At 71.1% G+C, this 43,783-nt stretch carries 35 protein-coding genes and 3 pseudogenes (1 of these 38 running past the window's edge); 15 read left to right on the top strand and 23 right to left on the bottom strand.

Annotation, left to right across the window (positions count from 1 at the left end; translation table 11 throughout):
* Positions 1-187: 187 nt before the first annotated feature.
* A complete protein-coding gene (locus AB0M02_RS43840; RefSeq protein WP_364238443.1) occupies positions 188-673 on the bottom strand; it encodes a MarR family winged helix-turn-helix transcriptional regulator in 486 nt (161 codons plus the stop codon).
* Between the two features lie 18 nt (positions 674-691).
* Here AB0M02_RS43840 and AB0M02_RS43835 point away from each other — a divergent pair, with 18 nt between their 5' ends.
* The 3 genes from AB0M02_RS43835 to AB0M02_RS43825 all read left to right on the top strand — a co-directional run bounded on the left by AB0M02_RS43835 (position 692) and on the right by AB0M02_RS43825 (position 4,544).
* Positions 692-1,930, top strand: a complete 1,239-nt coding sequence (locus AB0M02_RS43835) for a glycosyltransferase (protein ID WP_364238442.1) — start codon at positions 692-694, stop codon at positions 1,928-1,930.
* 71 nt (positions 1,931-2,001) lie between these two features.
* On the top strand, positions 2,002-2,742 hold the full coding sequence (locus AB0M02_RS43830) for an ABC transporter ATP-binding protein (protein WP_364238441.1): 741 nt from the start codon (positions 2,002-2,004) through the stop codon (positions 2,740-2,742).
* Positions 2,742-4,544 carry an FtsX-like permease family protein gene (locus tag AB0M02_RS43825; RefSeq protein WP_364238440.1) on the top strand — a complete coding sequence of 601 codons (1,803 nt, stop codon included), beginning with the start codon at positions 2,742-2,744 and terminating at the stop codon, positions 4,542-4,544. Before AB0M02_RS43830 ends, AB0M02_RS43825 begins: the two co-directional genes overlap by 1 nt.
* 258 nt (positions 4,545-4,802) lie before the next feature.
* Here AB0M02_RS43825 and AB0M02_RS43820 read toward each other — a convergent pair whose 3' ends face one another.
* From AB0M02_RS43820 to AB0M02_RS43790, 7 genes are all read right to left on the bottom strand, one after another.
* Complete coding sequence (locus tag AB0M02_RS43820; protein WP_364238439.1) at positions 4,803-4,949, bottom strand: hypothetical protein; 147 nt, start codon at positions 4,947-4,949, stop codon at positions 4,803-4,805.
* Entirely contained in the window at positions 4,946-6,907 is a 1,962-nt protein-coding gene (locus AB0M02_RS43815; protein ID WP_364238438.1) for a GGDEF domain-containing protein, read from the bottom strand. Before AB0M02_RS43815 ends, AB0M02_RS43820 begins: the two co-directional genes overlap by 4 nt.
* A 62-nt stretch (positions 6,908-6,969) precedes the next feature.
* The gene (locus AB0M02_RS43810) at positions 6,970-8,214 is read right to left on the bottom strand and encodes an SGNH/GDSL hydrolase family protein (protein WP_364238437.1); all 1,245 of its coding nucleotides are present in this window, start codon (positions 8,212-8,214) and stop codon (positions 6,970-6,972) included.
* A 3-nt stretch (positions 8,215-8,217) separates the two neighbouring features.
* The gene (locus AB0M02_RS43805; RefSeq protein ID WP_364238436.1) at positions 8,218-11,235 is read right to left on the bottom strand and encodes a glycosyl hydrolase 115 family protein; all 3,018 of its coding nucleotides are present in this window, start codon (positions 11,233-11,235) and stop codon (positions 8,218-8,220) included.
* Between the two features lie 135 nt (positions 11,236-11,370).
* On the bottom strand, positions 11,371-13,098 hold the full coding sequence (locus tag AB0M02_RS43800; RefSeq protein WP_364238435.1) for an ABC transporter ATP-binding protein: 1,728 nt from the start codon (positions 13,096-13,098) through the stop codon (positions 11,371-11,373).
* Positions 13,095-14,693 (bottom strand): ABC transporter ATP-binding protein, encoded by a 1,599-nt coding sequence (locus AB0M02_RS43795; RefSeq protein ID WP_364238448.1) that lies wholly within the window; start codon positions 14,691-14,693, stop codon positions 13,095-13,097. The genes AB0M02_RS43800 and AB0M02_RS43795 overlap by 4 nt, the downstream gene beginning before the upstream one ends.
* Before the next feature lie 121 nt (positions 14,694-14,814).
* Entirely contained in the window at positions 14,815-15,291 is a 477-nt protein-coding gene (locus AB0M02_RS43790; RefSeq protein WP_364238434.1) for a hypothetical protein, read from the bottom strand.
* Positions 15,292-15,379: 88 nt separating this feature from the next.
* Here AB0M02_RS43790 and AB0M02_RS43785 point away from each other — a divergent pair, with 88 nt between their 5' ends.
* Together AB0M02_RS43785 and AB0M02_RS43780 are read left to right on the top strand one after the other, a co-directional pair.
* On the top strand, positions 15,380-16,087 hold the full coding sequence (locus tag AB0M02_RS43785; protein ID WP_364238433.1) for an ArsR family transcriptional regulator: 708 nt from the start codon (positions 15,380-15,382) through the stop codon (positions 16,085-16,087).
* The gene (locus AB0M02_RS43780) at positions 16,084-16,452 is read left to right on the top strand and encodes a VOC family protein (protein WP_364238432.1); all 369 of its coding nucleotides are present in this window, start codon (positions 16,084-16,086) and stop codon (positions 16,450-16,452) included. Before AB0M02_RS43785 ends, AB0M02_RS43780 begins: the two co-directional genes overlap by 4 nt.
* Before the next feature lie 117 nt (positions 16,453-16,569).
* On the opposite strand, the gene AB0M02_RS43775 is transcribed toward AB0M02_RS43780, so the two are convergent.
* The 6 genes from AB0M02_RS43775 to AB0M02_RS43750 form a co-directional block, all read right to left on the bottom strand.
* Positions 16,570-18,096, bottom strand: a complete 1,527-nt coding sequence (locus tag AB0M02_RS43775) for a VCBS repeat-containing protein (RefSeq protein WP_364238431.1) — start codon at positions 18,094-18,096, stop codon at positions 16,570-16,572.
* 39 nt (positions 18,097-18,135) lie between these two features.
* Entirely contained in the window at positions 18,136-18,507 is a 372-nt protein-coding gene (locus AB0M02_RS43770) for a S26 family signal peptidase (RefSeq protein ID WP_364238430.1), read from the bottom strand.
* The gene (locus AB0M02_RS43765; protein WP_364238429.1) at positions 18,507-20,324 is read right to left on the bottom strand and encodes an ABC transporter ATP-binding protein; all 1,818 of its coding nucleotides are present in this window, start codon (positions 20,322-20,324) and stop codon (positions 18,507-18,509) included. Before AB0M02_RS43765 ends, AB0M02_RS43770 begins: the two co-directional genes overlap by 1 nt.
* Positions 20,321-20,851, bottom strand: a complete 531-nt coding sequence (locus AB0M02_RS43760; RefSeq protein WP_364238428.1) for a hypothetical protein — start codon at positions 20,849-20,851, stop codon at positions 20,321-20,323. Before AB0M02_RS43760 ends, AB0M02_RS43765 begins: the two co-directional genes overlap by 4 nt.
* Before the next feature lie 69 nt (positions 20,852-20,920).
* Positions 20,921-21,169 (bottom strand): hypothetical protein, encoded by a 249-nt coding sequence (locus AB0M02_RS43755; protein WP_364238427.1) that lies wholly within the window; start codon positions 21,167-21,169, stop codon positions 20,921-20,923.
* An 85-nt stretch (positions 21,170-21,254) separates the two neighbouring features.
* Positions 21,255-24,911 carry a BTAD domain-containing putative transcriptional regulator gene (locus tag AB0M02_RS43750; protein WP_364238426.1) on the bottom strand — a complete coding sequence of 1,219 codons (3,657 nt, stop codon included), beginning with the start codon at positions 24,909-24,911 and terminating at the stop codon, positions 21,255-21,257.
* 122 nt (positions 24,912-25,033) lie between these two features.
* On the opposite strand from AB0M02_RS43750, the gene AB0M02_RS43745 reads away from it, so the two are divergent.
* The 5 genes and pseudogenes from AB0M02_RS43745 (at position 25,034) to AB0M02_RS43725 (ending at position 30,841) form a co-directional block, all read left to right on the top strand.
* Complete coding sequence (locus tag AB0M02_RS43745; RefSeq protein WP_364238425.1) at positions 25,034-25,561, top strand: MauE/DoxX family redox-associated membrane protein; 528 nt, start codon at positions 25,034-25,036, stop codon at positions 25,559-25,561.
* Positions 25,562-25,806: 245 nt separating this feature from the next.
* Positions 25,807-28,935, top strand: coding sequence for a hypothetical protein (locus tag AB0M02_RS43740; RefSeq protein ID WP_364238424.1), 3,129 nt, complete (start codon positions 25,807-25,809; stop codon positions 28,933-28,935).
* Between the two features lie 166 nt (positions 28,936-29,101).
* Positions 29,102-29,698, top strand: a pseudogene (locus AB0M02_RS43735) (HNH endonuclease family protein); the annotation flags it as partial.
* A gap of 57 nt (positions 29,699-29,755) precedes the next feature.
* Positions 29,756-30,154 (top strand): annotated as a pseudogene (locus AB0M02_RS43730) (proprotein convertase P-domain-containing protein); the annotation flags it as partial.
* 51 nt (positions 30,155-30,205) lie between these two features.
* Positions 30,206-30,841: a DUF3159 domain-containing protein gene (locus tag AB0M02_RS43725; protein WP_364238423.1), complete on the top strand. Its 636-nt coding sequence runs from the start codon at positions 30,206-30,208 to the stop codon at positions 30,839-30,841.
* Positions 30,842-30,882: 41 nt separating this feature from the next.
* On the opposite strand, the gene AB0M02_RS43720 is transcribed toward AB0M02_RS43725, so the two are convergent.
* From AB0M02_RS43720 to AB0M02_RS43705, 4 genes are all read right to left on the bottom strand, one after another.
* A complete protein-coding gene (locus tag AB0M02_RS43720) occupies positions 30,883-31,698 on the bottom strand; it encodes a slipin family protein (protein ID WP_364238422.1) in 816 nt (271 codons plus the stop codon).
* Positions 31,699-31,887: 189 nt separating this feature from the next.
* Positions 31,888-32,079, bottom strand: a complete 192-nt coding sequence (locus AB0M02_RS43715) for a ferredoxin (RefSeq protein ID WP_364238421.1) — start codon at positions 32,077-32,079, stop codon at positions 31,888-31,890.
* A 13-nt stretch (positions 32,080-32,092) separates the two neighbouring features.
* Complete coding sequence (locus AB0M02_RS43710; protein ID WP_364238420.1) at positions 32,093-32,863, bottom strand: SDR family oxidoreductase; 771 nt, start codon at positions 32,861-32,863, stop codon at positions 32,093-32,095.
* Between the two features lie 5 nt (positions 32,864-32,868).
* Complete coding sequence (locus AB0M02_RS43705; RefSeq protein ID WP_364238419.1) at positions 32,869-34,056, bottom strand: cytochrome P450; 1,188 nt, start codon at positions 34,054-34,056, stop codon at positions 32,869-32,871.
* A 61-nt stretch (positions 34,057-34,117) separates the two neighbouring features.
* Between AB0M02_RS43705 and AB0M02_RS43700 the strand changes: the two genes are divergently transcribed.
* A complete protein-coding gene (locus AB0M02_RS43700; RefSeq protein WP_364238418.1) occupies positions 34,118-34,723 on the top strand; it encodes a helix-turn-helix domain-containing protein in 606 nt (201 codons plus the stop codon).
* On the opposite strand, the gene AB0M02_RS43695 is transcribed toward AB0M02_RS43700, so the two are convergent.
* From AB0M02_RS43695 to AB0M02_RS43680, 4 genes are read right to left on the bottom strand one after another with little or no spacing between them, the layout of a single operon-like run.
* A complete protein-coding gene (locus AB0M02_RS43695) occupies positions 34,724-35,026 on the bottom strand; it encodes a DUF1905 domain-containing protein (protein ID WP_364238447.1) in 303 nt (100 codons plus the stop codon).
* Positions 35,027-35,047: 21 nt separating this feature from the next.
* A complete protein-coding gene (locus tag AB0M02_RS43690) occupies positions 35,048-35,368 on the bottom strand; it encodes a hypothetical protein (RefSeq protein WP_364238417.1) in 321 nt (106 codons plus the stop codon).
* Complete coding sequence (locus tag AB0M02_RS43685; RefSeq protein WP_364238416.1) at positions 35,361-36,416, bottom strand: FAD-dependent monooxygenase; 1,056 nt, start codon at positions 36,414-36,416, stop codon at positions 35,361-35,363. Before AB0M02_RS43685 ends, AB0M02_RS43690 begins: the two co-directional genes overlap by 8 nt.
* A gap of 35 nt (positions 36,417-36,451) precedes the next feature.
* Complete coding sequence (locus tag AB0M02_RS43680; RefSeq protein WP_364238415.1) at positions 36,452-37,597, bottom strand: helix-turn-helix domain-containing protein; 1,146 nt, start codon at positions 37,595-37,597, stop codon at positions 36,452-36,454.
* A gap of 129 nt (positions 37,598-37,726) precedes the next feature.
* Here AB0M02_RS43680 and AB0M02_RS43675 point away from each other — a divergent pair, with 129 nt between their 5' ends.
* The 3 genes from AB0M02_RS43675 (at position 37,727) to AB0M02_RS43665 (ending at position 43,105) form a co-directional block, all read left to right on the top strand.
* Complete coding sequence (locus AB0M02_RS43675) at positions 37,727-39,925, top strand: aminotransferase class III-fold pyridoxal phosphate-dependent enzyme (RefSeq protein WP_364238414.1); 2,199 nt, start codon at positions 37,727-37,729, stop codon at positions 39,923-39,925.
* Complete coding sequence (locus tag AB0M02_RS43670; protein ID WP_364238413.1) at positions 39,926-41,518, top strand: FGGY-family carbohydrate kinase; 1,593 nt, start codon at positions 39,926-39,928, stop codon at positions 41,516-41,518.
* 75 nt (positions 41,519-41,593) lie between these two features.
* A complete protein-coding gene (locus AB0M02_RS43665) occupies positions 41,594-43,105 on the top strand; it encodes a hypothetical protein (RefSeq protein WP_364238412.1) in 1,512 nt (503 codons plus the stop codon).
* Here the strand turns inward: AB0M02_RS43665 and AB0M02_RS43660 are convergent.
* Positions 43,102-43,356, bottom strand: a complete 255-nt coding sequence (locus AB0M02_RS43660) for a hypothetical protein (protein ID WP_364238411.1) — start codon at positions 43,354-43,356, stop codon at positions 43,102-43,104. The genes AB0M02_RS43665 and AB0M02_RS43660 overlap by 4 nt on opposite strands.
* A 343-nt stretch (positions 43,357-43,699) precedes the next feature.
* Between AB0M02_RS43660 and AB0M02_RS43655 the strand changes: the two are divergent.
* Positions 43,700-43,783: pseudogene (locus AB0M02_RS43655) on the top strand (LLM class flavin-dependent oxidoreductase) (it continues 1,002 nt past the right edge of the window).

Genomic DNA, 43,783 nt, shown 5'->3' with positions numbered 1-43,783 from the left:
GGATGAGGAGCGGGCATGGACGGCATCCTTCCTGCGATGCCGTCGACCACCTCACCCTCAGTGTCCGGCAAACCGGGGGAAGCTCATGTGGAGTTTGGGTGCGTACAAGGCGCCAACTCCACACACAACAAAAACAGCCCGCGCGTGTGGAGTTTGGGGGCGTACGGGGTGCTAACTCCACACGCAATTACTGCGGCGGGGGGTGGGTGGGCAGGGTGTTGAGGAGTTTTGAGGTCAGGGTGGACCAGGTTGCCAGCTCGGCGGGGGTGAGGGTGGCGAACCACGACGCGACCGCCTCCTCGTCGGCGTCGTCGCGCGAGGACCAGTAGGCCGCGCTCCCGGCCGTCGGGACCAGGCGGCGGCGACGGCGGTCGTGCGGGTCCGGCTCGACCCGGAGCATCCCCTTGCGGGAGAGGGCGGCGACCAACTGGGCGGCGTTCTGATGCGTCGTGCCCAGCGCGGCGGCCGCGGTGGACAACGTCGGCGAGTCCAGGGCGTGGACCGCGGTGAGCAGCGCGGCCTGCTGGGTTGTCAGGCCGTCGGCGCGGAGGCGCTCGTCCATCAGGTAGCGCAACCGCTGCGCCAGGACCAGCGCGGACCGGAAGGCCCGCACCGCGGGGGTGAGACGTGAGTTGTCGCCCAGATCGAAGAGGGTCTGTTCGCGCCGAGACATGCGCAATATATTACCTACATGATCTGCCTGCTGCCACACTGCGCCTATCTGTCGCAGACCACGAGGATGATCGAGATCTACCGGGCGCTGCGGGAACGTGGCGTCACACCGCGCGTGGCGACATACGGCGGGACCTATGAGTCCGTCCTTGCGGCCGAGGGCATCGACTACGACCTGATCGGGCCGCGGATGGACGACGAGCGCTGCGCCCGGTTCCTGCGCGAGCAGCCGAGCAGCGGTGCGGTGGACCAGAGCGCCTACAGCGACGAGGAGCTGCGGGCCTACGTGACGGCCGAGGCGGAGTACTTCACGGGCCAAGGCGTCGAGACCGTGGTGACCGGGTTCGCCCTCACCGCGACGCTGTCCAGCCGGCTCGCCGGGATCCGGCTCGTCACCGAGCACTCGGCCAGCTGGATACCGCCGATGTTCGAGCACGGGCTGCTGCCGCCGCTGCGCAGCCCGAGACTGGTGCCGCAGCCGGTCAGGAAGTGGGCCGCCAACGCGCTGCCGGGTCGTGCGCGGTTCTACACCGGAGGGTTCAACCGCCTGGCCGAGCAGCTCGGCATCCCGGGCCTGCCCAGCGTCGCCGCGCTGATCCTAGGTGACCTCACGCTGGTCACCGAGGCGCCCGGGGTGCTGGGGCTGACCAGGGAGACCGTCGAGGCGTGGCGGCCGGGACGCGGATACCGCCCGGAGACCCGGCTCAGGGTGACCGGGCCGCTCTTCGCGCACCTGCCGATCCCGCTGCCGGACGACGTGGAGCGTTTCCTTCAGCAGGACGGCCCGGTCATCTATGTCGCCATCACGTCCAGCGGACCAGATATCGTGAAAAATACGATAAAAGCGATGAAAACGCTCGATGCGCGGATCCTGGTCGCGGGGACCGTGCACGACATCGAGGACGACGACGAGCGCGTTCTCATCAAATCAGTGCTGCCCAGCCACCTAATCATGCCCAGGGTCGACCTCGCGGTGACCGCCGGCGGGCAGGGCTCGGTGCAGACGGCGATGGCGTCCGGCGTACCCCTGTTGGGTTTGCCCCTGCAGATGGAGCAGGACCTGAACGTGACGCTGATCGAGCGACGTGGTGCCGGCCGCCGGCTTTCGCCGCGGCAGGCGGGTGGGGCCCGCATGGCCGCGCTGGCGGGTGAGTTGCTGTCCGACGGCCGCTACCGGCAGGCTGCCGAGGAAATTCGCAAAATGTACGCGGAAATCGACGGCCCGGGAGCCGCCGCCGAATTGATCTTGCAAGGGTAGGGTTTTCTCCCCGTCACAGACGGGTGCAGGCGTCAGCGATTCGCAGCCCCGAAATCCCTAGCGTCGAACCCATGACAACGACAGTGGAGTCCACCACCGCGGTCTCGCTCCGCGGGGTGACCCGCACCTACGGCCGTGGCGCCGCTGCGGTCCGCGCGGTCGACAACGTCGACCTGGACCTGCCCCGCGGCGGCTGGACCGCGGTCATGGGGCCCTCCGGCTCCGGCAAGTCCACACTCCTGCACCTCGCCGCCGGCCTGGAACGCGCCGACGCCGGACAGGTCCTCGTGGCCGGCACCGACATCACGCGGGCCGGCGACCGCGAGCTGACCCGGATGCGGCGGACCCGGATCGGCTTCGTCTTCCAGAGTTTCAACCTGATCGGATCGCTGACCGCCGAGCAGAACGTGGCGCTGCCGCTGCGCCTCGCCGGGCGGGCACCGCGGCGCGCCCACGTCCGGGAGGTGCTGGCCGCCGTCGGGCTCGCCGACCGCGCACGGCACCGGCCGCGGGAGATGTCCGGCGGCCAGCAGCAACGGGTCGCGATCGCGCGGGCCATGGTGACCCGGCCCGAGGTGCTCTTCGCCGACGAGCCGACGGGTGCGCTGGACTCGGCGTCCGCGCGTACGGTATTGGTCCTTCTCCGTGCCATGGCGGAGGCCGGGCAGAGCATCGTGATGGTGACCCACGACCCCGCCGCGGCGGCGAAGGCCGACGCGATCGTCTTCCTCCGCGACGGGCGGGTGGTCGACCGGATGGCCGGCGCCGACTCGCACGCCGTCGCCGACCGCCTCGCCTCGTGGGAGGAGTGATGTTCGCCGGTGCGATCTTCTCCGTCTGCCTCGGTGTCGCGCTGGTGCAGTCCTCGCTGCTCCTGCTGATCACCGCCGCCACCATGGACCCGCCGGCCGGGCTGGGCCCCGCCGAGATCATGCTCTTCGAGGACGGCAAGGCCGCCACGATCTCGATGCTCGGGGTGGTGATGGGCTGCGCCGGGTTCCTGGCGATCTTCATCATCAGCTCGACGTTCGCGTTCACCGTCGATCAGCGCCGCCGGGACCTGGCGCTGCTGCGGCTGACCGGCGGGAGCCGTGGTCAGGTGCGCCGCAAGCTGCTCGGCGAGGCTGTGCTGCTCGGCACGCTGGGCGCGGCGATCGGCATCCCGCTGGGCCTGGTCGTGATGGCCGCGCAGGCCTGGATGATGCGGACGATGGGTTTCGTCCCGGACGGCTTCCGCGGCGAGTGGCGGATGTGGGTCGTCGGCGCGTCGATCGGCACCGGGCTGGTGCTGGCGGTGTCCGGCGCGATGACCGCCGCGCACCGGGCGGCCCGGGTCCGCCCCCTCGAGGCGCTGCGGGAGACCGGTGAGGGCGCCCGGGTGATGACGGCCGGACGCTGGATCGCCGGGCTGCTGTTCCTGGCCGGTGCGGTGACGCTGGTGCTGGTCGCGCCGCACGGCGGGCCGGACGGCGGCATGGCCCTGGCGATGAACGCGCCGCTGTGCGCGGCGGTGGCGGCGGCCGCGTTCAGCCCGGTGCTGGTGCCGGCGGTGGCGCGGCTGATTCCGGGGCGGGCGGACTCGCTGGCCCACGCCAACCTGAGGGACGGGCGGAGGCGCAGCGCCAGTGTCGCCGCGCCGGTGATCGTGCTGGTGACGCTGGTGGTCGGGCAGGCGGGGGCGCAGTTGTCGTTCACGAAGGCGGCCATCGAGGAGCAGCAGCGGCTAGTTAAAGCCGACTTTGTCGTGAAAAATGAAATACGCTCGGTAGCGGGAGTGAAGACCGCCTCCATCGAGACCGAGATCCCGGGACGGGTGACCACCGGCGACGGCGAGGACCGCGAAACCGACACCGTCACGATCCTGGCCGTGGATCCGGTCGCCTACAACGCAGTCCACCCCGGCAACGTCGTGAACGGCGTGACCGCGGGTCCCGGCGGTGACATCGGCCCCGGCACGGTCGAACTGGAGCTTCCGGGCTATCGAAGAAGCGAGATCACCGTGGCCGGCGAGGTTCCGGTCGCGCTCAGCGGCGGCGCCGATCTGCTGATCCCGCGGGACATGCTCCCGGCGGAACTGCTGGCGTCGGCACCGGCCAGGACCCTCGTCCAGGTCGAGGAAGGCGCGGATCCCACAGCGGCACTGTCCGAATTCGGCCAGGTCGTCACGGTCGGTGACTGGCTGGCCGAGGAGGCGCGGGCCCGCAACTCGATCAGCAACAAGATCATGGTGCTGGTGCTCGGGCTCGGTGCCGTCTACGCGCTGGTCGGCGTCGTCAACGCGGTGGTGATCGGCGCGGCGGCCCGCCGCCGCGAGTTCGCCGAGGCACGCGTCACCGGGCTGTCCCGCCCGCAGGTGGTGCGGTCGGCGCTGGCCGAGTCGGCCATGGTCACCGTGACCGGAGTGGTCCTGGGTCTGGTGGCCGCGGGCGCCGCGTTCCTCGCGATCCTCTCCGCCACCGCCGCCGTCACCGGCCGCGGAACCCTGGACTTCCCCTGGCTGCTACTGGCCGGCGTGACCGCCCTGACCCTGCTCGCCTCGTCCGTGACCAGCGTGTTCACGTCGTGGTCGGCGACGCGGGAGCGACCGGTGTTGTTGCTGGGAGCGCGGGAATGAGATTACGCACAGTGAGTTCATCTTGCGGAGGGTGACAGGACACCTGGATGCCCGTACGGTTAACTCCCGGTTGCCAGGAAACGTCGGGTGACCGCGCGTGCGCCTCCGGCGTCCGCGCTTGATCAGACCGCGGAAGGGGGCCACCGCTATGGCTAAGAAGTCGAAGAAGGACAAGAAGGACAAGAAGTCCAAGAAGGCGAAGAAGAAGTAACTCACGCCCGACGGCGGCCCGCGGAAAGCGGGCCGCCGTTGCGCTTGTCAGTCCGGAGCCTCGTCGGCAGATTCATCGGAGGGCGCCGGCGCGGGTGAGGGCAGCGGCAGGTCCGGCACGACGAGGTCCTCCTGACCCGGAGGCGCCGGCGGATCGGGTGAGAGCGGTGGCTCGAACTCGGGTTCGTCCGTCATCCCCGCAGAGTTTCCCGTTCCCGGGCCGTTTCATCCTTCCGGGCGCTCTTCTCCTGATAGAGCCGCCCGTCCGCCACCGCGTAGAGGTTGTCGAAGTCGTCGCCGTCCACCCCGAGCACGGCCGCGCCGAAGCTGACCCCGGTCCGCTGCTCCAGCGCCGCCCGCAACGACGCCACCGTCCCGGCGGCGTCACCGTGGACCATGATCACGAACTCGTCCCCGCCGAGCCGCCCGACGACATCGGAGGGCCCGGTCCCGGCACGCATGGTCGCCGCCACCCACCGCAGCAACTCGTCGCCGGCCGCGTGCCCGTAGGCGTCGTTGAGCTGCTTGAACCCGTCCAGGTCGGCGACGATCAGCGCCGCTCCCGGTTGAGGAACGGCCGCGAACCGCTCGGAGAAGCCACGCCGGTTCAGCACGTCGGTGAGCACGTCGACCGAGGAGAGCCGGGTCAGCATCCGGCGCTGTGCCGCCGCCGACCGGCCCTGCAGCGCGCACGCCGCCGAGATCACGAACGTGCTCACCAGGCTGATCGTCACGTACCAGGCGCTGGCGCCGCCCGCGATCACGCCGACCGCCGCGTACAGCGCCCCGGCGAGCAGTGCCACCGGCGCCGCCACGCCCGGTCGCATACCGAGCATCAGCAGCGGTATCGCGATCAGGATGCCGACGCCGAGCGGGCTGCGCGCGCCGCCGTCGAGCACGGCGATGGCCGCGCAGCTGACGAACGAACTGACCGCGAACAGCAGCATCAGCGGCCGCGCCGAGCGGGCCCGGCTGAGCCAGCCGGAGCCGAGCACGACGGCCAGGCCGGTGCCGAAACCCCACAGGCAGATGGCCAGCATCGCGGCCCGGTACGGGTTGCCCGCGGTGAACAGCGCCAGGTAGACCATGGCCACCGAGGTCTGCGCGATCGACATCCAGCCCGGGTCGGCGATCGAGTGCCGGCGGCGTTCCCGGAAGGAGATCGACGGCCCGGTCGTGCCGATCCGGGCGCGGGCCGCGGCGACGACCGAGGCCGAGGGGGCCGATCGCTCGCGGGAAGCTTTATCCGCATACAGACGTTTGTCAGCGATCTGGGCGAGCGTCTCCGGGTCGCGCCCGTCCGCGGGACAGGAGGCGACACCGAAGCTCGACGGCAGCCGCTCCCGGAGCCCGTCCAGACGGAAGTCGCCGGGGACCAGCAGCGCGAACTCGTCACCGCCGAGACGGCCCGCCACACCCTGACCGCGCACCTCGGCCCGCAGCTCCTGGCCCACCCAGGCGAGCAGGTCGTCGCCGGCCCGGTGCCCGTACGCGTCGTTGACCTGCTTGAAGTGGTCGAGGTCGAGCAGCACGAGGGTGACCGGCCGGCCGGAGCCGAGCGCCGCCGCGAGCCGCTGGTCGAAGCCGCGCCGGTTCAGGCAGCCGGTGAGCGGGTCGGTCCGGGAGCTGTCGGCGAGCCGCCGCCGCAGCGACGCGAGGACCCGGGAGTGCCGCATGCAGAGCACCGCCGCGGCGCCGAACGCGAGCCCGTGCGCCAGCCAGTAGCCCGGTGGCGCCGGGTCGCCGTAGAGCACGACGATCGCGTACCCGATGGTGTTGAGCACGACCACGACGAGGAACGCCCGCGGCAGCAGCACCGTCGCGAGCAGGACCGTGGACGTGGGTATGTAGATGCCGAGCGGCCCGGCCACGCCGCCGTCGAGCAGCGCGAGGGCGACGTATCCGGCGAGGTTGCAGACGGCCCCGATGTGCTGGGGCACCATCCACCACTTCGACGCCACCAGCCGGGTCGCGGCCGCCATCGCCAGTCCGGTCGTGGTCAGCACGCCCAGAATGACGGCCAGCATCGCCGGGCGGTGCTGACCGGACCAGGTCGCGGCCACGTAGAGCGCGGCGAGCAGCACCGGCAGGCAGCAGTAGACGGCGCCGGAGCGGATCGCCCGGCGCCGCTGCTCGTGCACGCCGCTGCTCATGTACGCGTACACCTCCGAGGGCGGGGTCCGACCCCGCCCTCATCGGCGCGTGAACCGAGGATCTAAGGACTCGGCTGGAGCAACCGGCGCGGAACCGCTGCGGCCAGCGCCGCGTAACCGGCCGGATTCAGGTGCAGATGGTCACCGACGTCGAAGCGCGGGTCGATCTGCCGTGTCGCGGCCGGGTCCCGGACCGCGAGGTCGAAGTCCACCCACGCGTCGAACAGCCCGCCCCGCACGGCCCGGTTGACCGCCTGACGGGCAGCCTCGCGCAGTCCGGCGGGGTCGTCGTAGATGTTCCCGCCGAACGGTGTGAGCGTCGCACCGTACACCTTGATGTCCTGCGCGTGAGTGCGCAGCACCATCTGCCGGAACGCACCGATCAGCTCGGCCACCACCCGGTTCTGCGCCGCCTCGGAGGCCTCGGCCGTGCCGATGTCGTTGACCCCCTCGAAGACCAGCGCCCAGGTGACACCGCTGACGCAGAGCACGTCCCGGTCGAACCGGGCCAGGGCGTTGGGCCCGAGCCCGTCCCGGAGCACCCGGTTGCCACCGGCCGCCTGGTTGAGCACCGCGACGTTGCCGCTGTGCAGCCGGGCGAACAGCTGATCCGGCCAGCGGTCGTTGCCGTTGGTGGTGGAGCCCCGCCCGTCGGTCAGCGAGTCACCGACCAGCACCAGGCCGTGCGCGCCGGGTGCGGTGACCTCGACGCCGCTGATCAGGTACCAGTGGTCGGTCGGTGTCGCCCCGATCAGCTGCGCCTCGGCGTGCCGGTCCCCGTTGACCAGCCACGACGTGGTCCGCGAGCCGGGGTGCGAGGTCAGCTCGGTGGTGGCCTGACCGGCGGCCAGGTACGTCGTGACGGTCAGCGTGGTCGCCGGCGCCACCGGCATGTCCACCGGGTCGGACACGATCTGCGCGCCCATCGGCACCACCACGTCGCGGCGCCCGCCGAAGGTGATCGGGACGGAACTGCCCGGGCGGGTGTCCGGCACGCCGGACCTGCCGTCGAGGGGCAGCGCCACGGCCGCCGCGGTGATCGGCAGATCCGCTCCGCCGAACGCGTTGGAATAGCGGATCCGGATCTGCCTCCCCCCGACGGTCAGCCGCAGCGTCTGCCGAAGGGTGGTGTCGACCAGCACCGAGTCGGTTCCGGTGAACGGCGCCGGCGGCAGGTTGTGCGGTTCGGTGAGCTGCGGCATCGCGGTCCAGCTGTGCACCCAGCGGGTCCGGGGCGACAGCCGGTTGCCGAGCAGGACGCCGGAGGCGGCGGCGCCACCGGAGGCGAGGAGGGTACGTCTGCGCATGACTCAGTACCTCCGGCTCTCGGGCGGGCCCAGGTAGCTGTACTTGACGCCGCCGGTGTCGACCACCAGCCGCTGCAGGATCACCGTCGGGTCGACCGCCCAGAACGTCAGCGTGTGCGCGCCCGGCTTGTCGATGGTGTGCGTGGTGGTGGTGACGTTGACGTTGTCCGAGGTGTTGCGGGCCCACTGCCGGTTCATCCCGGTGTCGTCCGCACCCGTCGCGGCGATCACGTCAACGGTCTGCGGCGCCTGGCCGTCGACCGAGATCGCGTACCGCAGGCCGGGCGTGGGCAGCACGTTGTTGCGCGGCGAGAGCACCGCCGAGACCTTGACCGGCCCGGTGGTGGTCAGCGTGACCCGGTATTCCAGCCGGGTGCCCTCGCTCGGTGCGAGCGGCGTGATGCCGTCCGCGGCCTTGCCGATCCCGGGCAGCACGCGCCAGCTGCCGACCTTCCGGTCCGGGTGCGCGCCGTCGATCGACACATAACCGTTGGCTTCCGCGAAGCCCTCCGGCCTGAGCGCGGGGTTGCGCACCGGGGCCTGCACGACCTGGGTGCTTCCCGCGCCTTCAATCGTGAGGGGTACGGAAGAAGCACCGCTCGGTGCACGACGCCAGTCGACGGAAACCGTGGCACGGACCTGCTTGTCCACCCGTCCCGAGGCCGGAGTCACCTTCACCCACGGCTGCCCCGAGGTGATCTTGTAGGTGAACGGTGTCGTGCCCTTGTTGTAGACCTCGATGTACTGCTGCGGCTGGGACTGCCACGGGCTGAACTCGGGAAGTGTGGTCGCGTCCCCGCCGTCGAGGGCGACACCCAGCGACGCGGCGGCCGGCACCTCGATCCGCTTGACGTACGGGAAGATCTCGTCCGGCAGCGCGACGTGGTTGTCGGTCTGCGGCTGCTGCCACCCGGCGTTGTTGTAGCGGGCCGCGTTGCCGTACCCGATCTTGGGCTGGGTCTGCCAGCCGGCCCACTTCCCGCCGGCCAGTTCGGTGTTGTAGTACTCGTTCATCGCCTGGTCCTCGGCGAACCGGGCCTCGGTCTCGGCGGCCAGGTCGTTGGTGGCCGCCCGGCCCTGCGACGCGTACAGAATGTTGGTGAACTCCGCGCGGCGCAGTTCGTAGAGGTTCGCGGTCGCCTGCACCTGGTAGTTCACCAGCTGGTAGTAGGCGTCCTGCGCGGCGGCCGGCACGCGCTGCCGGATCCGCTCGGCGCGAGCGGCCAGGTGCTGCCACTCGGCCACCACCCGGTCCATCTCCCGGTAATCGGTGATCGAGTACGGGTTGCCCTGGTCGTCGTAGACCACCGTGGTGCCCTCGCCGGTGATCCGGCGGTTGAGCAGCTCCGGCTTGCGGCGTGACTGCAGGTTGCCGTACTCCGCGAGGACCTCGGCGATGTCGCCGGAGAGCGCGGGACCGAAGTTCTCGGCCGCGTACCTCCGCTCCCAGTCGTCGATGCCGGACAGCGGGATGGCGTCCGGGTTCCACGCGTAGTCGAGGAAGAACTGGGTGGGCAGCTCCTCGTTCTTCAGGTCGCCGACGTTGACCACCCAGAGCTTGTCGACACCCTTGGAGTACGACAGGTTGAGCTGCTCCCACGTGTTGACCAGGTTGACCGTGTCGACCCACTTGTAGTTGCGGCCGTCACCGACGTAGTCGAAGTGGTAGTACAGCCCGTACCCGCCGCTGCGTGCCGGCAGGCCGGCGTGCGGGAGCTTGCGCATGTTGCCCCAGTTGTCGTCGCAGAAGACGACGGTCACGTCCTCAGGCGGCTGGTAGCCCTTGTCCCAGTAGCGCTGCACCTCCTTGTAGAGGGTCTGCACCTGGGGTGCCTCCTGCAGGCCGAACTCGGCGAGGATCCCGCGCTGCGTCGAGATGATGTCGCTCATCAGGTCGATGCCGTCGCCGTCGGGCAGGCTCACGTCGCCGTTGCCGCGCATGCCGAGCGTGATCACACCCTCGAAGCCGTCCTCGGCCATGCGCCGCGCGCCGTCGCGCCAGTACGCCTCGATGGCCTCGCGGTTGCGCCGGAAACTCCACTCGCCGGTCCCGCCGTACGGGTCCGAGCCGGGCGTGACGATATTGCCGTTGGCGTCGCGGACGGCCGCCTTGGCGTGCCGGTTCCACTCCTCGATGCCGCGCATCATCGGCGCCTCGTGCGAGGTGCCCATGACCACGCCGTACCGGGTGGCGGTGGCGTGGTTGAGCGGGTCGTCCTCGGCGAACGCCCGGCCCCAGACCGCCGGCCACAGGTAGTTGGCCTTGAGCCGGAGCATGGTCTCGAAGACCTTGGCGAAGTAGGCGGCGTTCAGGCCGCCCTCGAAGCCGGGCGCCTTGCCGGGCCCGAAGTAGCCGGGTGCCCAGGTGCCGGTCGCCGGGTTCTCGTCGTTGATGAAGAACCCGCGGTACTTGACCTTCGGGGTGCCCTGGGTGTGCCGGCCGGGCAGCGCGTACCAGGCGGCGGCGTGCGGGACGGGGACGTCGTCCCAGAAGTGCCAGGGCGAGACGCCGATCCGGCGCGAGACGTCGTAGGCGCCGAAGATCGTGCCGCGCTGGTCGCTGCCGGCGATCACGAACGCGCGGCGCACGCCGGGCAGGGGATTCTCGACGACCTGCTGGAGCGAGGTCTCCCAGCGGCCGGCGATGCCACGGACGTCGAGTTTGCCGGTCCTGATCAGACGGTCGATCAGGGTGCTGCGGCCGATCGTGCCGACGATGACCGGGTTGGTGCCGGCCGGGATGTCGCCGGTGACCGTCGCCGGCCGCACGCCGGTGGCGGCGTGCAGGTCGGACGACAGGTCACCGGCGACGCGCAGGACACCCTCGTGGTCGTTCGCCGAGGCGACAATCGGCGCGGCGGAACCGCCGGCGACCAGGGGGAACCTGCCGGGACCCGGCCGGGTGCTCAGGTAGTCGCCGCCCGGGGAGGCGGCGGATGCGGACGCGGATGGGGACGAGATGGCGGGGACGAGTGTGAGCGCGACGAGGACAGCCGACGCGCTCGCGAGGAAGCTTCGCATGTGGGGTACGCCTCCAGGCACCGAAAGTTTCGGAAACATTCCGATAGCGCCCCTGCAACGTATAGCCAGCCTTCTATGTCGTCAAGGCACAAACGTGTTATCGGCAGGCGTCGAAAGTTTCGGAACTGGACCGGTTCAGGAGTTCCGCACGGAATTGTCTCCGTGCCAGGAGTTCCAGAGCGCCGCGTACGAGCCCCCGGCGGTCACCAGCTCGTCGTGTGTGCCCAGCTCGATGATCCGGCCGCCGTCCATCACGGCCACCCGGTCGGCGTCGTGCGCGGTCTGCAGCCGGTGCGCGATCGCGATGACCGTGCGCTCGTGCAGCACCGCCGCCAGGGCCCGTTCCGCGGTCCGCGCCGCGGTCGGGTCGAGCAGCGCGGTCGCCTCGTCGAGGATCACCGTGTGCGGGCCGGCCAGCACCACCCGCGCGAGGGCCAGCTGCTGAGCCTGCGCGCCGTCGAGCGGCCGCTCACCGAGATCGCGGTCCAGGTCGGTGGCCCAGTCCGCGCCGACGGTGACCAGCGCGCGGCGCAGCTCGTCGTCGGGGGCGGCGACCATCAGGTTGTCCCGCAGCGACTCGCGGAAGACGTGGTGCTCCTGCGTGACCAGCACGACGTGACGGCGCAGCTCGTCCGGCGGCAGGTCGGCGATCGGCACCCCGCCGACCGTCACCGTGCCCGTGGACGGCCGGTCCACCCCGGCGACCAGGCGGCCCAGAGTGGACTTGCCGGCGCCGGAGAGGCCGACGATCGCGAGCCGCTCGCCGGGGCGGACGGTGAGAGCGACGTCGTGCAGCACGTCGCGGCCCTCGTCGTACGCGTACCGCACCCCGCGCACCTCGATCACCTCGTCGCGCGGGACCTCGGTGGCGAACGGCGGCGCGGGCGGGATCGCGGCCAGTCCCTCGACGCGGGCGAAGGAGGCGCTGCTGCTCTGCAGGCGCTCGATCCAGATCAGGATGCTGTCCAGCGGCCCGACCATCTGCCGCAGGTAGAGCACGGCCGCGCTGACGGTGCCGAGGGTGGCGTGGCCGTGGATGTAGAGCAGGCCGCCGAGCAGCAGGATCAGCACTGTGGGGATCGCGTACGAGGACTCGACCAGGGGGAAGAAGACGCTGCGCAGCCGCAGGGTGGCCAGCCGGGTCCGGCGGGTCTCGGCGAGCGCGTCGTGCCCGGCCGACAGGCGGCGCTCCTGCAGGCCGAACGCCTCGATCGTCCGGGCGCCGGAGGTGGTGGCGGACAGCTCGTCGGCCAGCCGCGAGTTCGCCGCGCCCTCGGTCAGGTACGCGTCCCGCGCCACCCGCAGGTACCACCGGGTGACGAACCAGATGCCGGAGAGGCCGAGCACGCCGACCGCGCCGAGCAGCGGGTCCAGCAGCAGCACGGCGACGGCGATGAACAGCATGTGAACGACGCCGATGAAGATCGTCGGCAGGACGTCGCGCAGCGCGGTGGCCACCTCGTCCACATCGGTGGTGCCGCGGGCGGCCAGGTCGCCGGCGGGCACCCGTTCGATCACGGCCGCGGGGAGGGCGAGCGCCCGGCGGACGAAACTCTCGCGGATCCGGGCGGCGGTGCGTTCGCCCAGTCGATAGGCGAGGCGGAGCGCGTACCGCGACAGAACGGTCTGCGCGACGGCGCAGCCCAGCACCGCGAGCGCGAGGCGGTCCACCGCCGACCCGCCGCCGCCCGCCGCGACCGTGTCGATCACCCGGCCCAGCAGCCATGGCCCGCCCAGCCCGGCCAGCGCGCCCAGCGAGCTCAGCGTGACCAGCGCGACGACCGTGCGGCGGTCGGCGGCGAGCAGCCGGCCCGCGGCACGGGCGACGGTCCGCTGATCGGCGACCGGCAGGACGGCGCTCATTCGTCCCCCTCGAACACGCGCGTGACCAGATCCCGGTAACCGGGCTCGGCGGAGAGCAGCTCGCGGTGGGTGCCGGAGGCGGCGACCCGCCCGGAGACCAGGTAGTGGACCAGGTCGGCGCGGTCCAGCAGCACCGGCGAGGTGGTCGCCAGCACGGTGCCGCGGCCGGAGCGGGCCGCGCTGAGACGCTCGGCGATCGCCGACTCGGTGTGCGCGTCCACGGCCGAGGTCGGCTCGACGGCCAGCAGCATCTCCGGATCGGCGTAGACCGCGCGGGCCAGCCGCAGCCGCTGGCGCTGACCGCCGGAGATGTTCCGGCCGCCCCACTCGACCGGATGGTCGAGCCCGGTGCCCACGTCGTGCGCGACGGCCGTGGTGATCGCCTCCTCGATCCGGGCGTCGTCGGGCTCCAGGCGACCGGCGACCACCTCGCGCAGGGTGCCGGCGAACAGGTCGGCGTCGTTGTCGGCGACCAGGACACGGTCGCGGACACCGGGCCGGGCGAACTCGTCGAGGCGGCGGCCGCCCCAGGTGGCGTCGGTCGGGCCGTACCGGCCGAGACGGTCGATCACCTCGGCGGCGTCGGCGGGGCGGGCGCCGGCCAGCGCGGTGAGCCGGCCCGGTTCGGCCGACACACCGGAGACCGGGTCGTACAGCACGGCCGGGTCCCGCGGCGCGGGCACACCGGACACCTCGTCCAGCGGCAGCCGCAGGAACTCGGTCACGCGGCGGGCCGCTACCAGGCCGTGGGTGACGTCGAAGCCGACGAAGATGAAGACACCGACCGGGATGACCAGCATGGCGGTGTAGCCGTACACCGCCACCAGCTCGCCGACGGTGAGCTCGCCCGTCGCCGCGAGCCGCGCGGCCAGCCAGATCACCACCGCGAGAAAGACCACCGGGAGGCCGTCGCCGAGCGCGCCGATCCAGCTCGACGGGCCGCCCACCCGGTAACCCTGCTCGCGCACCGCGGCCGACTCCCGCTCGTACCGATCGAGGTGGGCGTCCTTGCCACCGAGCCCGTTGAGGATCCGCAGGCCGCCGAGCATGTCGACCAGCCGGGTGTTCAGCTCGCCCTGCCGGGCCCGGTAGTGCGTCCCGGCCCGCTGGGTGCGGCCCAGCAGCGGGCCGACCACCAGCGCCAGCACCGGCACGCCGACCATGACCACCGCGGCCAGCGCCGGCGACGTCCGGAACAGCAGCGTCGCGATGATCGAGCAGGCGAGGATCGAGGCCACGCCCACGCCGCCGACGTTCATGGCCCGGCCGATCGTCCACACGTCGGAGATGCCGATGGTGACCACCTCACCCGCGGTCACCCGGCGGGGCAGGCCGGCGCCGAGCCGGGTCGCGTGCGTCATCACCACGTCGGCGGTGATCAGAGCGGCCTTCAGCCGCAACTTCGTCATGTTGCGGTGCCGCATGATGCCCAGGCCGGCGCTGGCCAGGCCGAGGACCAGAACGGCCGCGGACCAGGCGGTCAGTGCCGGCACGCTGCGCGGTGCCAGGCCGCGGTCGATGGCCTGGGAGATGAGGTACGGCATGACGGCGAGGCTGGCGAACCAGAGCGACCCGAACGTGGCGCCGAGGGCCACCCGGCCTTTGCACTGTCGCGCCAGCCACCACAGGTATCTTCCGGGCCCCCGTACATCCACGCCCGTCATGCTGCCCACGGACCCCGGCGATTGTCACCCGATTTGCGCGGTGTGCTCCGCCTCAGTGCGGCCGCTCGGCGCCGTTCCCGCCGGCCGGCCAGGGCGCCTGATAGGGCGAGCTGTAGTCACGCTTGCGGGTGAAGTGCCCACGGGCCGAGCGCGGCACGGTGAGCGCCAGCAGCAGGCCCAGCGACGGCACCAGCACCACGAGGCCCATCCACGGGAAGTCGCCGTTGATCAGCTGCGGCAGCAGGAACACGAGCCCGAACAGCGTCAGCACGCCGAGCATCACCATGGCCGTGACCCACGCCCAGATCCTGCCCCGGACCAGGTGGAACGCGACCAGCACGGCGAGCAGCGACAGCAGCACCACGATCATGTTCAGCGCCAGGAAGAGCGCCCGCCCGGCGTCGCTGTAGTTCCCGTTCGCCAGATTCATCGGCACCTGCACGGCGGTACGCACGAGATTCGCGGCGGCGAGCCCGCCGAACACTCCCGCGGCCACCTTGATCACCGGCGGTGCGGCGCTCCAGGACATCGGTCGATTCCCCTCAATCGATCAACAAGGAGCGGTGATCGTATGCCATCCTCCTTTCCATCAAACTGATTTGATGTATTCTGGCGGCGTGGCGTCCCACCCACCGCCTCCGGCGTTCGTCAGGCTGGCCGCCCACCCGCTGCGGTGGCGGCTGCTGACCGAGCTCGCACGCAGCGACCTGCGCGTCCGCGATCTGGTCGCGCTCTGCGGCGAGCCGCAGAACCTGGTCTCCTACCACCTGCGGCTGCTGCGCGACGGCGGCCTGGTCAGCACGAACCGCAGCAGCGCCGACGGCCGCGACACCTATTACCACCTCGATCCGGCACGCTGCGCCGTCGCGCTGACCGCGGCCGGCGCCGCCCTGCTGCCGTCTCCGGTCCCGGCGCGCGCCGGAGTGCTCTTCATCTGCACCGGCAACAGCGCCCGCTCCCCCGTCGCGGAGGCGCTGCTGCGCCACCACAGCGGCGGACGGGTCCGGGTGGTCAGCGCGGGCAGCCGGCCACGCCCGGCCGGCCTGCTCCCCGAGGTCGTCCAGGTCCTTCGCGAGGGGTACGGGATAGACGTCACCGACCAGCGCCCGCGCCACTGGGACACCCTCTCCGGGCACCGCTTCGACTATGTGATCACGCTCTGCGACCGGGCCCGCGAGGCCTGCCCGCCGTTCCCCGGAGATCCCCGGCGGGTGCACTGGAGCGTGCCACCGCCCACCGGCCTTCCCGCGGTCATCCGGGCCGCGGCCGACATCGACACCCGAGTGCGGCATCTGCTGCCGCTACTTTCGGAGGTTCCGTCATGACTGAGTACGCCAATGTCCGCTACCTGGTGAGCGACATCCCCGCCGCCGTCGAGTTCTACACCGGCCACCTGGGGTTCAAGCCCGGCGGCACGGCGAGCCCGGCCTTCGCCGACGTGGTCCGCGGCCCGCTGCGGCTGCTGCTGTCCGGGCCGGCCAGCTCCGGCGCCCGGGCCACCCCGGAGTCCGCCCGGACCCCCGGAGCCAACCGCATCCACCTCGAGTTCGACGACCTCGCCGCCGAGGTGGAGCGGCTGCGCGCCGAGGGCCTGTCGTTCCTGTCCGACGTGGTCACCGGCCCGGGCGGCAGCCAGATCCTGCTCGCCGACCCGGACGGCAACCTGGTCGAGCTCTTCCAGCCGGCCTGAGCAACCCGGTTCCGGCCCGGCCCGTTTCTGGCCGGGCCGGAACCGGCCGGGGGCCCTGACCCGGTTTCGGCTGGGGGGCGTTTCAGCCGGCCGGATCAGGGCCCGGTTCGGGGCCGGTCAGGCGAAGTAGAGGCGGCCCATGCCGTCCGGCAGGCCGAGGCCGTGGAAGCGGCCCCAGCCGGTGGAGAGCGAGCGGCCGGTGTCGAAACCGTCGCCGTCGTCGTTGAGCCGCACGCTGACCTCGGTGCCGGAGTGCACGATCATGTCGTCGAACCCGTCACCGTCGTAGTCGGCGAAGTACAGCCGGCCCATGCCGTCCGGCAGACCGAGACCGTGGAAACGACCCCACCCGGACGACACCGACCGGCCGCTGTCGAAACCGCCGCCGACCTGGTTGAGCCGCACGCTGACGTCGGTACCGGTGTGCACGATCATGTCGTCCCGGCCGTCGCCGTTGTAGTCGGCGAAATACAGCCGGCCCATACCGTCCGGCAGGCCGAGACCGTGGAAACGGCCCCACCCGGAGGAGACGCTGCGGCCGGTGCCGAAGTGCGTGCCGTCCTCGTTGAGCCGCACACTGACGTCGGTGCCCGAATGCACGATCATGTCCGCCCGGCCGTCGCCGTTGTAGTCGGCGAAGTACAGCCGGCCCATACCGTCGGGCACGTCGAGACCGTGGAACCGCCCCCACCCGCTGGAGACGCTGCGGCCGGTGTCGAACCAGCCGCCCTTGTTGAGCCGCACACTGACGTCGGTGCCCGTATGCACGATCATGTCGGTCAGGTGGTCACCGTTGAAGTCCGCGTAGTACAGCCGGCCCATGCCGTCGGGCAGGCCGAGACCGTGGTAGCGGCCCCACCCGGTGGAGACGGACTGGCCGGCGTCGAAACCGCCGACGTTCTGACGCACCGACACCTCGGTGCCGGAGTGCACCACCATGTCGGCCCGGGCGTCGCCACTGAAACTGTCGTAGTTCTGGGCGGCGCCGTCCCACCAGGAGGTCCGCTTCTCGCCACCGTCCCGGCTGAAGCTGAAGTGGATGTGGTCGGTGTGCGGGTTGTCGCCGAGGTAGGTCCGCCATCCGTCATCGGGGTAGTACGACGCCCAGATCTTCCGGTTCCAGATGATGTACATGATGCCCCAGCGGCGCGCGACAGCGTGCTTGTTGCCGTGGGCGTCCGGCTCCAGCATCCAGTCGAGAACAGTTTCGGCGATGTCGCGCTGATGGTCGTTGTTGATGTTCAGCATGTAGTCGAGCGCGCGGCCCTCCTTGTGTTCGCTCTTCTTCCCCTGGTTGCAGGGACGGGTGATGTTGCCCTTGTTCTCCAGGTTGTAGGTGTCGTTGAGCAGAGCGCGCAGCGCGACCGGCCCCGGCCGTTCGGTGAGGGGACTCGGGCAGGTGCTCTGCGGGTCATTCACCGCGTAGCGGTCGATGGCCGGCCCGAAGTTCGGGGTGCGTGGTTTCGGCAGGGCCGCGGCGGCGGCACCGTCGGCGGCGATGCCGAGCGGCACACCGAGGTCGGCGTACTCGCTCTCCCCCTCGATGATCGCCGGTGTGGTGGGGTCGTCGGCGTACGCCGGCGCGCCGGACATCAGCGGCGCGAGGCAGACGGCGCTGAGTACGGCCACGATGGATCTGCGCAACCTGTTCAAGTGGAACCCTTTCTCCCGTGAATCGAGGGGTCAGCCCGGAGAGCGGGCTGGAAAGCGGTGCAGGACGTGACCCATCACCGAGGCCGTGTCGATCGGCCCGAAGTGCCGGGAGTCCTGACTGCGCCCGGTGTTGTCGCCGAGGACGGCGATCCGTCCGGGCGGAACCGGTTCACTGAACGCGGGATGCCGCTCACCGGCGAGCGCCACCAGCCGCTTGACCAGGAACGGTGGGTCGGTCTCGCCCGGCGTGCGGAACACCACCGGCACACCACGGCGCAGCCGGCCGCCGCACCGCACCAGCAGGACGTCGCCGTCGGTGTAGGTCGGGGCCATGCTGTTGCCGCGGACCGTGACCAGGCACCACCGGGCACGCAACGCGGCGAACAGGCGGGGGAATCCCATCAGGCGACCGCCGTCTCCTGATAGCCGCGGGCCTGGAGCGTGAACAGCTCCGCGTACCCGCCGCCGGCGGCGATCAGCTCGTCGTGGGTGCCCTGCTCGGCCACCCGGCCGTCACGGAGCACGACGATCACGTCGGCGTCCCGCAGTGCCGACAGCCGGTGCGCGATCACCAGGGTGGTGCGGCCCCGGCGGTGCGACCGCAGTGTGCGGCCGATCCGGTCGGCCGCGGCGGCGTCCAGATTGGCGGTCGGCTCGTCGAGAATCAGCAGGTCGGCGTCGGCGCGCATCAGCGAACGGGCGACCGAGACCCGCTGCCACTGCCCGCCGGACAGGGTCACGCCGCCGTCGTCGTCCTCGTCGTTGAAGGTCCGCGACAGCATCGTCGCGTAGCCCTTCGGCAGCACGGCCAGGGTCTCGTCGACGTCCGCGCGCTCGGCGGCCGCCCGGACCCGCCCGAGGTCCTCCAGGAGCGGCAGGTGACCGACGCCGATGTTGTCGCGGGCGGTCAGGTCGTAGGCCACGAAGTCCTGGTGCGACACGCCCAGCCGTTCCCGCAGCGTGGCCGCGCGCAGCCGCCGCAGGTCCACCCCGTCCCAGCTGATCGAGCCGCGCTGCGGGTCGTAGAACCGGCTGAGCAGCTTGACCAGCGTGCTCTTGCCGGCGCCGTTGAGACCGACCAGCCCGACGGTGGCGCCGCGCGGGATGTCGAACGTGACACCGCGCAACACCCACGGCCCGTCGTCGTCGTAGCGGAACCAGACGTCGCGCAGCGCTATCCGGTCGGTGAGCGGTGCCGCGGAAACGTCGCCGTCGGTCATGTCGTCGGTCATCGCCAGCAGTTCCCGGTAGTGGCGGAACAGCCGCAGGGAGAGCGTCAGCTGGTGCGTCTGCGAGCAGAGTTCGCCCAGGGTGCCCTGCATACCGGCGACCGCCGCGGTGAACAGGGCGAAGTCACCCAGCGTCAACCGCCCCGCAACGATCTGCCGGACCACCACCAGCACCGTCCCGAGCAGCACGGCCGCGTTGACGACCGCGAAGACGGAGCGCGTGCCGATGATGCGCCGGTTCATCGCCAGCTCGGCGTGACTCGTCTCGGCCAGCGCGGTCAGCATGCGCCCGCGAAACAGCGGTCCGAGACCGAAGACGCGGATCTCCTTCGCCGCACAGGGATCCTGTTGCAGGCCCTGGTAGTGCCAGCGCCGCCGGCTCACGGCGACGTTCACCTCGGTCATCGCGCTGTGCCGCCGGCTGAGGGCGAGCTCGGCGATCAGCGCGGGCACCGCGGCCAGGATCAGCAGCGCGGCCATCGGCGGCCAGTAGGAGACGAGCACCGCGACCAGGCCACCGAGCCCGAGCAGCGAGCGGCCGGTCTCCGTCACCGTGGTGATCGCCTCCATCGGCGCGGCGTCCCCCGCCTCGAGGCCCAGGCGCAGGCGGTTGTGATGGCGGGGGTCCTCGAAGTGCCGCAACCCGAGCAGCCGGTTCGTGTGGTCGCTCAGCGTGGCTGCCACACCGAGCGACAATCGCAGATACAGCCCCGCGTTCAGCAGCGACGACAGATGCGAGAGCAACAGCAGCGCGGTCGTGGCGACGACACCGGCCGCGGCCAGCACCAGCGCGTCGGCCGGGCGCGGGCCCTGCGGCCGGGACAACTCGTCGAGCAGCAGCTTGGCCAGCAGCGCCCCGGTGGCCGGGCCGGCCGCGCTGATCACCGAGACCAGGACGAGGCCGGTGAACCGGGACCGGCTCGCCGTCCAGCCGAGGGCGAGCGCGGCCGACAGATCCCGTCCGGTGGCGCGTATCCCGCCCGCGCTCATGCCGGCGCGGGCTGCGGGGCGGCGCCCAGCGCTGACACGCGCCGGTCCGACACCAGGACCGTCCGGTTCTCCAGCAGGAACAGCGACGGATATCCGGTCACCCCGCCGAAGGCGTGCATCACCGGTGACCCCGAGGGCGCCACCGCCACCTCACCGAGGTCGCGCAGACCGCCGGCGTAGGCGAGGGTTTCGCCGTCCTCGTCGTGGCCCATCACCACGAACAGGGTCTTCTCCCCCGGACCGCGCTCGCGCAGCTGCGCGACGGCGTCGGCGCACGGCTCGCAGCCGGGCATCACGAAGGCCACCAGGAGTCGCCCGTCCAGCGTGCCGGCTGTTATCAGGTCGCCGTCCAGCGTGGAGATCTCGAACTCGCCGACGGAGTTGCCGGGCGCCAGCAGATCGGGCAGTTGGTCGTGCTCGTGCTGTGACTGCGTCTTCAGGCGGCGCACGATCGCGAGACACAGCATCAGGTTGAGGGCGGTGAGAACGGTGAGAAGGGCACTCCACACCAGCAGGATCTGGCTCATGACGTCTTTCCTCGCTCCTGAAGAGGGCGGGGCGGGCACCGCAGGCGCGCCGCCCCGCCGGGTGCCGAACTAACAGGCGACGTTGTTCGTCCAGGTGCCGCACGTGGTGGAGGTCTTCTTGGTGCACCGGCCGTTGCAGTCGAAGTTCCAGCGCTTCTTGTAGAAGTACTTCTTGCCGCCCTGGCAGAAGAAGGGCCCGGTGGTGTCCGCCTCGCACCTGCACTGGGCACCGAAGTCGTCGACGCAGGCGCCGGCGTCGGAGCTGTTGAGCAGACGGCGCAGCATGCGCTCGCCCATCGATTCCATGAGTTTGGTCATGTCCGGCCTCCAGGTGAGGTGAGCCCAGCCCCGTGCTGGGCACCACTGACGCTAGGAACGGCCGCTGTACAGGAAACACACACGATCAACACGTGGCCAGGCGCTCCCGTACCGTCTCCGCCTCGCTGTCGGCCAGCGAGACGAACAGCGCCAGGGCCTCGGTCCATTGAGCACGGGCCGCGGCCGTGGAGCCGGTCCGGGTGAGCAGGTCGCCGTGGCCGCGCCGGATCAGGGCTTCGAGGCGCCCGTCGCCGCACTGCCGCGCCAGCGCGGCCGCCGCCTCGAACGCGGTGATCGCCTGCTCCGGGGCGGTTCCGGCGGCGAGAGCCTCGGCCAGATTGCGCTGGGCGTGTGCCGCCGACTGCGCGTCACCGGCGGCGGTGGCGACGTCGAGCGCCTCCCGCGCGCGCTCCCGGCACTCGTCGTACCGGCCCAGCCTCAGCAGGTTGGTGCTCAGCGTGTTCAGCACCGGGCCCAGCCACCGGCTGTCCGGGCGGTCGCGCTCCTCGCGGGCCAGGCGGTTCAGTTCCCGTACCGCGGTGGCGGCCTTGCCGAGGTCACCGTGGACGGCGGCGAGGTTGAGCCGGGAGGCGGTGATCATGTCGCGGTCGCCCTGCCGCTCGCGCAGCCGCAGCGTCGTACGGAAGTGCCGCTCCGCCGCGGGGAAGTCACGGGTGAACGCCGCCGCGATGCCGAGCGCGTTGTGGAAGAACGCCTCGGCGGGCACGCTGCCGTCGCGGCGGGCGGCGTGCCGGCCCAGGTCGGCGAGCGCGGTCCACGTGCCGGCCGAGGAGCGCAGCCCGAGCAGCGGGGTGGGCGCGTGCACGAGCCGCCACACCGAGCCGTGCCAGCCGAACCGCTGGCAGACCTTGATCAGCGGCTCGATGTTCGCGATCTCGGCGTCGATCCAGGCCACCGCCTCGTCACCGCCGGACGGCTCCGGGAGCGTCGCGGGCGCCGGTTCGGGTACGTCGAGCCCGAGTGTGACCGTCATCCGACGCAACTGCCGGCCGGCGCGGTCGCCCGCGTGCACGTACCAGTTGACGGCACGCCGGAGCAGGCGGTGCTCGCCCACCGTACGCTCGCGGGCGAAAAGCCGGACCAGATCGTGCAGTGCGTAGCGTTCCGGGCCGCAAGCACCGACCAGATGGGCTTCGGCCAGCTGGTCCAGGCTCTCCCGTGCCCTCGCCGGGCTCTGCCCGGTCATCGCCGCGCCGGCCGCCAGGCTCGGCCGAGGCCCGGGATGCGTGGCCAGTGCCTGCAGCATCGCGGCCGCGTGCGGCTTCAGCGCCTGATAGGAGGACAGCAGGGCCGACCGCACCGCCGAGCCGTCGATGCTCAGCGCCGAGAGCCGGGTCCGCTCGTCGGCCAGCAACGACAGCATCCCCGCCGACGACGCCGGTGACAGCCGCAGCCGGGCGCCCGCTATCCGCAACGCCAGCGGCAGCCCGCCGCACCGCTCGGCGACCGCGTCCACCTCCGCCGCCGGGCGGCCCGGCATCACGGCCGTGAGCAGGGTGCGGCTGTGCGCACCGGACAGCGGCTCGATCGGCACCATCACCGCGTCGTCCCGGGCGATCAGCCCGGACAGCCGCCGCCGGCTGGTCACCACGGTCACCGTCGGGCCGTCACCGGGGAGCAGCGGGCGCACCTGCTCGGAGTCGGCCGCGTCGTCGATCAGGAGCAGCAGCCGCTTGCCGGCGGTGAGCGACCGCCACAGCGCGGCGCGCTGGGCCAGCGGGCCCGGTATGCGATCGGCCGGCACGTCCAGCGACCGCAGCATCCCCTCCAGGGCGAGTTCTGCCGGCACCCGTGCCACGTCCCGGAAACCGTTGAGCGCCACGAAGAGCTGCCCGTCCGGGAACCGGTCCTTGACCTCGTGACACCAGGCGACCGCGAGCTCGGTCTTGCCGACGCCGGCCGCGCCGGCGACGACGATCGTCGCGGGGTCACCCAGGGCCGCGGTCAGCCTGCGCATGTCGGTTTCCCGGCCGATCAGATGACGGGTACGCCGGGGAAGCTCGGCGGGCACCACGCCCGCCACCGGTTCGGGTGCCGGGGTGGCCTCGCCGTCGCCGCGCAGCAGCGCCGACTCGAGATCGGCCAGCTCGGCGCCGGGGTCCAGCCCGAACTCCTCGGCGAGATAGCGCCGGTACGCGCGGGCGGCGTCCAGGCCCTCCAGTGTGCGCCCGCACGCCTTCAACGCCCGGACCAGCAGCAGCCGCAGCGTCTCCCGGCTCGGGTTCTCGCCGACCAGCAGGCGCAGCTCCGGTATCAGGCCGGCGGCCTCGCCCTGTGCCAGCCGGGCCTCGGTGAGCTCCTCGACGCAGGACAGCCGCGCGAGTTCGAGGCGGGCGCGCTGCGGTTCGACGAAGCAGCCGCTGGCCGCGCCGAGCGCCGCGCCCCGCCACAGGCCGGCCGCGCGTTCGAGCAGCTCCCGCGCCTGCCCGGGGCCGGCGGCCTGCCTTGCCTGCCGCGCCTCGCTGACCAGGTCCTCGAACGCGTACACGTCGATCTGCTCACGGGGGCACGCCAGCCGGTAGCCGCCAGCGGTGGACTCCAGCACGTCCCACGACCCGGCCGTGTTGAGGATCTTGCGGAGCGCCGCGATCGCCGAGTGGACCTGGGTCGTCGCGGTGGCCGGCGGGCATCCGCCCCACAGCGCCTCGACGATCTCCGACGGGCTCACCACGAGGCCGGCGCGCAGCGCCAACAGTGCCAGCACACCGCGGCGCTGGGAGCGGGGCACGGTGACCTCGCGGCCGCCGACCGTCAGCGTCACCGGTCCCAGCAGGTTGATCGTCATCGCGGTGCCGGCCGGGCGCGGTTCCTTGACCAGCCCGGCGTACAGGTCGCGCAGCGCCGGGTCGGGCTGGGCACCGGCCTCGGCGGCGAGCCGGGCGGCGAACGCCTGATACGCCAGCCGCGCCTCCGCCATCTGGCCGCCGGCCGCCAGCGCCTCGATCAGATGCTGGTGCAGCACCTCGTCGAACGGGTACACCTCCGCGAGATGCCGGAGCACCGGCAGCGCCCGGTGCGCCTCACCGTTCTCCACGGCCAGCCGGGCCAGCCGTCCGGCCGCCGCGATCCGCCGCCGCTCGAGCTGCTCGACGGCGGGGTTGGCCAGCAGCTCGGCGACGTCCTCCACCGGACGGCCGCGCCACAGGGCGAGCGCCTCCTCCAGCTGGGCCGGGCCCGGCGTGCCGGACTCGGCCAGGCTGCCGAAGCGGTGCGCGTCGTGTGCCTGCTCGGGAAGGTCCAGCCGGTATCCGGTGTCGGTCAGCCCCACGGTCACCGGTCCGGCCGCGCCGTCGACGCCGCCCAGCACGCGGCGGATGCGGCCGATGCAGACGTGCATCATGTTCACCGCGCTGGCCGGTGGCCGCGCCGACCACAGCAGTTCGATCAGTTCGTCGCGGTGCACCGTCACGCCGGGCGTCAGCGCGAGCCGAGCCAGTACCAGCCGCTGCCGGCCGTAGCCGATGTCCGCCGGGCTCGCGGCCCGCCACAGACGCAGCCGGCCCAGGATCTCGACCCTCGTCACCGGCATCCCGTCTGACGACGGCGGCTCGACGACCGTCGCCAGCGCCGCCCGGGTGCTGCCGCGCGGTGCGGCGCTGCGGCCCTGCTCAAGATCCCGGATGGTGGCCACCCGCACGCCCGTGATCGTGGCGAGTTGCTGCTGAGTCATCCCCTGCCGCAACCGTTCCGCGCGCAGCCTCGTCCCAAAGCCATTTGTCATTTCGGCCCCCCGTAAATAGCTTGTTGCGCAGTGTAGGGAGACGAAGCCAGCTACGGGGAACACGCACAGCGAACAACAAGAGGGCCCGCGCATCATCAGCAGGCCGATACGGCTCGCACCTGATGAAATGGGCTGGAATGTATCTGGAATGTATCTGCAGAGTCATGCTGATCGTGGTCCTCGCCGCCGCGGTCGCCGGCAAGGCACGCGCGTTCGGCGCGTTCGCCGCCTCGCTGCGCGAGCTGGGGCTGGGCCGCGCGGCACCGGCCGCCGCGGTCGCCACCGTCGCCGCCGAGTCGGCCGCCGTGGTGCTGCTGGCCGTGCCGCGCTCGGCCCGCCTCGGCTACGGCCTCGCGGTCGTCCTGCTGGTGACGTTCATCGCCGGAATCTTCGCGGCGGTCCGCTCGGAGCGGCCTGTGACCTGCAATTGTTTCGGTACGGGCAGCGAGCAGCTGTCTGCCGTCCACGTCGTGCGCAACGGCCTTCTCCTCGGTGTCGCGGTGACCGGTCTGGTCAGCGCGACGGTGTGGCCGGCCCGGTTCCCCGGGCTCGCCGAGGGCGCGCTGACGGGGACGTTCGGCGCGCTCTTCGCGATCGTCCTGATCCGCTGGGAGGACCTGCACGCGATCCTGAGCACCGCTCGACATTGACATCGGTTATCCGAGATCGTACGGTCGTCCCTGAGGGGCCAAGCGAGAATGAAGCGGCCGATGTTCGCCGTTCTCCGTCCCCTGTTTCGCGATGCGCATTCTGCGATTTCGCCATTCCGCGCCGATCGGCCCGGCTCATTTTTTCCGGAATTCGCACCCATCCAGCACCCCCACTGCCTCGAATCGATAGCGACCGATGAGCGGTCGACCGGTTGGCGGACCGGTCCTCGAAGCGAGGAGAGCACATGAGGCTCAGTGCAGGTCCGGTCCGACGACAGCGATGGTGGGCACGGGCGCTCACCATGCTGCTGATGGCCGTGGGGGTGACCGCGCTGCACGCACCGGCACCGGCCGCGGCGGCGGAGGCGGACATGTGGGGGTTCGCACTGGTCGACTCCGGTGGCGCGTCCACCGGCTCGACCTTCGTACCGGACACGGCGCGGCAGGACACGAACTCCGGGGTACAGGTCACGGCGACAAAGCGCGGCACCGGCGCCGTGACGGTCCGGTTCCCGGGGATGGCCACCCCGGTGCTCGGCGTCGCACACGTCACGCCGGCCAGTCAGCTACGGGAGTGCCAGCTCGGCGGCGGGTACGGCACCGAGGGATCCGACGTGGTGATCGGCGTGGTCTGCCGTGACCAGAACGGCCAGGCGGCCGACTCCAAGTTCTCGATTCTCTACACCGTGTCCAGCGGGCCGCTGCGGGCCTCGCCGGGCGCGTACGCCTACCTGGTCGCCGACCAGCCGAGCGTCGCGTCGTACCGGCCGGCGATCAGTCAGATCACCGGGGACAACGTGGAGGTGGGCCGGGTCGGTGTCGGCGAGACCCGGGTCAGGTTCGACGGCACGGCCTTCGCCGCCGATGGCGGGAACTACCAGATCACCGCGCTGGACACACCGGCCCGGTGCGCCTGGACCCGGTGGTCCCGGCCGGTGCCCGCCTCCTTCCAGGTCGTGGTCACCTGCGTGGACCTGGCCGGCAACCCGGTCGACGCGAAGTTCACGCTGAGCTTCACCCGGATGCGGTCCATCCTGGGCACGACCGACGGCCTGTTCGCATACCTCAACACCGACCGCGCCACCAACGGCTCGGAGGCGTACAACTCGTCGGGCCAGATCAGCGAGGTGGAGCAGGTGGTCGGCCTGCTGGACCGGATCACGATCCCCCTGGCCGGCGGCTCGCCCGCACCGTTCCTGGTGCTGGCCGTCGCGTTCGGGCCGCCCAGGGCGGTCTGCGGCATCAGTGACTGGCAGATCGTCACAGCACCGAGGCGGGAGGCCCGGGGCACCACGGAGTGCTTCAACAAGGCGCAGCAGTTCCAGCCGGTAGCGGTTCAGTTCGTGTCGCCGCGTGGCGGCGGCGCGGCGGCCGACACACCGCTGCCGGAGACGGCGCTCCAGGTCACCGGCGCGTACGAGTTCCTGTTCAACCCGGTGTCCGCCGCGGTCACATACACGCTGGTGGGCACCGAGTTCGACGCGGACCCGTCGCTGCTGCGGGTACGGGTGAACGGCACCGACGTGCCCGCCTCGAAGATCAGTGTCCAGCCGACCAGGGCGGTGGTCTCGTCGGCTTTGGTCGACGGGCGCAACGTCATCGAGTTCGAGGCCGTGGACTACGTCGGCCGGACGCTCACGGCGACCCGGACCGTGTGGGCGGGCTCGCACACGCTGCGGGTGCGGGTCGTCGACGAGGCCGGCAACCTGGCCACCGACGGCGCCTCCGTCGACCTGGCGATCAGCGACGACCAGCGGATCGCCAGCAACCAGTACACCCCGAACGGAACCTACGAGTTCACCAACGTGCCCGCCCGAACCGTGATGCTGCGGGCCGGATCGTCCACCAGGGGCATCGGCAGCGTCGGGGTGATGGGCAACGCCGGGACCGCGACCGTCGTGCTCCGGCAGCTCGGCACACCGAGCGACGTCAACAACAACGACTTCAGCCAGGGCACCGCCGGCTGGAACGTCGCCAACGCACCGGTCGCCATCGTCAACCATGTGGAGGGCGACTACCAGCCCACGGCCGGCAAGTCGATCACCGGGACCCTCGGGGCACCGGCGAACGCGCAATCCAAGGCGGCGGGTTCCCGCTCGGCCAAGGCCGGTATGGCGCCGGCCCCGGCTTCGGTCGCCAAGCGCGCCGCGAAGGCGGCCGCGGCGGACGACGTCGACATGGCCGTGTTCACCTACGGTCAGGGGGAACGGTTCGTCACGCGGACGTTCCGTACCTACGCCGGGATGACCGACGTGCGGCTGCGGTACCGGTTCATCACCACCGAGGTGCCGGCCGGCTACTACGGCAGCCCGTTCAACGACTACTACCGGGTGCACGTACGAACCGGCGGTGGCGGGTCGGCGTACGAGGCGGCCAGCATGAACAGCCTCGGCCTGCACCAGTTCGACTACTACACCGGCGCTACGCGGTGGCGGGAGATCCGGGTGCCGGTCAACCCGGACGGCGACGTGGTCCAGGTGATCGGCGGGGTCGCCAACGTGGCCGACCCGTACTTCGACTCGGCGCTGGTCATCGACATCGTCGAGCAGGCGGTCGTCCAGGTCACGCCGGGCGCCGCGTGGAACCCGCGGACCGGCGGGCTCGACGTGTCGTACACGATCGAGGGTGGTCCGCTGCGAGCCGACACGCAGCTGGCGCTCTACTGGGCGAACGGGACCGGTCTCACCAACCGGCTCGGCGGGCCGATCACGACCATCCGGGTACCGGCCGGCACCGGGGCCGGGCGGCACGTCACCAACGTCCCCGGCGACCTGCTCGGCAACGATCCGGACGGCACGACACATCTGGTCGTGGTGGCCGGGACGGACCGGGTGGCCTCGGTTCGCGACGTGGGGCTCAATTTCGGGGTGGGCGCGCGACGGCATCCGTCCGACGTGCGGCTGGTCGACATCGTCAAGGACGGGCTGCGCGCGGCGGGCCAGGACGGCGCCGTGGTCTCCAGCACGATCCGGCGCCCGGAGGACCAGGCGCGCGTCATGTTCAAGAACCTGACCAACTCGAGCCGGACGCTGGCCCAGAACATCGCTCAGCAGCGGGCCGAGTACGGCGCCAACGGTGACCTGGTCATCGCCGAGTTCGAGCGGCAGACGGCCGGTTACACCACGGTCGCGCAGGCCGTCGCGAACAGCGCCGCCATCCAGGCGGCGATGCTCACGGAGATCAACCGGATCGGCTGCAAGAACGTCACCGACCACTGCAACGACCCGGCCAAGGTGACGGTGTTCGACATCGCCTCGAGTTCGTTCGGCACGAACGCGGGCCTCTTCCGGTCGGCCACCGAGGGCCGGGTGGGGGAGTTCCGCGACGAACGCTCGCGCAACAACTGCTACCACCTGTCCGTCGACAACCCGTGACCGAAGCCTGACCTCGCACAACCCGGCCCGGGTGCCCGCGGTGAACGCCGCGGCGACCCGGGCCGGGCCCGGCCGGAACTCATCGGTATAACCCAGCTGACATTGCCGGGGGCCCACCGGTCGCCCGCAGAATCCGGATAACCCTCTCATCCCCGGGGAGTCCGCGATGAAACGCACGCTCCTGACCGCCACTCTCACCGCCGCCGCCCTCGCCGGTGGCCTGATCGCCGTCGTCGCCGCCGGGCCCGCCCAGGCCGCCGTCGTCTCCCAGCCACTGCGCACGATGGTCGCCAATCTGCCGGTCGCCACCGAGATCCGCACCGGTTACAACCGGGACCTGTTCAACCACTGGATCGACGCCGACGGCGACGGCTGCAACACCCGGTACGAGGTACTGATCGCCGAGGCCACCACGACCCCGAGTGTCGGCTCCGGCTGCACGCTCAGCGGCGGACGGTGGCTGTCCTACTTCGACGGCGCCACCTGGACCGACCCCGCCGACCTGGACATCGATCACCTGGTGCCGCTCGCCGAGGCGTGGGACTCCGGCGCGCGCAACTGGACGTCCGCGCAGCGCCAGTCGTTCGCCAACGACCTGGGCGACGGGCGGAGTCTGGCCGCGGTCACCGACAACGTCAACCAGAGCAAGGGCGACCAGGATCCGGCCGAGTGGGTGCCGTCGGTGAGCAGTGTGCTCTGCCGGTACGTCACCGAGTGGACGGCCGTGAAGACGCGCTGGGGTCTCAGCGTGGACACGACGGAGAAGAGCCGCCTCACGTCGTACGCCGGCTCTTGCACCAACAGCACGGTGACCGTGGACGTGGTCCTCGGCGGCGGCGGCTCCACACCGACGCCCACCGGCACGGGCGGAACCTGCTCCGGCACGAACGGCACCGACGTCACGATTCCCGACGCCGGGTCGCCGGTGACAAGCTCGATCACGATCTCCGGTTGCGCGCGGGCGGCGTCCTCGTCGTCCACCGCCTACGTCAACATCGTGCACCCGTTCCGCGGCGACGTGTCGATCTACCTGTACGCCCCCGACAACACCTACTACATCCTGAAAAATGCCAGCAGTTCGGACAGTGCGGCTAATGTCGTGACCACCTACACCGTGAACCTCTCCAGTGAGACCGCCAACGGGACGTGGCGGCTCAGCGTCAAGGACGGCTACTCGGGTGACACCGGGTACATCAACACCTGGACGCTGACCGTCTGAGACCGCCCACTGTTGGGTTAGGCTGCCCTAACCTCGACAGACAGGGTGGAGATGGCACAGCCGGAATCCCTCACGCAGTTGCTCAACGGGCGCCGGGCGGCGATCGACGCCACGCTGCCCGCGGTCGGGTTCGCCCTCGGTTGGCTCCTCGCCGGTCACTCCATCTGGGCCGGCGCGGGAGCCGCCGTCACCTGCGCGGTCGCCATCTCGATCTGGCGGCTGCGGGGCGGCGACAAGCCCCGCGCCGTCCTGATCGGCCTGCTCGGCGTCTGCGTCGCCGCCCTGATCGCCCTGCGCACCGGCCACGCCGAGGACTTCTTCCTGCTCCAGCTGCTCAGCAACGCCGCCAGCGCCCTCGCCTGGGTGGTCAGCATCGTCATCCGCTGGCCACTTCTCGGCCTCGTCGTCGGCGCCGTCCTGGGCCAGAAGACCCGCTGGCGCCGCGATCCCGCCCTGCTCAAGGCGTATTCACGCGGCAGCTGGGTGTGGGTCCTGCAATACGTCATCCGGGTCGCGGTCTTCCTGCCCCTTTACGCCGCCGGCCAGGTCGTGTGGCTCACCGCCGCCCGCGTCGCCCTGACCTGGCCCCTGGTGGCGGCGTGCCTGGCGGTCAGCTGGTGGGTCATCCGCCGCACGCTGCCGGCCGGTCACCCCGGCCTGCGCCACCCCGTCGACCAGGCAGCCTGAGCGTTTCGGCCGCGCATAGTGGAGATGCGCGGCCGAAATCGTCAGTCGGCGAGCCGGTCGCTGTGCTTGTCGAAACCGATGTACAGACGTGCGGCGGCGTTCGCGCCCAGGGCGCCCAGTGCCTCCAGCTCGCGCAGGCGCAGCAGGGCCGGGTGCTCGGCGTACGCCTCGGCTGCCGCGGCGAGCCGGCGCAGTGCGTCCACCTCGGCGTCGGCGCGGATGCGCTGGGCCTCGGCGTCGGCCTCGGCGGCGCGGCGGGTCGAGTCGGCCTTGGAGCTCGCCTCCAGTGCCTCGCGGTCGGCGCGTGTGCGCGCCTCGACCATCTGCGCCTCGGCCATGCGCTGGGCGGTGAGCACCCGGTTCATGACGTCCTGCAGGTTGCCGGGGAAGACCAGATCCTTCACGTCGGCCCGGATGATCTCGACGCCGTAGCTGGCGGAGACGCCCTCGACGTCGCGGAGGATGTCCTCGCTGAGCTGGTTGCGGTTGGTGAGGATGGCCTCGAGCGTCATGGACGCGAGGGAGCGGCGGGCGGCGAGCTGGACGTCGCTGTAGACACGGTCGCCGTAATCGGTCACGCGCTCGACGGCGGCGACCGGGTCGGTCACCCGGAAGTGGGTGATGATGTTGACGCGTACGGCGACCTTGTCGGCGGTCAGGATCTCCTGGCCCTTGATGTTGAGCTCCCGCTCGCGCAGGTCGACGAAGACGACCTCGACGGTCGGCACCCGGCGGTTGCCGAGGCGCCGCTTGGGCAGCTCGTAACGGCCGGGCTCGAGGACCTGGTCGAAACGGCCGTCGACGTATCGCAGACCGCGGAAACCGCTGCGAACAATTACCTCACGACGAGTGGGCATGAATTCACCTCATTCTGAACACATAGAAAAGGGTGGCCCCGTAGCGGGTCCGACGGGAAGGATCCGTCGCCTGGAGAGCAGCGGGCGAGCATGGTGTGATCGCCAGTGAGTCCGCTGCGTGGGCGCTTTCTTCTGGAGCCGCCGGGGCCGCATTCAGAATGGCAAGGGCAGCGATCTCCCTCAAACTATTTAATCGGCCGTGATGGCCGCCGCCGGGCAGACCGCCGCGGCCTCCCGGACGGTTTCGTGCAGTGCGGCGGCCGGGGACGGTTCGAGGAGGACGACGACGCCGTCCTCCTCGCGCTGGTCGAACACCTCCGGCGCGAGCAGTACGCACTGACCCGCGCCGCAGCACCTGCCCTGGTCGACGCTGACGTGCACAGCAACCTCCGGCTCAGTCGTGGAACGTGGCGCCGCCGTCGATCGACCAGACCTGCCCGTTGATCCACTCGGCGTCGTCGGAGAGCAGGAACGCCACGGTCGCGGCCAGGTCGGCGGGCCGCCCGAGACGGGTGCTGTGTGTGGCGGCCAGCCCGGCGGCCTTGAACTCCTCGCTCATCATGCTCAGCGCGGTCTCGCTCATCACCATGCCGGGCGAGACGCCGTTGCAGCGGATCCCCTCCCGGCCCCACCGGGACGCGACGTGCCGGGTGAGGGCGTTGATGCCGGCTTTCGCCGCGGCGTACGCCGGACGCGTCGCCTCCCCCACGCAGGACGCCAGCGACGACGTGTTGACGATCGCGCCCCCGCCGCCCGCCAGCATCACCGGGATGACCGCCCGGCACGACAGCGCATAGCCGAGCAGGTCCACCTCGAACGTGCGCCGCCACACCGCCGGATCCATCTCCAGCAGATCGCCGTCGCGCCCGACGGTCTCCGGTGAGAGGTCCGCGCCGACGTTGTACAGCCCGTGCACGGTCCCGAACTCGCTCTTCGCCCGGTCGACCAGCGCCCGGATCGACGCCTCGTCGGCGAGGTCGAAGGCGACCGCCAGCCCGATGCCGCCGGCCGCCACGATCTTCCCGGCGGTCTCGTTCGCACCGGGCAGGTTGATGTCGCCGACGATCACCTGGGCACCCTCGGCCGCCAGCCGCTGCGCGGTCGCCGCGCCGATGCCGGTCGCTCCACCGCAGACCACGATGCTCTTCCCGGTAAGCCTGCTCATCGGGGTCACCACCGGACCATGACCTGCTCGATGCCGCCGATGAGCAGCCCGTGCCGGACCGGGAGCTCCGAGGCGGGCACGGCCAGATGCAGGCCGGGCAACCGGTCGAGCAGGACGGTGAGCGCGGTCTGCAACTCGGTCCGCGCGAGCGCCTGCCCGATGCACGAGTGCGGCCCCGCGCCGAAGGCCAGATGCGGGTTGGGCGTACGCCGAAGGTCCATCTCACCCGCCTCACCGAACGCCGCCTCGTCCCGGTTCGCCGCCGCCATGCTGTTGACGACCGTGGTCCCGGCCGGCAGCGTCGTGCCGCCCACCTCGATCTCCGCGCTGAGATAGCGGGGCATGCCGAAGCCCGGGTTGGCGTCGAAGCGCAGCACCTCCTCGACCGCCGTACGCACCAGCGCCCGCTCCCCCAGCAGCTGCTCCCAGCGGCTCCGGTCGGCGAGCAGCATCGCCGTCATCTTGCCGATCATGTTGGCGGTGGTCTCGTGGCCGGCGATCAGCAGGCCCTGCGCGGTGCCGATCAACTCCAGCGGCGACAGCTCCTCGGCGAGCAGCTCGCTGATCAGGTCGTCACCCGGCTCGACCCGTTTCGACTCGATGAGCGCCCACAGATACTCGCCGAACTCCAGCTGGGACGCGTCGATCTCGTCCTGCTTGTAGCGGCTGAGGCTGAGCATCGTGTCGGACCAGTAGGAGAACCGTCCCCGGTCGTCGTCCGGCACACCGAGCAGCTCGCAGATCACCCAGACCGGCAGCGGGAAGGCGAAGCCCTGGATGAGGTCGGCCGGTGCGCCACCGGCGATCATGTCGTCGAGCAGCCGCTCGGCCGTCGCGGCGATCCTCGGCTGCATGGCGTTCATGCGCTTGGCGGTGAAGTAGCGGCCGACCAGGCGCCGCCAGCGCTGATGGGCCGCGCCGGTGGGCGAGACGTCGGGCTGCTCGGACCCGAACACGCCACCCGACTCGTTGGCGGTGACCCGCGCGGCACCGTCGGCATGCAGCTGCCGGGTGAACCGTGGGTCGCTGAGAACCTGCCGTACGTCCTCGTAGCGGGTCAGGAGCAGGGCCTGGTCGCCGCTCGCGAGGCGGACCGCGGCGACGGGACAGCGGTCGCGCAGCTCGGCCCACTCCGGCGGCGGTTCCAGCGCGGTGGGCTGAGCGAACGGGTACTCCGGAAGGTCGCTCGACATGGATCCCCCCTCGGTTCACTTATGCTCGTCAATCTAAGACGGTCCTCTTAACATCACAAGGATGAGGAACACCCGGGCGCTGCTCCTGGACACCGCGGAGCGCCTGTTCGCCGTGCACGGGGTCGCGGCGGTGTCGAACCGGCAGATCAGCGAGGCGGCGGGGCAGGCCAACAACTCGGTGATCGCATACCACTTCGGATCCCGGGCGGACCTCATGCGGGCGATCGTGCGGCCGCACAACCTCGACATCGAGGAACGGCGGTCGGCGCTGCTGAACTCCGGTGCCGCCCGGACCACGCTGACCGACTGGGCCGGCTGCCTGGTCCGGCCGATCACTGATCATTTCGAGTCACTCGGCACGCCGAGCTGGTACGCACGGTTCGCCGCGCAGGCCACCACCGACCCGGCACTGCGCGACGTGGTGACCGAGGAGGCGCTCTCCACCCCCTCCACACAGCTCACGCTGCGGGAGATCACCCTGCGCACGCCGGCGCTGCCGCCCGTGGTGCTGCGCCAGCGCACGGACATGACCCGGCTGATCGTCGTGCACCTGTGCGCCGAACTCGAACGCGCCCTGCACGACGGCACCGCCGACACCACCTGGGCGAACACGGCGGACGCCCTGATCGACGCGCTGAGCGGCCTGTGGACCGCCCCGGCACGATGATCAGAGGTCGACCAGTTCCAGGATGACCGTGGTCGTGTCGCCGGCGGCGAGTTTCTGCGCCGTGCGGATCGCGCGTTTCACCGGCAGGACGTAGGCGCCCCGCTTGCTGTCCGGGAAGATCGACGTGCGCCACGTGCTGGCGCCGATCGTGGCGCGCACCCGGACGGAGCCGAAGCCACGGGGCTGGTCGGCGGTCAGGTCACGGATCTCCGCGGAGTCCTCGACCGGGACGCTCACGAAGGTCCAGCTCTCGTCGCGGCGGGCGTCCCAGATCCACAACTCGGCCTCGAACTCGACAATCACAAGTCGCAGCATGCCACGGGGCTACGACAGAAACTGGGCGGCGAGCTCCCGGTAGCGGGCGGCCCCAGCCGACGCGTCGGACCAGCTGATCACGCTTCCCGGCATGCGCGCGAGCGACTCCACCTGGTCGGCGACGCGCAGGTACTCGTCGTGGGCAAAGGAGCGGCAGGCGGCACAACCGACCGAGGACGGCATCGTCGAGGTCATCGCCAGCGGCACTTCGCGGCCGCACCCGGTCCGGACGACGGCCGGGGCGTCGGCGGCCAGGCCGAAGGTGGCGGCCAGCATCTCGCGGGCGGCCAGATCGGCGCCGAGCTTCGCGTCGATGTGGATGTCAGGCACGCAAGGGAGCGTACGTCTCCCGGTAGGTCTTCGGGCCGATCACCGGCATCACCAGGTGCCGCAGCCACACCGGCAGGGCCGCCGCCCGCGAGAACCGGTCGGTCGCCGCCTGCACGTGGGCCACCCGTTCCCGGCGCAGCGCCTCGAACCGGGCGCCGACGGTGTCCCAGTCCCCACCGGCCAGAAGATCCGACAGCGCGAGCGCGTCCTCCACCGCGAGCGCCGCACCCTGGGCCCACACCGGCGCGGTGGCGTGCGCCGCGTCCCCGATCAGCACCCGGCGGCCGGACACCCAGCTCGGCAGGCGGATCTCCTCGATCGGCGAGTGGATCAGCGACGACGGCTCGGCCAGCACCGCCCGGACCGGCGACGGGAACGACGCGAACGTGCTGTGCAGCCACCCCGGGTCGTCCGCGACCGGCCCGCCGGCGGTGGCCGAGGCGTACGCGTAAACCTCCTCCCCGTCCACCGGTATCAACAGAAACGCCCCACCCGCACCGGACCACACCGTCCAGCAGTCCACGCCCGGGTTGGGCGCCATGAACCGCCAGCTGGCCGCGCTGAGCAGCGACGCACGCACCCCGTCACCGCCGAACACCGCGCTGCGCACCGCCGACCGCACCCCGTCCGCGCCCACCACGAACTCATAGGTCTTGCGCTCACCACCGGCGAACTCGACGTCGAGCCCGTCCACGGCCGTGACCGTCGCGTGCCGCACCGGGATGCCGTCGCCGAGCAGCGCGAGCAGGTCCGACCGGCGCACACATCGCGGCTGGGCGCCCGTGCCCCAGAACGCGTCCTCGTCGACCCCGAAGAGCAGCCGCCCGTGCGACGTCCGGTACTCCCGGCGCCGCGTCGGCCGCCCCACTGAGCTGAGATCGATCCCGAGCGCCGCAAACGCGGTCACCGCGTTGCCCGGCAGATTGATCGCCAGCCCGGCGCCACGGTCCACGTTCCGTTCGACGACCTCGACCGGGACATTCCGGTCGATCAGCGCCCGCGCGAGTGCCAGACCCGCGATTCCCCCGCCAACCACGAGAACAGTCATTCGGGCATCCTGGCGTAAGAAACGGACCAACGCTGTCAGATCGAGGGCCGATAGGCCAGCACCAGGGACAGCTCGAAACGCGCACGCGGGTCGTCCAAATCGTCACCGAGCAGGTCACGCAACCGGTTGAGGCGATAGCTGACGGTCTGCGGATGCACGAACAACTCGGCTGCCACCGCCGTACGCGATCCCCAGTGGCGCAACCAGCTCTCCAGAGTGACCAGAAGCTGATCGCGCTGCCCCGCACGAAGCCCCGCGAGCGGCGCCAGCCGCCGCGCCGAGAGAACCGCGAGTGCCCCGCTCTCCCCACGCAACGCCAGGGCCGCGAAATGGTCGTCCGCGAAGACCGGATCGGGCCCGGTGCCGGCCAGCTCGGCGGTGCGCTCGGCCAGGCGGACCGCTTCCGGCACCTCCGGCCAGCCGAGCGCCGGGCCGACCACCGCGTCGCGACCCGCCAGCGCTTCAGCGAGTGCCGCGCGCTCAGCTCGCGGACCGGACCGCAGCAGGAGTACGGCGTCCCGGCCCCGTTCAACGACGATGCCGTCCCCGCCGAACCGGAACCGCGCGTCGCGCGCCTGGTCCAGCGGCAGCAGCACCGGCACCACCGCCTCGAGCGACGGCCAGCCGATCCCCAGCGCCGCCTCCCGCGCCACGTCCGGTGGCGCACCGCCGCGCAGCAGCAGATCGGCCACCTGGCGCCGCCGCCGGTCACCCTCGCCGGCCTGTTCGCGCAGCTGACGGGCCAGACCGTCGGTGCAGGCCGCGGCGAGCTCGTCGACGTACGCGCTGGTCGCGTCGGACAGATCGATGATCTCGTCGACGGTCACCGGCCGCACCTCGGCGAGCGACTGCGAGGCTGTCCGCAGCAGCATCCGGGCCGCCGTCCGCAACGTCGCCAGCAGCGACTCCGGCCCCCTGTTCTCGCGCGCCTCGGCCGCGCCGAGCGCCACGAACACCTCCCGGATCCGTGGCGGCAGCGCGGGCTCGCCGGTGCCGGCCAGGTCGGCGAAACGGTCCAGGGCGACCCGGACCGCGGTGTGCACGTCACGCTCGAACTTCGCGCCGGACGCGGGGTTCATCTCGCCGACCGCCCCGGCGATGTCCCGGACCGCGTCGGGCAGGCGGGGCCGCAGCGCGCCGGCCAGGTCGGCGGGCAGTCGCTCCCACGGCGTGCTCGTCAATTTGTCACCTCGTGATAAATGTACGGGCACATCCTGTTGGTTCGAAGACGGTGCTTTGTGCCTGGAACAGGATGACGATGGGATCGGTCAGTCGCCTGAAAAGATCGGACAGCGCTCGTGAAACACCGGATGTCCCGTCAGCACGTCGTCGACATGTGCCGCACCATGCTGGACCGCGGATACCTCAAGGCGACCGAGGGCAACGTGTCGGTTCGCGTACCCGGCCACGAGCTGTACGCGGTGACGCCGAGCAACTACGACTACGACAGGATGCGGGTCGAGGACATCTGCATCGTCGATTTCCAGGGCAAGCACGTGCCGGACCCGGACGGCGCGGGCGGTCTCGTGCCGTCGATCGAGTGCGGGATGCACGCGAACATCTACCGCTCGCGCCCTGATGTGAACGCGATCGTGCACACGCATCAGCCGTACGCCTCCGCCCTTGCCTTTCTGCGCAAGCCGATCCCGGCGCTCACCGACGAGCAGGTGCGCTTCCTCGGCAAAGAGGTCGCGATCATCGACTACGCGCCGTCGGGGACGTCGTTTCTCGCCAAGAACGTGCAGAAGAAGGTGGTGAGCGGCGACAACGCGTTCATCATCGCGAACCACGGCGTGGTGGCGCTGGGCACCGACCCGGACCGGGCGGTGTTCAACATGGCGCTGCTGGAGAAGGTGTCGATCGCGTACCTGATGGCGCTGACCAGTGAGGCCGGCAAGGTCTACACGATTCCGGCGACGATTCGGGAGATCGCGTTCAGCAAGCTCCGCAAGGACGAGAAGCGGATCGCCGCGCAGATCGTGGAGGCCGTCGAGCCGGTGCGGGTGCCGGAGGACGAAGAGCTGCCAAGCGTTTCGGACATTACCGAAATTTCGGAAAAATCCGAAGGCTATTCGATCAGCGAGTATCTCGACGTCGACGACACCATGCGCCGCCTCAAAGCCCTGGTCAACCAGCCGGTGAGAGGACTGCGGCACGACGCCCTGCTCGACGTCCTGAACTACTTCGAGACCAAGTGCCGCGCCAGCAAGGAGATCACCGAACGCGCGAAAACGCGCATCCCCGGGGGCGTCCAGCACAACCTCGCGTTCAACTACCCGTTCCCGCTCGCGATCGACAAGGCCGAGGGCGCCCACCTCACCGACCGCGACGGCAACGTCTACATCGACTTCCTGCAGGCCGGCGGCCCGACGATCCTGGGCAGCAACTACGCACCGGTCAACGAGCAGGTCGCCGAGGTGATCAAGGAGTCGGGCCCGGTCACCGGCCTGTTCCACGAGTACGAGCTGAAGCTCGCCGAGATCATCAACCAGTACATGCCGCACATCGAGATGTACCGGTCGCTCGGCTCCGGCACCGAGGCCGTGATGGCCGCCGTCCGGGCCGCCCGCGCGCACACCGGCAAGAAGATGGTGATCAAGGTCGGCGGCGCCTATCACGGCTGGTCGGACACCATGGTCTACGGCCTGCGCGTGCCGGGCAGCTTCCGGATGAACGCCAAGGGCATCCCGTTCGGCGCGACCGGGCGCACGCGCGAGTCCTTCCCGCACGATCTCGGCACGCTGAAGCGCAAGCTGATCGAGAACCGCCTGCGTGGGGGGACGGCCGCCGTCGTGGTCGAGCCACTCGGCCCGGAATCCGGCACGCGGCCGGTTCCGCACAACTTCAATGCGAGCGTACGGGCACTCTGCGACGAATTCGGCGCACTGCTCGTGTTCGACGAGGTGGTGACGGGCTTCCGTACCGGGCTGGGCGGTGCGGCCGGCTACTTCGGTGTGACGCCCGACCTGACCGTCTTCGGCAAGGCCGTCTCCGGTGGCTACCCGATGGCCGGCGGTGTCGGCGGGCGTACCGATGTCATGTCGGTCTTCGGCTCCGGCCTGGACGGCAAGTCCGGCGCGCACATCCAGGTCGGCGGCACGCTGTCGGCGAACCCGCTGTCCTGCGCGGCCGGCTACTTCGCGATCAGGGAGATGGCCCGGACCAACGCGCCGGTGATCGCCGGCCGGGCCGGTGACCGCCTCACCCGGGGGCTGCAGCGGCTGATCGACAGGTACGGGCTGCCGTACGTCGCCTACAACCAGGGCTCGATCGTGCATCTGGAGTGCAGCGGCGTCATGCTGCTCGACATGCGCAACCCGGTGAAACTGCTCAAGGAGAACAAGGGCCGCAAGAAGCTGATGGAGCAGATGGGTGCCGCGTACGCCGCCCACGGCATCATCACGCTCGCCGGCTCGCGGATGTACACCTCGATGGCCGACACCGACGAGGTCATCGACGACGCCCTCAACCGTTTCGACCAGGTATTCGCCCAGGTCGAGGGGGTCTAGGTGGCCGTACCGCCGCAGGTGCTCGCCATCGACCTGGGCACGTCCGGGATGAAGGCCGCCCTGGTGTCCGCCGAGGGCACGGTGACCGGCTGGGCCGAACGCCCGGTGGCGCTGCACGTGCTGCCCGGCGGCGGTGCCGAGCAGGACCCCGTCGCCTGGTGGGACGCCCTCGCCGAGGTGGTCGCCGACCTGGGCCGCGACCACCCGGAGCACCTGCGCGCGGTGACCACGATCTGCTCGTCGACGCAGGGCGAGGGCACGATCGCGGTGGACGCGAACGGCGACCCGCTCACCCGGTGCATCAGCTGGCTGGACATGCGCGGCCTGCCGCACCTGCGCCGGCAGTTCGGCGGATTCCCCGCCGTCCAGGGGATGTCCGTACGCCAGATCGCCCGCTGGCTGCGCCTCACCGGCGGCATGCCGTCGGCGACCGGCAAGGATCCCGCCGCACACATGCTCCTGATCCGCGACGACATGCCGGGCGTGTACGCAAAGACCAAAACCTTCCTCAACGTCCTCGACTGGGTCAATCTGAAGCTGACCGGCCGCACGGTGGCGACCGTCGACTCGATCCTGACCTCGTGGGTCACCGACAACCGGAAGGCCCCCCAGATCCGGTACGCACCCACGCTGGTCGCCGCCAGCGGGATCGACGCGGACAAGTTCCCACCGATCGTGGCCTGCACCGAGGTGATCGGCACACTCGCCCCCAGCGCTGCCGATCACCTCGGTCTCCCCCGGAACGTCCAGGTGGTGGCCGGCGCCATCGACAACACCGCGGCCGCCGTCGGCGCGGGCACCGTACGCGACAACGAACCCCACCTCTACCTGGGCACCTCGTCCTGGATCGCCGCGCACGTGCCGGCCAAGAAGACCGACGTGCTCACCGGCATCGCGTCGATCCCGTGCGCCATCCCGGACCGCTATCTGATGACCGCGCTGCAGGCGACCGCCGGCGCGAACCTCACGTGGCTCCGCGACAAGATCGTGGAGTTCGACGACCCCATCGTCAGCGCCGGTCACGTGAGCCGCGACGAGGGCACGATCTTCGACGCCTTCGACAAGATCATCCCGACCGTGCCCGCCGGAGCCGACGGCGTGCTCTACATGCCCTGGCTGTACGGCGAGCGCGTACCCGTCGACGACCCGAACCTGCGCGCCGGCTTCCTCAACATCTCGCTGGAGACCACCCGCTCCGACCTGCTGCGCGCGGTCTTCGAGGGTGTCGCCCTGAACACCCGGTGGATGGCCCGTGCCGTCGACAGGTTCCTCGGCAGGCCGATGGAGACCCTGGTGATCACCGGCGGTGCCGCCCGCTCCGAGTCGTGGTGCCAGATCTTCGCCGACGTGCTCGGCGTCGAGATCAGGCGGGCCGCCGACCCGGTCGCCGTCAACGCGCGCGGCGCCGGCTGGATCGGTGCGGTCGGCGCCGGGATGATCACTTTCGACGACATCCCGGGGTTCGCGCGCAACGACCACGTCTACCGGCCGGGTGCCGATCGGTCCCGGTACGACGAGATCTACGACATCTATCAGGACCTGCACAAACGACTGGCGCCGGTCTACAAGCGACTGCATCGCCGGAACGGCTGACACTACCGAGGGCTACCGTACGCGTACGGAAGTCGGGTAGTTTTGCTACGGCCCGCAGGCCCTCGGGAGGTCGTGGTGACCACTCCCTTGCGCCCTGGATGGATGACCCTGGGGTCGCTCAACAGTGAGGATCTGCACGGCCGGCCAGGTCCGGCACGTGCCGCTGCTCTGCGTGCCGCTGCCGGAGACCCACGGCACCGCATACTGCACCTGACCGACGCGTGCTACGGCGCGCTCGCCGCCGGCGAGGCCCGGCACGCCCTGCAGATCCTCGACCAGCTGGACCGCGCGGCCGGCTCACCCGACCGGCATCTCGCGGCGCTGCGCGCGTGGGCGATGCAGCTCGACGGAAACTGGTATCCGGGTGGCGTCGGCGCCGAGACCACGATGGACCCGGCCGGCTCGTTCGTCACCCCCGCGCCGGGCAGCCCCGAGACCGAGCTGATCGAGCACCTGGTCGCCGACGGGCCACCCAGCCTCGCCACCGTCCGGGCCGTCACCGAGTCCATGCTGCGCGCCGGCAACCGGGTCGCCGCCGGGCAGATGGCCGCGCAGGGCATCCGCTCGCTGCACACGCTCTCCGTCATGGCGCACCGGCACGGTGCGGTGGCACTCGGCCACTGGTGCGACATCGCCTCCGCCGACCTGATGCACCGCGTCGGCCGCGACGAGGAGGCCCGCCGCCTGCTCGACCAGGCCAGAATGGCCACGACGCTGCGCAACCTGCCCGGCCTGGTCGCGGTCACCCACCTGGTCGAGGGCGACTGGTCGGCCACCCCCGGCTCCCACCCGGAGAGCCTCGGTTACGACCTCGCCCCGCAGCCGGCCGTCAGCGCCGCGGTGGCCCGGCGCGACCCGGACCACGCCACCGTCTGCTACACGGCCGCGGCCAGCTGGGCGGCCGGCCTCCCGCTCCCCCGGCTGCACGCCGCGCTGGACCTGCGCCTGGCCACGCTGGCCTGGTTCGCCGGCGACACCGTCACCCGCCGGCGGCGCCTGCAGGCCGCCCGCTACGCCTGGACCACCGCCGGCGACACGGCCGGCGTGCAGCTGAGCGCCGTGCACCTGCTGATCGCCGACATCGACGAGCGCACCGAGCCCACCGAGGACGTGGTGGCCGGCGTGCTCGCCTGGACCGGTTCCGTCGGCAGCCGCACCTGGTGCGCCGGCCTGGGCCGCCTCCTGCAGCGCGCCGCCGAACACTGGCGATCCGTCGACTGCGCCGAACGAGCCCGAGCCGCATACCTCGCCGCGCTCCCCCTGCTCGCCCGCGACCCCGAGCTGCCCACCCAGTCCGTGGTCATGGACCTGGCCGGCACCGAAGCCCGCAGCGGCCTGACCAGCACCGCCCTGGCCCGCCTGGAACAGCTGTGGGACGCACCGGTCAGCGGCCCACCCGAGCTGGTCCTGACCGCACGCCTGGAGATCGTCAAGGCGATGGTCGCCGCCAGCCGCGACAAACAGACCCTGCTGCTCCTGCGCGCCCGACTGGAGACCATCCTCCAGGACGGCGCGGCCCTGGCCACGGTCGTGACCGCCGCCGAGCAGCAGCTCGCCCACCTCGACCGCCTCCTCGAGACGACCTAGACGGACTGCTTGCGCCACTGCTCCAGCGCCTCGTTGAGCCCCTTGGCCGCCCGCTCCGCCAGCGTCCTACCCTCACCGGCCGACCGATACCCACCCAGCACATCGAGGGGGAATTCCTCCGGCTCCGCCTCACCGGGCCGCTGCCGGAGGACAACGGGCGCGCTCGCGTTCAGCGCCCCCGCCGCGCCGTCGCTGACCGTCCCCATCCCGATGCTCTTCACCTCGCCCCAGGGAATACGAGTCGTGCGCACGTGGGTTCGCACCACGATCCCGTCGGGACGGACGAAACCCCGCACCTGACTGCGCGAAAGACACCCACCCAGAGGACCAGAGCCACCGCACCGAAACCCACTGCCGCAAAGACGTTACCCGTGCCGGATTTCAGCGCATAGTCATAGGCAATAGCGGTGAATATGAGAGCCATGACGCCCAGACAACAGGTCAACACCATATTCCAGAACCACGGTCGCCACGCCGATCTCATGTCTCGGCAGCTCCAAGCTGGACGGTCATCAACGGCCAACAATACACCCAAAGCCCTGCGCTGACCGCCCCCCAGCCGGCCACGGCGGCCGGGCCGCTCCACCCCAAACCTTGGAAGATTCCGTTCGGGGGTATTTTGGCCAACCATCACGGAGTGGATTGCGGCCATGCCTTCTCGAGCTCATTCCATTGCTT

Source organism: Actinoplanes sp. NPDC051861 (assembly GCF_040681145.1).
Taxonomy (GTDB): domain Bacteria; phylum Actinomycetota; class Actinomycetes; order Mycobacteriales; family Micromonosporaceae; genus Actinoplanes.
The sequence above is the reverse complement of the archived record's forward strand: the minus strand, read 5'-3'. Positions and strand labels throughout refer to the sequence as shown.

Excerpts from the sequence above, each read along its gene's own strand:
- AB0M02_RS43840 (WP_364238443.1), bottom strand. The coding sequence starts at position 673 with ATGTCTCGGCGCGAACAGACCCTCTTCGATCTGGGCGACAACTCACGT.
- AB0M02_RS43835 (WP_364238442.1), top strand. The coding sequence starts at position 692 with ATGATCTGCCTGCTGCCACACTGCGCCTATCTGTCGCAGACCACGAGG.
- AB0M02_RS43830 (WP_364238441.1), top strand. The coding sequence starts at position 2,002 with ATGACAACGACAGTGGAGTCCACCACCGCGGTCTCGCTCCGCGGGGTG.
- AB0M02_RS43825 (WP_364238440.1), top strand. The coding sequence starts at position 2,742 with ATGTTCGCCGGTGCGATCTTCTCCGTCTGCCTCGGTGTCGCGCTGGTG.
- AB0M02_RS43820 (WP_364238439.1), bottom strand. The coding sequence starts at position 4,949 with ATGACGGACGAACCCGAGTTCGAGCCACCGCTCTCACCCGATCCGCCG.
- AB0M02_RS43815 (WP_364238438.1), bottom strand. The coding sequence starts at position 6,907 with ATGAGCAGCGGCGTGCACGAGCAGCGGCGCCGGGCGATCCGCTCCGGC.
- AB0M02_RS43810 (WP_364238437.1), bottom strand. The coding sequence starts at position 8,214 with ATGCGCAGACGTACCCTCCTCGCCTCCGGTGGCGCCGCCGCCTCCGGC.
- AB0M02_RS43805 (WP_364238436.1), bottom strand. The coding sequence starts at position 11,235 with ATGCGAAGCTTCCTCGCGAGCGCGTCGGCTGTCCTCGTCGCGCTCACA.
- AB0M02_RS43800 (WP_364238435.1), bottom strand. The coding sequence starts at position 13,098 with ATGAGCGCCGTCCTGCCGGTCGCCGATCAGCGGACCGTCGCCCGTGCC.
- AB0M02_RS43790 (WP_364238434.1), bottom strand. The coding sequence starts at position 15,291 with ATGTCCTGGAGCGCCGCACCGCCGGTGATCAAGGTGGCCGCGGGAGTG.
- AB0M02_RS43780 (WP_364238432.1), top strand. The coding sequence starts at position 16,084 with ATGACTGAGTACGCCAATGTCCGCTACCTGGTGAGCGACATCCCCGCC.
- AB0M02_RS43770 (WP_364238430.1), bottom strand. The coding sequence starts at position 18,507 with ATGGGATTCCCCCGCCTGTTCGCCGCGTTGCGTGCCCGGTGGTGCCTG.
- AB0M02_RS43765 (WP_364238429.1), bottom strand. The coding sequence starts at position 20,324 with ATGAGCGCGGGCGGGATACGCGCCACCGGACGGGATCTGTCGGCCGCG.
- AB0M02_RS43760 (WP_364238428.1), bottom strand. The coding sequence starts at position 20,851 with ATGAGCCAGATCCTGCTGGTGTGGAGTGCCCTTCTCACCGTTCTCACC.
- AB0M02_RS43755 (WP_364238427.1), bottom strand. The coding sequence starts at position 21,169 with ATGACCAAACTCATGGAATCGATGGGCGAGCGCATGCTGCGCCGTCTG.
- AB0M02_RS43750 (WP_364238426.1), bottom strand. The coding sequence starts at position 24,911 with ATGACAAATGGCTTTGGGACGAGGCTGCGCGCGGAACGGTTGCGGCAG.
- AB0M02_RS43745 (WP_364238425.1), top strand. The coding sequence starts at position 25,034 with ATGAAATGGGCTGGAATGTATCTGGAATGTATCTGCAGAGTCATGCTG.
- AB0M02_RS43740 (WP_364238424.1), top strand. The coding sequence starts at position 25,807 with ATGAGGCTCAGTGCAGGTCCGGTCCGACGACAGCGATGGTGGGCACGG.
- AB0M02_RS43725 (WP_364238423.1), top strand. The coding sequence starts at position 30,206 with ATGGCACAGCCGGAATCCCTCACGCAGTTGCTCAACGGGCGCCGGGCG.
- AB0M02_RS43720 (WP_364238422.1), bottom strand. The coding sequence starts at position 31,698 with ATGCCCACTCGTCGTGAGGTAATTGTTCGCAGCGGTTTCCGCGGTCTG.
- AB0M02_RS43710 (WP_364238420.1), bottom strand. The coding sequence starts at position 32,863 with ATGAGCAGGCTTACCGGGAAGAGCATCGTGGTCTGCGGTGGAGCGACC.
- AB0M02_RS43705 (WP_364238419.1), bottom strand. The coding sequence starts at position 34,056 with ATGTCGAGCGACCTTCCGGAGTACCCGTTCGCTCAGCCCACCGCGCTG.
- AB0M02_RS43700 (WP_364238418.1), top strand. The coding sequence starts at position 34,118 with ATGAGGAACACCCGGGCGCTGCTCCTGGACACCGCGGAGCGCCTGTTC.
- AB0M02_RS43685 (WP_364238416.1), bottom strand. The coding sequence starts at position 36,416 with ATGACTGTTCTCGTGGTTGGCGGGGGAATCGCGGGTCTGGCACTCGCG.
- AB0M02_RS43675 (WP_364238414.1), top strand. The coding sequence starts at position 37,727 with ATGTCCCGTCAGCACGTCGTCGACATGTGCCGCACCATGCTGGACCGC.